The 57,671-nt window shown below is 37.4% G+C and carries 66 protein-coding genes, 1 tRNA gene, 1 riboswitch and 1 other annotated feature (1 of these 69 running past the window's edge); of the genes, 8 read left to right on the plus strand and 59 right to left on the minus strand.

Going from position 1 to position 57,671, the window contains the following annotated elements; translation table 11 throughout:
* Positions 1-264: hypothetical protein (locus C7B89_RS19915; RefSeq protein WP_147291547.1), on the minus strand; the 264-nt coding region annotated here is incomplete at its 3' end.
* Positions 265-387: 123 nt separating this feature from the next.
* Between C7B89_RS19915 and C7B89_RS19920 the strand changes: the two genes are divergently transcribed.
* Positions 388-789 (plus strand): hypothetical protein, encoded by a 402-nt coding sequence (locus C7B89_RS19920; RefSeq protein ID WP_115674440.1) that lies wholly within the window; start codon positions 388-390, stop codon positions 787-789.
* Between the two features lie 158 nt (positions 790-947).
* Here the strand turns inward: C7B89_RS19920 and C7B89_RS19925 are convergent, their stop codons facing one another.
* The 26 genes from C7B89_RS19925 to C7B89_RS20045 form a co-directional block, all read right to left on the minus strand.
* A complete protein-coding gene (locus tag C7B89_RS19925) occupies positions 948-1,628 on the minus strand; it encodes a M15 family metallopeptidase (protein ID WP_115674441.1) in 681 nt (226 codons plus the stop codon).
* Positions 1,625-1,888 carry a phage holin gene (locus tag C7B89_RS19930; protein WP_115674419.1) on the minus strand — a complete coding sequence of 88 codons (264 nt, stop codon included), beginning with the start codon at positions 1,886-1,888 and terminating at the stop codon, positions 1,625-1,627. Before C7B89_RS19930 ends, C7B89_RS19925 begins: the two co-directional genes overlap by 4 nt.
* Positions 1,885-2,142: a hypothetical protein gene (locus tag C7B89_RS19935; RefSeq protein ID WP_115674442.1), complete on the minus strand. Its 258-nt coding sequence runs from the start codon at positions 2,140-2,142 to the stop codon at positions 1,885-1,887. Before C7B89_RS19935 ends, C7B89_RS19930 begins: the two co-directional genes overlap by 4 nt.
* A gap of 412 nt (positions 2,143-2,554) precedes the next feature.
* Positions 2,555-2,749: a hypothetical protein gene (locus tag C7B89_RS19945; RefSeq protein ID WP_115674444.1), complete on the minus strand. Its 195-nt coding sequence runs from the start codon at positions 2,747-2,749 to the stop codon at positions 2,555-2,557.
* Between the two features lie 16 nt (positions 2,750-2,765).
* The gene (locus C7B89_RS19950; protein ID WP_158539207.1) at positions 2,766-4,571 is read right to left on the minus strand and encodes a phage tail protein; all 1,806 of its coding nucleotides are present in this window, start codon (positions 4,569-4,571) and stop codon (positions 2,766-2,768) included.
* 104 nt (positions 4,572-4,675) lie between these two features.
* Positions 4,676-4,834: a hypothetical protein gene (locus C7B89_RS23135; RefSeq protein WP_167444845.1), complete on the minus strand. Its 159-nt coding sequence runs from the start codon at positions 4,832-4,834 to the stop codon at positions 4,676-4,678.
* Entirely contained in the window at positions 4,834-5,154 is a 321-nt protein-coding gene (locus tag C7B89_RS19955) for a hypothetical protein (RefSeq protein ID WP_115674446.1), read from the minus strand. The genes C7B89_RS23135 and C7B89_RS19955 overlap by 1 nt, the downstream gene beginning before the upstream one ends.
* A gap of 20 nt (positions 5,155-5,174) precedes the next feature.
* On the minus strand, positions 5,175-6,503 hold the full coding sequence (locus tag C7B89_RS19960; protein WP_115674447.1) for a hypothetical protein: 1,329 nt from the start codon (positions 6,501-6,503) through the stop codon (positions 5,175-5,177).
* A complete protein-coding gene (locus C7B89_RS19965) occupies positions 6,503-7,726 on the minus strand; it encodes a hypothetical protein (protein ID WP_115674448.1) in 1,224 nt (407 codons plus the stop codon). The genes C7B89_RS19960 and C7B89_RS19965 overlap by 1 nt, the downstream gene beginning before the upstream one ends.
* A 15-nt stretch (positions 7,727-7,741) precedes the next feature.
* A complete protein-coding gene (locus C7B89_RS19970; RefSeq protein WP_115674449.1) occupies positions 7,742-10,468 on the minus strand; it encodes a hypothetical protein in 2,727 nt (908 codons plus the stop codon).
* A 15-nt stretch (positions 10,469-10,483) separates the two neighbouring features.
* The gene (locus tag C7B89_RS19975; protein WP_115674450.1) at positions 10,484-11,293 is read right to left on the minus strand and encodes a distal tail protein Dit; all 810 of its coding nucleotides are present in this window, start codon (positions 11,291-11,293) and stop codon (positions 10,484-10,486) included.
* The gene (locus C7B89_RS19980; protein ID WP_115674451.1) at positions 11,290-14,340 is read right to left on the minus strand and encodes a phage tail protein; all 3,051 of its coding nucleotides are present in this window, start codon (positions 14,338-14,340) and stop codon (positions 11,290-11,292) included. Before C7B89_RS19980 ends, C7B89_RS19975 begins: the two co-directional genes overlap by 4 nt.
* A 67-nt stretch (positions 14,341-14,407) precedes the next feature.
* Complete coding sequence (locus C7B89_RS22975) at positions 14,408-14,572, minus strand: hypothetical protein (RefSeq protein ID WP_158539208.1); 165 nt, start codon at positions 14,570-14,572, stop codon at positions 14,408-14,410.
* 32 nt (positions 14,573-14,604) lie between these two features.
* Entirely contained in the window at positions 14,605-14,946 is a 342-nt protein-coding gene (locus C7B89_RS19985) for a hypothetical protein (protein WP_115674452.1), read from the minus strand.
* 18 nt (positions 14,947-14,964) lie between these two features.
* Complete coding sequence (locus tag C7B89_RS19990; RefSeq protein WP_115674453.1) at positions 14,965-15,546, minus strand: major tail protein; 582 nt, start codon at positions 15,544-15,546, stop codon at positions 14,965-14,967.
* 19 nt (positions 15,547-15,565) lie between these two features.
* Positions 15,566-15,898, minus strand: coding sequence for a hypothetical protein (locus tag C7B89_RS19995; protein ID WP_115674454.1), 333 nt, complete (start codon positions 15,896-15,898; stop codon positions 15,566-15,568).
* Positions 15,895-16,254: an HK97 gp10 family phage protein gene (locus tag C7B89_RS20000; RefSeq protein WP_244205731.1), complete on the minus strand. Its 360-nt coding sequence runs from the start codon at positions 16,252-16,254 to the stop codon at positions 15,895-15,897. The genes C7B89_RS19995 and C7B89_RS20000 overlap by 4 nt, the downstream gene beginning before the upstream one ends.
* A 1-nt stretch (position 16,255) precedes the next feature.
* The gene (locus tag C7B89_RS20005) at positions 16,256-16,558 is read right to left on the minus strand and encodes a phage head closure protein (protein WP_244205732.1); all 303 of its coding nucleotides are present in this window, start codon (positions 16,556-16,558) and stop codon (positions 16,256-16,258) included.
* Positions 16,545-16,784, minus strand: coding sequence for a phage head-tail connector protein (locus tag C7B89_RS20010; protein ID WP_244205733.1), 240 nt, complete (start codon positions 16,782-16,784; stop codon positions 16,545-16,547). The genes C7B89_RS20005 and C7B89_RS20010 overlap by 14 nt, the downstream gene beginning before the upstream one ends.
* Positions 16,765-17,013 (minus strand): hypothetical protein, encoded by a 249-nt coding sequence (locus C7B89_RS20015; RefSeq protein ID WP_115674456.1) that lies wholly within the window; start codon positions 17,011-17,013, stop codon positions 16,765-16,767. The genes C7B89_RS20010 and C7B89_RS20015 overlap by 20 nt, the downstream gene beginning before the upstream one ends.
* A 26-nt stretch (positions 17,014-17,039) precedes the next feature.
* The gene (locus C7B89_RS20020; protein ID WP_115674457.1) at positions 17,040-18,239 is read right to left on the minus strand and encodes a phage major capsid protein; all 1,200 of its coding nucleotides are present in this window, start codon (positions 18,237-18,239) and stop codon (positions 17,040-17,042) included.
* Positions 18,239-18,919, minus strand: a complete 681-nt coding sequence (locus C7B89_RS20025) for a head maturation protease, ClpP-related (RefSeq protein ID WP_208644744.1) — start codon at positions 18,917-18,919, stop codon at positions 18,239-18,241. Before C7B89_RS20025 ends, C7B89_RS20020 begins: the two co-directional genes overlap by 1 nt.
* Before the next feature lie 2 nt (positions 18,920-18,921).
* Positions 18,922-20,139, minus strand: coding sequence for a phage portal protein (locus C7B89_RS20030; RefSeq protein WP_208644745.1), 1,218 nt, complete (start codon positions 20,137-20,139; stop codon positions 18,922-18,924).
* 27 nt (positions 20,140-20,166) lie between these two features.
* Positions 20,167-21,804: a terminase large subunit gene (locus C7B89_RS20035; protein ID WP_244205735.1), complete on the minus strand. Its 1,638-nt coding sequence runs from the start codon at positions 21,802-21,804 to the stop codon at positions 20,167-20,169.
* Positions 21,805-21,872: 68 nt separating this feature from the next.
* On the minus strand, positions 21,873-22,271 hold the full coding sequence (locus C7B89_RS20040) for a hypothetical protein (protein ID WP_115674459.1): 399 nt from the start codon (positions 22,269-22,271) through the stop codon (positions 21,873-21,875).
* Between the two features lie 131 nt (positions 22,272-22,402).
* The gene (locus C7B89_RS20045; protein ID WP_115674460.1) at positions 22,403-22,738 is read right to left on the minus strand and encodes an HNH endonuclease; all 336 of its coding nucleotides are present in this window, start codon (positions 22,736-22,738) and stop codon (positions 22,403-22,405) included.
* A gap of 241 nt (positions 22,739-22,979) precedes the next feature.
* Here C7B89_RS20045 and C7B89_RS20050 point away from each other — a divergent pair, with 241 nt between their 5' ends.
* Positions 22,980-23,180 (plus strand): hypothetical protein, encoded by a 201-nt coding sequence (locus C7B89_RS20050; protein WP_115674461.1) that lies wholly within the window; start codon positions 22,980-22,982, stop codon positions 23,178-23,180.
* Positions 23,181-23,665: 485 nt separating this feature from the next.
* Here the strand turns inward: C7B89_RS20050 and C7B89_RS20055 are convergent, their stop codons facing one another.
* From C7B89_RS20055 to C7B89_RS20070, 4 genes are all read right to left on the minus strand, one after another.
* Entirely contained in the window at positions 23,666-23,851 is a 186-nt protein-coding gene (locus C7B89_RS20055; protein WP_115674462.1) for a hypothetical protein, read from the minus strand.
* A gap of 364 nt (positions 23,852-24,215) precedes the next feature.
* The gene (locus C7B89_RS20060) at positions 24,216-24,653 is read right to left on the minus strand and encodes a helix-turn-helix domain-containing protein (protein WP_115674463.1); all 438 of its coding nucleotides are present in this window, start codon (positions 24,651-24,653) and stop codon (positions 24,216-24,218) included.
* Positions 24,654-25,140: 487 nt separating this feature from the next.
* On the minus strand, positions 25,141-25,371 hold the full coding sequence (locus tag C7B89_RS20065; RefSeq protein ID WP_115674464.1) for a Thoeris anti-defense Tad2 family protein: 231 nt from the start codon (positions 25,369-25,371) through the stop codon (positions 25,141-25,143).
* Positions 25,372-25,516: 145 nt separating this feature from the next.
* The gene (locus C7B89_RS20070; RefSeq protein ID WP_115674465.1) at positions 25,517-25,834 is read right to left on the minus strand and encodes a DUF771 domain-containing protein; all 318 of its coding nucleotides are present in this window, start codon (positions 25,832-25,834) and stop codon (positions 25,517-25,519) included.
* Between the two features lie 350 nt (positions 25,835-26,184).
* Between C7B89_RS20070 and C7B89_RS20075 the strand changes: the two genes are divergently transcribed.
* The 3 genes from C7B89_RS20075 to C7B89_RS20085 all read left to right on the plus strand — a co-directional run bounded on the left by C7B89_RS20075 (position 26,185) and on the right by C7B89_RS20085 (position 28,224).
* Positions 26,185-26,508 (plus strand): helix-turn-helix domain-containing protein, encoded by a 324-nt coding sequence (locus tag C7B89_RS20075; protein WP_115674466.1) that lies wholly within the window; start codon positions 26,185-26,187, stop codon positions 26,506-26,508.
* 10 nt (positions 26,509-26,518) lie between these two features.
* The gene (locus C7B89_RS20080) at positions 26,519-27,019 is read left to right on the plus strand and encodes an ImmA/IrrE family metallo-endopeptidase (protein ID WP_115674467.1); all 501 of its coding nucleotides are present in this window, start codon (positions 26,519-26,521) and stop codon (positions 27,017-27,019) included.
* Between the two features lie 89 nt (positions 27,020-27,108).
* Positions 27,109-28,224, plus strand: coding sequence for a site-specific integrase (locus C7B89_RS20085; protein ID WP_115674468.1), 1,116 nt, complete (start codon positions 27,109-27,111; stop codon positions 28,222-28,224).
* Between the two features lie 138 nt (positions 28,225-28,362).
* Here C7B89_RS20085 and C7B89_RS20090 read toward each other — a convergent pair.
* Positions 28,363-28,436, minus strand: a tRNA-Arg gene (locus tag C7B89_RS20090).
* Positions 28,437-28,657: 221 nt separating this feature from the next.
* On the opposite strand from C7B89_RS20090, the gene C7B89_RS20095 reads away from it, so the two are divergent.
* Both C7B89_RS20095 and C7B89_RS20100 read left to right on the plus strand, forming a co-directional pair.
* Positions 28,658-29,404, plus strand: coding sequence for an SDR family NAD(P)-dependent oxidoreductase (locus C7B89_RS20095; protein ID WP_115674469.1), 747 nt, complete (start codon positions 28,658-28,660; stop codon positions 29,402-29,404).
* Between the two features lie 95 nt (positions 29,405-29,499).
* Complete coding sequence (locus C7B89_RS20100; protein ID WP_115674470.1) at positions 29,500-30,150, plus strand: hypothetical protein; 651 nt, start codon at positions 29,500-29,502, stop codon at positions 30,148-30,150.
* On the opposite strand, the gene C7B89_RS20105 is transcribed toward C7B89_RS20100, so the two are convergent.
* The 13 genes from C7B89_RS20105 to C7B89_RS20165 form a co-directional block, all read right to left on the minus strand.
* Entirely contained in the window at positions 30,147-30,845 is a 699-nt protein-coding gene (locus tag C7B89_RS20105; protein WP_115674471.1) for a YqjF family protein, read from the minus strand. The two genes, C7B89_RS20100 and C7B89_RS20105, sit on opposite strands and share 4 nt — an antisense overlap.
* Before the next feature lie 59 nt (positions 30,846-30,904).
* Entirely contained in the window at positions 30,905-31,066 is a 162-nt protein-coding gene (locus C7B89_RS20110; protein WP_016991537.1) for a DUF2639 domain-containing protein, read from the minus strand.
* Positions 31,067-31,175: 109 nt separating this feature from the next.
* Complete coding sequence (locus C7B89_RS20115; protein ID WP_115674472.1) at positions 31,176-32,636, minus strand: protein adenylyltransferase SelO; 1,461 nt, start codon at positions 32,634-32,636, stop codon at positions 31,176-31,178.
* 129 nt (positions 32,637-32,765) lie between these two features.
* On the minus strand, positions 32,766-33,269 hold the full coding sequence (locus C7B89_RS20120; protein WP_115674473.1) for a metallophosphoesterase: 504 nt from the start codon (positions 33,267-33,269) through the stop codon (positions 32,766-32,768).
* A gap of 12 nt (positions 33,270-33,281) precedes the next feature.
* Entirely contained in the window at positions 33,282-33,875 is a 594-nt protein-coding gene (locus tag C7B89_RS20125; protein WP_004226443.1) for an XTP/dITP diphosphatase, read from the minus strand.
* A gap of 1 nt (position 33,876) precedes the next feature.
* Positions 33,877-34,626 (minus strand): ribonuclease PH, encoded by a 750-nt coding sequence (rph, locus tag C7B89_RS20130; RefSeq protein ID WP_054549986.1) that lies wholly within the window; start codon positions 34,624-34,626, stop codon positions 33,877-33,879.
* Positions 34,627-34,758: 132 nt separating this feature from the next.
* Positions 34,759-35,556: a glutamate racemase gene (gene racE / locus C7B89_RS20135; RefSeq protein ID WP_004226440.1), complete on the minus strand. Its 798-nt coding sequence runs from the start codon at positions 35,554-35,556 to the stop codon at positions 34,759-34,761.
* Positions 35,557-35,566: 10 nt separating this feature from the next.
* Complete coding sequence (locus C7B89_RS20140) at positions 35,567-36,019, minus strand: MarR family winged helix-turn-helix transcriptional regulator (RefSeq protein ID WP_016991542.1); 453 nt, start codon at positions 36,017-36,019, stop codon at positions 35,567-35,569.
* A gap of 74 nt (positions 36,020-36,093) precedes the next feature.
* Entirely contained in the window at positions 36,094-36,315 is a 222-nt protein-coding gene (locus C7B89_RS20145; RefSeq protein ID WP_004226437.1) for a helix-turn-helix domain-containing protein, read from the minus strand.
* A 187-nt stretch (positions 36,316-36,502) separates the two neighbouring features.
* The gene (locus C7B89_RS20150) at positions 36,503-36,967 is read right to left on the minus strand and encodes an acyl-CoA thioesterase (protein ID WP_066037526.1); all 465 of its coding nucleotides are present in this window, start codon (positions 36,965-36,967) and stop codon (positions 36,503-36,505) included.
* 195 nt (positions 36,968-37,162) lie between these two features.
* Complete coding sequence (sdhB, locus tag C7B89_RS20155; RefSeq protein WP_004226431.1) at positions 37,163-37,942, minus strand: succinate dehydrogenase iron-sulfur subunit; 780 nt, start codon at positions 37,940-37,942, stop codon at positions 37,163-37,165.
* Between the two features lie 5 nt (positions 37,943-37,947).
* Entirely contained in the window at positions 37,948-39,702 is a 1,755-nt protein-coding gene (gene sdhA, locus C7B89_RS20160; RefSeq protein WP_004226429.1) for a succinate dehydrogenase flavoprotein subunit, read from the minus strand.
* Positions 39,703-39,768: 66 nt separating this feature from the next.
* Positions 39,769-40,377, minus strand: coding sequence for a succinate dehydrogenase cytochrome b558 subunit (locus tag C7B89_RS20165; protein WP_004226428.1), 609 nt, complete (start codon positions 40,375-40,377; stop codon positions 39,769-39,771).
* Between the two features lie 272 nt (positions 40,378-40,649).
* Here C7B89_RS20165 and C7B89_RS20170 point away from each other — a divergent pair, with 272 nt between their 5' ends.
* Complete coding sequence (locus C7B89_RS20170) at positions 40,650-41,084, plus strand: YslB family protein (protein WP_066037527.1); 435 nt, start codon at positions 40,650-40,652, stop codon at positions 41,082-41,084.
* Between the two features lie 98 nt (positions 41,085-41,182).
* Here the strand turns inward: C7B89_RS20170 and C7B89_RS20175 are convergent, their stop codons facing one another.
* The 14 genes from C7B89_RS20175 to zapA all read right to left on the minus strand — a co-directional run.
* Complete coding sequence (locus tag C7B89_RS20175) at positions 41,183-42,409, minus strand: aspartate kinase (RefSeq protein WP_115674474.1); 1,227 nt, start codon at positions 42,407-42,409, stop codon at positions 41,183-41,185.
* A 133-nt stretch (positions 42,410-42,542) separates the two neighbouring features.
* Positions 42,543-42,720: riboswitch (Lysine riboswitch) on the minus strand.
* Positions 42,721-42,827: 107 nt separating this feature from the next.
* Positions 42,828-44,618: an excinuclease ABC subunit UvrC gene (uvrC, locus tag C7B89_RS20180; RefSeq protein WP_048393674.1), complete on the minus strand. Its 1,791-nt coding sequence runs from the start codon at positions 44,616-44,618 to the stop codon at positions 42,828-42,830.
* 123 nt (positions 44,619-44,741) lie between these two features.
* Positions 44,742-45,053: a thioredoxin gene (trxA, locus tag C7B89_RS20185; protein WP_004226420.1), complete on the minus strand. Its 312-nt coding sequence runs from the start codon at positions 45,051-45,053 to the stop codon at positions 44,742-44,744.
* Between the two features lie 121 nt (positions 45,054-45,174).
* On the minus strand, positions 45,175-46,491 hold the full coding sequence (locus tag C7B89_RS20190) for an amino acid permease (RefSeq protein ID WP_284705897.1): 1,317 nt from the start codon (positions 46,489-46,491) through the stop codon (positions 45,175-45,177).
* Between the two features lie 91 nt (positions 46,492-46,582).
* Positions 46,583-46,816: a binding site (T-box leader), on the minus strand.
* A 139-nt stretch (positions 46,817-46,955) separates the two neighbouring features.
* Positions 46,956-47,933 carry an electron transfer flavoprotein subunit alpha/FixB family protein gene (locus tag C7B89_RS20195; protein WP_054549982.1) on the minus strand — a complete coding sequence of 326 codons (978 nt, stop codon included), beginning with the start codon at positions 47,931-47,933 and terminating at the stop codon, positions 46,956-46,958.
* 47 nt (positions 47,934-47,980) lie between these two features.
* On the minus strand, positions 47,981-48,754 hold the full coding sequence (locus C7B89_RS20200) for an electron transfer flavoprotein subunit beta/FixA family protein (protein ID WP_004226415.1): 774 nt from the start codon (positions 48,752-48,754) through the stop codon (positions 47,981-47,983).
* A gap of 114 nt (positions 48,755-48,868) precedes the next feature.
* Positions 48,869-49,642: an enoyl-CoA hydratase gene (locus C7B89_RS20205; protein ID WP_004226413.1), complete on the minus strand. Its 774-nt coding sequence runs from the start codon at positions 49,640-49,642 to the stop codon at positions 48,869-48,871.
* A 14-nt stretch (positions 49,643-49,656) separates the two neighbouring features.
* A complete protein-coding gene (locus tag C7B89_RS20210) occupies positions 49,657-50,238 on the minus strand; it encodes a TetR/AcrR family transcriptional regulator (RefSeq protein WP_054549980.1) in 582 nt (193 codons plus the stop codon).
* 138 nt (positions 50,239-50,376) lie between these two features.
* Complete coding sequence (locus C7B89_RS20215) at positions 50,377-52,071, minus strand: AMP-binding protein (protein ID WP_054549979.1); 1,695 nt, start codon at positions 52,069-52,071, stop codon at positions 50,377-50,379.
* Positions 52,072-52,518: 447 nt separating this feature from the next.
* Positions 52,519-52,932 (minus strand): DUF350 domain-containing protein, encoded by a 414-nt coding sequence (locus tag C7B89_RS20220; RefSeq protein WP_008179180.1) that lies wholly within the window; start codon positions 52,930-52,932, stop codon positions 52,519-52,521.
* A gap of 22 nt (positions 52,933-52,954) precedes the next feature.
* Positions 52,955-55,321 (minus strand): endonuclease MutS2, encoded by a 2,367-nt coding sequence (locus C7B89_RS20225; protein WP_115674475.1) that lies wholly within the window; start codon positions 55,319-55,321, stop codon positions 52,955-52,957.
* Positions 55,322-55,339: 18 nt separating this feature from the next.
* Positions 55,340-57,049: a DNA polymerase/3'-5' exonuclease PolX gene (polX, locus tag C7B89_RS20230; protein ID WP_115674476.1), complete on the minus strand. Its 1,710-nt coding sequence runs from the start codon at positions 57,047-57,049 to the stop codon at positions 55,340-55,342.
* Between the two features lie 58 nt (positions 57,050-57,107).
* Complete coding sequence (locus C7B89_RS20235; protein ID WP_004226395.1) at positions 57,108-57,647, minus strand: CvpA family protein; 540 nt, start codon at positions 57,645-57,647, stop codon at positions 57,108-57,110.
* 5 nt (positions 57,648-57,652) lie between these two features.
* Positions 57,653-57,671 carry the final stretch of a cell division protein ZapA gene (gene zapA, locus C7B89_RS20240; protein WP_016991554.1) on the minus strand. 242 nt of this gene lie beyond the right edge of the window, so the window shows 19 of its 261 coding nt (coding positions 243-261); its start codon lies beyond the right edge, outside the window; its stop codon occupies positions 57,653-57,655.

Consider the following 57,671-nt stretch of genomic DNA (forward strand, 5'->3'; position numbering starts at 1 on the left):
ACTAATAGATTGGCTTAATTGGGATTTCTTTACACCATCTACATATACTGATCCTTTACCAGGTTGAGCCATATGCCAATACTGAATATGACATGCACCTTTTGTGTCTTTGCTACCATTAATTACTTTAGTATTACCTGAAATCGACTCATTATAGAACCCACTACCACAATAATCGGTTGCAGCTTCTGCTGTTGGTGATGATACTGCAAAGATAGATAAAACTAATGATAATACAAGAAAACTACTTAAAAATTTCTTCATTATTAAACCTCCTTTTGTTATAATATTGTTATACCAAAATATTTTGGTTAAATCAACAAAAAATTCCAGAAAAGTAAATTAATAGTTTTTTCTTATTTTTCTGAAATAACAGGAGGAGTTACTATGTTGGAATACGAATGCTATTCATTTAGTCGTTTATTTTTAAATAGCAATCTTGAATTCTTTTTTATACTAGGAGTAAATAATTCAGACAATTTCGATGAATTATGGGATGGAAGAAATATAGAAGTAATAGGATATACAGTGATTTATATAGATTCAGAAACAAATGAACAAAAAAATTTCATATATTTAATTGATTATGATAATAAAAAATATGATGATGCAATTAAGTACACAAAGAAATTTATAGAACATATGTCTTTATCTGATAAACTTTCTGATACAGAAAATTTTAAAATTATAAACACTGAAGTATATAGCAGAGTGGTTTCAGAACCGTATAAAGATTTTATAAAGGCTGTTGTGAAAAATGAAATTCCAGAGTTTATTTTAGACTTGTAAAATTAAAACCGAGTAGACAAAAATTGTCACTCGGTTTTGATTTTTCGGGATTAAGAAAATTATGTTTATCCCTTTGTTTACTAACATTTGCTACAAATCTAATGATTTAATAGGACAAGATAAACTTAAAGTTTTTAAACTTATCTGCATCTTTTGGTTTACATACGCTGCTGGATAATAATTTTTAAACCTTCAAAATCACCACTTGTCATTGTGCCATTATCGAATTTCTCCAACCAAGATTTATCAATCAAATTTTTATAGACTGCTTGTTGAATATAATCACGTACTGCATTTTCAGTTGTTGGATTTGTAAATTCCATAACATCATCATCCTTTTCTTTTGGTTTATCTTCAACAAATAGTTGCACTTTTAATTTGCTATTAGATGGAACAATTACTTGTCCTTCCAACTTGTATCCTTTTGGCATCTTCCATGATGTAGGAATCTCGAAATGTGGGGCATCATATTGTCCAGCAGGCCAATACCCTCCCCATGTGATTCCTAACCTTTTGGCGATTGCGCCGACCTTTGATAATGTAGATTTATCATATAGATCGCGAGGCGGAGCTACAGCAATATCCCACGCTCTACGCGATGTGTGATTACTCAATAACGTCCAAGTAACTTTATATAATTTATTTCCTGCATCATCAAAAAGCCTTGTACGTCCTTGCTCATGTAAATAATTTTGGCGTGCTTGGCTTCGATAAGTCTCCGTTATAAAAATGTCCACGATTCCAGCTTTGTAACATTCCTGGAATAATAGGCGACATGCTATTTGAGCAGCTGCAGTTAACTCACTTAAATCTCGGCATGTAGTTGTTACGCTTGTCACTTCACATCTTCCTTTCGAGGTGCATCATATTTAAGCGCCTGGGTACTGTCAGATGTACCAACAGTAGTCGGATCAATAATAATACCAAGCAATCCTAAAATGCTTAGAATTGTCTCTGAAATAGCTGTAATTTGGTCATTGTAAATTGTAATATCGACATAAAAAATGCCTGCGATCTGATTCGCAAGCACAAGTAATAATGCAATTAATGATACCCAAAATTGCTTATGTTGAAGTCGAACTTTCCAGTTAATTTTCATTCGCTTTCCCCTCGCTTGCCCTTTACCCCCGCAACTTCTTCTAGTACAACAATTCGTACTTCATGATTATTGATACGTTTTGCCGATTCTTTTGCGGAAGCATCTACTTCATGAAGATGCGTGTTTAGTCGTTCAATACCTGACGTTAAATTAATCAATGTCTTATTTAGGTTGTTTGTAATACGCCAAATAAACAGTAATCCTCCTACTAGTGCGGACACAATCGGCAACCAATTATTAACTGTCTCTATCATGACATGACATCGCTCCTTTACCTTTTTTAGTGAAAACAAAAAGCCATGAGAAGCATCGAAATACAGTAAGTGTACCGTCGTCCAGTTCGATTGCTCTCATAGCACATAAAAAAGCACTCTCAGTTGAAAGTGCTTTTTATTTTCTAAATTTCTGTAAAAACTTCATATTCGCAATTACTACAAATATATTCTGGAATTCCCTTGTTATTTAATTTCATTCTGATTAAATCTGGGCCTCCAATAACATGATCAAGTCTATCATATTCCTTATCCCATTGTTCATTTGATTCTAATTTGTTTTCATTGCACCTTGGGCACTTTATCATTTCATCAAACTCCTTTCTATTCAATAATACTAAGAAAGGATGATATTTCCTGTAATAAATTTTTGACAATAAAAATAACGCTAAGACTATGCTTGCGTTTCTGTCTGTGTATCTGCAACTGGCAACACACTAATTATGATGTGCTTATTGATAATTGCTCCACCGATATTTACAAAGTTAATTTTTTGATCATTTAATGTGGCTGTAAACGCAGCTACATCAAATTCGGCATTTGTTAAATTAATTGCCTGTCCATTGTTTAGTTGTACTTGATAATTCATAATATAATAATCTCCTTTATGTTAGTTTAACTGAACCCATTGTACTACCGTTTACTTTTACATATAAATACCCGCCTGAATATGAGATACCAATACCCGATGATTCTGCTCGCACAACACCCGATAAATTGGTAGAATAAGGAACGTTCAATGTTCCATAAATAGTATTGTATCCATTCAAGGTATTGTTAGAGCCGCTAAAATTTAAATAAGGTGCTGAGAACGTCATTTGTTCACCGTTATAGTAGATACCGTTGCCACCACCAAAATTAACTGATTTACTACCCCAACCTGATGTGCCTAAGTATAGATTATTTCCAATAGTTGCATCTGAACTAACGTTGATATTAGCGCCATAAATATTCCCAGCATAAATACTGCCTAAATCGCCAGTGATGTCCGATAACACTCTGACAGCCCCTACTAGGTTAATTTTCGATGCTTGTATTGTTGCCGACCACGGGTCAAGATTAATCTTGCTGACAATATTCGCTCCTGTAAAATCAGTAGCACTTACCTTTAATGAAATATTATAAGCGTTTTGGGTAATGCTACTTTCTGCGTTACTAAGTCGATTACCTAACCCATTTATAGACGTACCTTGTGCTGTTACTGTAGATTGAATTTGATCAGCACGAATATTAATCGTAGCTACCTCATTTGTAATACGATTATTAACGGACAAGTTAATTTGATCTGCTTTAATATTAACCTCGCCAATACTCTTGGTGTTCTGTTCAACTTTTAGATTGATTTCATTCGATTTTATTTCTAATTGACCGATTGACTCCCCGATTTCTTCAACTTCCATCGTGATACGGTCATTAGTTTGTTCGAATTTTGAACGTGTAATCTTCTTATTCTCGTCTATTTCAACCTTTTGCGAGATTAATATATCGTTAGTTGACTTCGGAACTGTATTACCTAACACCACTTTAGTCGTTCTTAATTTGCCATTGACGAATTGCTTTGTTAGCGATAGGATACGTGTCTGAAATTCCATATCTAATGGCTCGTAGATAAGCCATACACGTTCACCAAGTTCTTTGTCTAATAACTCAATGGAATCTAATTCAAACGTTACTTCTGGGTAATCTATCAATTGCGACTTCATATGCTCTAATAGGCTATCTGCATTCGAGAATCTATCATCATAAATCGGATCAGCTTCACGTTTACCGAACTTTTCCTCATTAGGGGATGTGTACGATACCCATAACTGACCACCACTTTCATTAGTAGCTCCGTAACCTTCCACGTAAGTCTTTAGTTTAGTCGTATCAACATTCTTACTTAATGCTTGTACATTGTGTCCATAGCGGTATTGAGCGTCATAATCTCCGCCTATTTTGTTTGAGAAGTGAACCCGATTATTCGATAAAATGACAAATTCGCATTTATATGTTTGACATAAGGCATTTATCATAGCTATAACATTGTTCTCGCCAAAGTTTTCAATAAGTCGGCTACCTGTTATGTCCGATGTAAATGTCCAACCTGTATCTTTAAGGACAAATGTCATAAACTCATTAAAGGTATGTGTGCCACCATAAATTTCATTTTGTCGCTTATCAACTAAATCAAAGAACGTTGATAATGCAATGATTTGCTTACCGTGTCGAGTTTCCTTTAGCTGTTTAACTCTAAAATCAAAATCATTTACAGTAACAACGCTTTCTTCTACTAGTATTGGATATGCAGGATTGTTATTTTTAAAAGAAGAAAAGGTAATTGAGTAATTACCCTTAATCTCCTGTTCCATTTCGAAGTTAGATACGCTATTTAACGGCTCGACTTGGTTTCCGTTTGTTACGTATATCACTTGTTCTTCCCCTCCTTTCATTTTTTCATTGACTGTTATAGTATTGAACGCTTACATGCAAAAATAAAAAGCATCCTTCAAACTAGGACACTCAAATTTTTGTATTATACGCCTTCTGTATTTTGTAAAATATAATCTTCAATCGCGATACGATAATTTTCGTTCGTAACATCATCTAGAATATATACTTGGTTAGTCTTTGGATTAAGCTCACCGTTCATTATACGTTCTGCTGCAATTTTTACAACAATTTGATTAATCATTATAAAATCCCTCCGACTTCACTATCTGTCTTTAATAAAAGAATATCTTCTTGTAATTGAGTAATTTGCTTTTGTTCTTCTGTTGGTTCAGGTACAGGATACATTTCGAAAACTGGTTCCTTTGTTTCTGGATTAATAGAGGCAATAAAATATTTCGTTGGATCATAGGAACTTACTTCTAAGTCTACGTAGGTTATTTGATCAACTATTTCTTGATGTGCTACAGGAAGAGTTGACACTGATACTTCGCCTGTTTCCCATAGTTTAGCACCTGTTCCAGAATCATAGAATATCCTATTACCTAATGTATAAGATGTCATTTGTTTTCCTCCTATCGTGGTTATTCATATGCTCTAACAGTGTACGTAGTGTTGTAGTACAATACAGGAATATCAAATTGCCAACTACCATTACCTAAGTCTGTAACATATGGCTTCATGTTGAATGTTGTTGTATTAGCTGACAGGTTGTTGTACATAGTCATTTTCACAGTTCCAGTACTATAACCGTCAGAAAAGCTAGTGTAGTACGATTCGGCTAAGTAATCACCTGTCCTAATACTGCGCACATGTATTATTGATGGGTTTGCAAATGGTATTGTGACTGTAATAAAGTTAAAATCAGTTGTGATTACACTACCCGAAAGAGCATTAAACTTTTTCTGTGCAACATTGCCTGATATAGTAGTTTCGTAATATTTAATTCCTGTTGGTATAGCATTAATATTAGCAACCATTGTAGCAAATGTAGCATCTGCTGAAGTGGCAACACCCTTACCAGTAATAGCGGTTGCTAAGTTTGCTTTACTATTACCTACATGTGTAAAAATTGACTGTTGAGGTGTAAAGTTATTTATCTGCTGAAATGCACCCACAGCAGGATTAACGCCTTGTAAAACGGAATAAGCATCCTGATAAACAGTGTCATATTGTACATTTACAGATAGTGTTGTAACCCCTTGTTTTTTGTCAAACGTTATAGTAACACCGCTTGATGTAGAACCTACTGCAAAAAGGAAGTTACTTGCAAATGTTGGAGACATTGAGACAATATTATAATCTAACAATATTGCTGCACTATCTTTAGTTCTTCCAACTAAGACATTGATTTCACAACCTCCTGCTGCATTAACTGTTCCATATGTTGAGGTTGCTGTAATCTTTAACACACCATACATATTTACGTTAGGGAAAATTAAAGCATACTGTTCTGATTTATCAACTATTGAAAATTGTTGTAAAGGGAATACTCTACGTGCAGATGTTTTTCCTAGATTAATAGTTGTGCTATTTGCATTATAAGTATTTACCTTCAAAGCACTATCAACTTCACTTTGCAACATCTTAACGGTTTCTGCTGATGCTGCTTTAGTACGTCCACCTTCAATAGTGTTGTCTACAATTTCAACCTGTTTAGCATGTGCTGTGCCATCTGCATCTACAGTTAATGTATCACTTGATTTAACGTGACCTAACGTAGTGGTTGTAGCTACTTTTGTAGCATGTTGTATTCGGTTAGTGTTAAGAATTTTCACAGTCTCAGCAGATGCAGCTTTTGTAGCACCACCAGTTGTAAGGTCATTTACAAGTTCTAGTGTAGGAATATTGAGACGGTCTTTCAAAGACTGTGCAAGTTGATTCCATGTTATATTATTAGCATTATATGCCATTAGATAGTCACCTCTTTATAACCAATGAATGTAGGCTCTAGTGAATGCAATAATGCACCTTCACCAAACCATGACATAGCCTTTGTTGATTTAAAATAATAACTTCCTGCTTGAGCAAAAGGTACATTGCCAAAGAATAAGTAGTCATAGCCTGTATCAACATCAAAATCTTTTACATATGGTGTGCCTGTATTATCTACACTTATTGTCAACATTACAGCAGTATACAGGGGGTAGCCTACATTATTTATAGTTATAGTACGTGTTGTAACAGTAAAATAAATTGCACCGTTACTATATTGGTTATTAGCACCCACAGAAGCGTATGTGTATGGCAAAGATTTTACAGTAGCAAGCGCTGATGCAGTAACTAAGTCTGATGCACGTAACACAATTGAATAAGCTTGACCTGTATTAGAGGTTGAATATACTACATAAACAAAAATGCCCTCTCTCTTAATACCCTTGCAAAATAAGTTTGCAAAAGTAGTATAAAAATAGCCTTGTGTGAATGACGGTAGCACACCACTAATATCAAATTTCATGAAATAATTATGATATGAATTATTTTTGAACAGTAAATATAAATCATCACCATCAACAAGAACACCGTTACTTTCAAGCGTGAAAGTTGCGTTTGCAGGCGCACCAGGAATGAGTGAAATCAATGCTACTAAATCAATTACCCCTAAATATTGACCATCATTATCTAATATATGCAACTTTCTGTCATTCCATAGAACACCAATTTTACCGTTAAATGATATAACATTCTCTCTACCTGCTGTTGAACTTGATGGTGAAATATCAGTCCTTTTCTTAACTATGTGAATATCGTTTTCAGGGTCTATAAAAACGTACTCCTCATTAGCTGTACCACCGCCACCTCTAGTAGCAAATAATACACCATTTACAAAAGAATAATTCGTTGAAGATTGTGTTCTACTTATAACACTGTTATTCAAGTCATAAACTACTATATCTTGATTCATATTACTATCAGCATTGCCATTAGGTACAACTGAAATAGTAAAATTATCTGTAAAAAGATTATTTGAAATTGACGCTGCTATAGGGTGCGGTCTGTTCACTAGTTTCATTGCATACTGTGGCTCATACCTTTTACCGTTGAACTCAATTACTCCTGAACCACCAGTACCCCCACCAGTGGCAGGGGCTTGTGTTAATCCATGCATGTTTAAATCTGATGCTAAGTTTACCATTTTTTTGTTCCTCCTTTACAATACTAGTGTAGCTTTTTCTACTACAGTATTTTTGCTGTCATATTGAAGTCTCCATGTGTAATCCACAACCACACCATTAATTTCACCATTCCATGTTAACCTATCATAATGTTGAACTGTTGGTGCTGATTTAGCTAACAATGAATTAATAACGTTGTTAACATTGTTAGGGTCTCTATACATGATTTCAACATATTTACCGTTAGTGTCAGGTTGCCTACGTTCAATGTTAAACAATGACATCCTAGTACGTAGATAATTAATATTTTCGTTAACATAATCGCTTAACCTTTTACCTGCTGATGCAGATAATACTTGCAATGGGTCATCAGTAGTTAAGTTATCAGCAATACGTGTGAATAATTTAACCCAACCACTATCCTGTAAAATAGTATCATCTTCAATAGACTGCATACGTACATTACGTGAATACATATTACCACTAGCAGCATGACTACAAATAAAGGAACGTAATGCATTACCATTTGAATCAATATGTTGAGCAATATATACAATGAATATCCCCAACCCTACAGGCATGATAGTGCTTGGTATACCAGTTACAGCTACTACAAAACAACCTGAAATCTTTGAGTTTAGCATTTCTACATCAGTGATATGTTGGATATTTTCAGTTGCTACACCGTGATATTGCAATAATTTATGCAAGTTTTTAACAGCCTCAGCAGATGCAACCTTAGTATTACCCCCTGTTGTGTAGTCGTCAACAATGTCAACGCCTATTTTAGTCCACGAATACCAAGCGGAGCGTGCGCCTCTACGAGTGAATACGTAAGCCTTTATAGTACCTAAGTAAACTTTTAAGGTTTGAGTTACTTGATCTGATGAATTACCTTCCTCAGCAATAACAGTGGTCTCTACAAAGATTCTAGGGTTTTGAAGTGCATCGTAAGGTAGTCCTACAGATGTCAACCAATCTTGAACGAGTTGTGTCTGTAGGCTAGCCACAAAGCAATTTATACCAAGTTGGTAAGATCCAGCTTGAGCACTAGGAAGAACAGGAGCGATGAACCTAACTAGGGTGTCGCCAGCAGCAGCAATAGCTTCTTTAACATCCTGTCCAAGTTTTGACATACTTACTGAACTAGGTGTCAAGAGTGTTCCACTAATTGCAGTATTTTCGTCCGTTGGTAAGTTCTTGAAAACAACAATATAGACATTGTTTTCAGCTATAGCTATTTCAGGATTATCAGGAATATTTAGTTTTGCACTAGATGAGTCTCCTGTAACATTCCATGAAGTAGGAGTAAGGTACACAGTATTGTGGAATACCATCATTGAGTCCGAATTGATGTCAAATGCACTATCAGGAATGTTCCAAGTTTTCTGTGATTCTATGGTAGTTTCCAGAGTGTATGCGTGAACTTCAGTTCGGATACTGCCACCACCGCCACCACCCTCTATCCATTGTGTATCACTTGACACGGTATCTGAGTCAGTATCAGTAACTACTACACGTGTATATGTTTTAGCTGTTTCTAAATCTGTTAAGCTATAAATCTTTGTTTCAATATTTGCCGCAACTTTAACAGACAAGTCACCTACATAGTCCTTATCAAGTGGTAGAAACGTGTTTGATTCAGGTGTAATATAAAACGTTCCACTAGTAGTCTTTGAAACTAACTCAGTCTCAGTAACAGTAGTTAATGACTCCGTATCATAACCTGCATCTTTCAACTGCGTGCGCAAGGCATTAACTTTGTCGGTCACTTGCTGTGATGTATCTGCTCCAACATAGAAAGCTGTAAGCTGTACATTCCCATCAATATCAGGTGACTGTCCATTTACAGTAGATACAGAGCCATCGCCATCTATCCCACGTTGCGCCAGCATAATCCAATCCGTATTTGTTAATGAAGGCTTTGAGTTCGTATTCGCTTTAGTAGCTTGCCATGTCGAGCCATTTTCGGTTACAACATTATTTCGTTCATAGGCAGTATCCGCGCTCCATACTGTAGCCGTACCCCATCCTTTAATTGCTTCTGTTGCTTGTTCTGCTCCCTCTGCGGCAATGTTAGCGCGTTCAGTAGCGTTATCAGCGTTTTGTACTGCTGTATTAACTTTCGTTTCTGCTTCTGTAATGGCATTGAACGTCGCTTGCGTATTATCTGTTGTTGCTTTATTGGATGCTTCGATAGCCACTTGAACATTTTGTAATGAGGTATCCACTTTAACGGTCATATCAGCTAAACTTGCACTAATCGTATCGTTTATATTTTTGATTGCTTTTTCAGTTTCTTCTAATGAGAACTTTGCTGCATCTTTTGCCTCTACAGATGCTTGGGTAGCACTTACAGTCGCATCATTCGCATTTTGAGTAGCTGTCATAGTGGCTTGTTTAACTAAATCTAAGTCCGCAAGGGCAACCGTTACATTGTTTACTGCCTCCAATGCTTTTTGACTAGCGATATTTGCGTTTTGCGTAGCTGTTTCTGCTTCTTTTGCTTTCGCATCTGCGTTATCTGCGGCTTTATTAATAATAACAATTAATTCATCCGTTTTCCGTTGTGCTTCTGCAATGTTATCTAATGCTTTATGAATAGCTTCAAGAAGTTTTTGAACGTCCTCGCCGCCAGCTAACATATTGATTTGATACTGCATTTCCGTTAATCCTGCGATAATTCTATCCCAGTTTTCATTAATCTTAATGCGTTCTGTACGATTAATAGGATTGCCAGTATTATTTAAAATGATCGTCAAGTTCTATTCCCCTTTCTATAAATATAGGAATCTAAAATTAAAATCGACAGATGATACCGTTCCACCAGTAATGGTAAAATGGTTTTCTCCTGCCGATAATCGGATTAATTTCTTGTTGGTATTCTTAAATACACTTGTGCCATTTTTAAAGGATTGCACACCCTTTAAAACGAGTATGTCATTAGCTGTAAGACTACCGTTGTAAATATAAACATCCCCCGTAGTTTCGTTCGTAATCACTACAGAAGATGCAAAAGTGCCTTTTAATGTAATTTCTAATTCGCTTTGTCTTGGGTCAATATTGACATTGCCTACATTCTTAACGACGAATGAATTTGCGTTAAACGAATATTGTAAATCATCGTCCCACGTAATTTGACCATTCCACGCCCACTTATTATCGTCCCATTGTTTTAAAGAACGTGTATCTGCAACGGACTCACCAAAAACATTCACACAGGTAAATTCCACTTTGAAGGAATCCATATGTTGATTTGGTGTCACCTCAAATGATTGATTTAAACGTACCAAATAACGTTTATAAGGCTCATTCTTAAAAATGATGAAAAATGATTCTTTACGTGAAAACAAAGCATTAATTTCGTCACGTAACAAGTAGTAATCGTATATATCATAGGATTGATACAATAATTCAACCGTTATCACTCGATCAGTAAAGGTAGTATTTAGAAATATTGAACCGTCTCGCCCCTCTACTGATTCTGTCGTATGTGCTAATGAGATAGAAGGAATATGATGATATAAGCGTTTTAAGCTATACTTTTCAATGTCTAGTTGTCTACCATCTAAAAGTTCAATAATCATAAATTTACTCCTTTCGTTATAGCGTTAATACTTGCTGAGTTGTATTGCATGCTGTTGATCGTATCGAATGTTATTTCGCCTACTAATTGACCGTCCATATAAACTGGAGAAGGTTGTACATACACTATTTGCGATTGAGGGGTCATTTGCTGAGCAATTCCTTTTCCTATGCCTGCTAAAACTTTTGGTGTCAAAGGTAAAATTGCTTCTGCTCCTGCCTCTCCCACGCCTTGTAGTCCTGCATTTGCTGTATTGAAAATGGTAGGTGAAGTAAAGATACCGCCTTCTGCATTCCATTTTATGCCTAATTTCGGAACACTCGGAGGATTCAAGCCGAACTTACCATCAATCGTGAAGGAAGGAAGTTTTGGCATTTTAATTTCGGGAAATTTTAAAGACAATCCACTAAAGAAACCTTTAATCGCTTTAATTGCTTTATCAATCCCCTCTTTAGCGGCATTTACAGGATTAAGCATTAAATCCTTCAATGCGCCAAACTTATCAGAAACCACAGTCCATACATTTGTTGCAACTGTAGATATTGTTTGTTTTAGAGAATTAAAAGCGTCTGTTGCGCCTTTTTTTGCCGCATTTACAGGCGTCATAATAAAGTCTTTTACCTTATCAAATGCCGATTTAGCAAAGTTAGCAATTGCATCCCATAGTCCTTTTAGTTTGTCGCCCATGGATTTCATTAACTCAACAGCTTTATCACCGAATGACTTAAACACTTTCAAGATTTTACCTATAAACCATAGTTCTACTATGTTCCAAATTGCTTGAACAGCTCCCGATAGGAATTGTTTAATGCCTTCCCACATTTTCGACCAGTCGCCTGTTAATAGACCTGAGAATGTTTTGATCAATCCCATGATGACATTTAAAACACCGTCTATTACACTCTTAATATTATTCCAGGTATCTTGAATTAAACTCATGATAAAAGGCATGACAAACTCAAATACAGCTTTAATCGTATTCCACACATTTGTTACTGCTTGAAGGATAGTAGCTCCGTTTTCATCCCAGAATGATTTGATTTCTGCTAATTTCTCTTGAATAAAGGTGACTACTGCCCCTAATGCGGCGGACACAACTTCTTTTATCGCTGAAAATACAGAATCAACAATGTTTCTAAATGATTCAAACTCAGTATAAGCCCACACTAGCGCAGCTATTAAAGCGGCAATTCCTGCAATAATTAATGTTACTGGAGATGTTAAAATGGCTAACGCGGCGGTCAATCCTCCTGCGCCTGCGGTCAATGTCATAATGACAGGGGCTAACGCCATACATGCAGCTACAATTCCTGCAATAACTGCTCCTACAGACAATAAAATTGCCACAAGTGTGGTATTTTCAGAAGCCCAATTAGCTATCTTTGCAATCACTTGAGCTATATCGGCCAATAACGGGGCAAATGATTCTTTCAGCTTGCCAATAGCGTTACCTAACGCATATGCTGCATCTGCTTTCATTTTTGCAACATCATCATTGAATTTATTCTGCATTTCATCGGCTGATTGTAAGTGGTCATTCATGTTTAAAATAGTAGCAGCTATATTTTCCCCTTGGTCTTCCCACATCGTGCCAAATAGTTCAACCCCTAGGGCATTTCGTGCCACATCATCTTCAACATTCATTAAGTATTGCGTCATATCTTGAAACGCTTTATTACCTTTTTCGCCACCTTGTGCTATCGCAACACCCCACTGACGGAATTGCTCTTCTGAACCGCCAATAATTTGTAATGCGTCTGCCATAGATGCTGATAAACCTGCACCCATTTCTGCAGCTTTTATACGACCTTCCTTAAGACCATCCAAAAGATTATCAATATTCCAAGTACCCGTTTCTACTCCTGCCGCCATGATTGCTTGTACTTGTTCAGCATCAAAGCCAGCACGTTGTAACTGCCCGCCATATTCTGCAATAATATCTAGCTGTTCTGGAGGGAAACCTACACTTAATAATTGGTTAGTCAATGCTAACGCATCTTGTTGAGATATTTTAAGTTCTTTACCAATTTCATGTGACTCTTGGATTAGCTCTTTAAAATCAATTTCTTTATAAGCCTTAGAGATCATGGAAGCACCTTGGATAATCTCTTGGTTGGTTTCGATAGATGCTCCTTTATTAAGAGTTAGTTGTCTACGAACGCCCTCATAGGCGGCTTCTTCATCGCCAATCGCTACAGTAGTCTCCATAATTGATTGACGTACGGCTTTTGTATCTTCTTCATTAAGATTCATGGAAATATCAATGTTAGTGTTAAGTGTTGAAACGTCCAACGCTTGTTCAAATGCTAAAGCTATACCACCACCAGCTACTAAGCCTGCGGCAACGCCTTTTAATTTGTCTCCAAAGCCATTTACCTCATCCCCTGCCTCGTCTGCGGCTCTAGCAATTTGGGCAAACTCCTGTCTTACACCATTTAGACCACTACTATTAATCTGAGTCATTGCTTGACGCATTTGTCCTATATCTGCACTTGCGCCTAAAGCCTGTCTTCCCATTAAATTTAACGCTCTATTAATTTGATCTGCGCTTGCTGTCCCATTTGAAATAGCTGTCGTTAATCGCGTACCTAATACATCTGCAAATTGACTTACTTCTGTACCTGTCGCTTGAAAGAATGTTTGTAAATCCTTGTTCGCGTTCTTTAATCGGTCATATTCTTGAGCTGTCGTTTGAATCTGTGTCTGATACCCTTTTAATGTCGCCTCTGTAGTAGATAATTCTCGTTGAAAAGCACGATATTGTTCTACCCCAATATCACCGTTTTGAAATTGCTGTTCTACTTGGGCTTGCGCCTGTTTTAGGACATCTAAACGCTGAGAAGTATCTTGGACAGCTTGCTGTAATAATGACTGCTTCTGTGTATAGAGTTCCACACTTGAAGGGTCAAGTTTCGCGGCTTTGTCTATATCTTTTAATTCTGTTTGCGTCTTTTTTGCCTGACTGTCTACGCCTTTTAATGCGTTTTGTAAGGGCTGCGCGTTACCGTTCAACTCTATTGTGATACCTTTAATATTTTTTCCTGCCAACTAGTTATCCTCCTTTCTAAAAATTTCAAAATAAAAAAGGGCTTGCCTGTTGGCACACCCTTCTTCATTATATTTTTAATGCGTTAATATCAGTTTGAGTTGCTTTTCTAACAGTACCCTTTTTACTGTCTTTCGTACCCATCATATCTGCATACAATTGGATGTGATCAAGTACCATCCCAATACTAAGCCCATCCATTTCGGCAATCGTTAATTTCGCCATCTTTGCCATTAATAAATATTGCCCTGTTGACGGCTCGTTATTTACTTCTTGGGGTTTGTTTTTTTTGGGGCGTTCGTTGTAAAATTCATCTGAATCAACGGCATCAGTTCTTTAACGACATCTGCTACAGGGAAACCATCCTCAAATGAATCCAACCACGCTTCCATATCAGGCAGGCTATCATCTGCTTTTTTCGCTAAAGCATACGCAATCCGATAGAGAGGTAATAGGCTAGGTGACTCTCCCTGTGCTTGTGCCTTTTCTAGTTCCATGAAGTCTTTTAAAAAGTCTGAGCCAAACATAGACATATACAGAATAGGTGTAGCTCCAGTAACTTTGAATTTTACTTCTTTATCATAAATTTTAACTACTTTTTCTGCCATGACAGGTCATGCCTCCTTTTAAGGTGTAACAGGTGTGGTAGTGTCTACCGGCTCTACTACTGCATCATAGAAAGCGTCATAAATTGCTTTGTCTGTTGCTTCCCCTGTATTCCATCGAATTGCTTTATCAGAAGTACGAGGTTTCGCGGTAAACGTTAATTCTTGACCTTCAATTTCAATCGACTCGGCTACTGTTGCGGCTGATTGTGAAGGACGTGCTACAGTTACGTCATAGTAAACAAAGCGAGTTGCTTGTACGTCTCCATCTACCTCAAAGAGTAAAGCAATATCTTTCGCTTTAGCGTCAGATGCTTCTAGGAAGCCTCCGTTCACCATTTTTTCTCCTAGTACATCAGTACGGAATTGGTCTGTAACCATTGCAATCGTTAGCGTACCTTCATAACCTGTATTGGAGTTACGTGAGAAGAAAATTCCATTGTCTGCATAGAAGTTCATCGGATCGCCTGTTGGACTCATTTCAAGTGAAACAGCCCCTTCAATGCGTACTGGTTTCGCATACGTATAAGTGCCATCTTCATTTCTTGTAATGACTGAGTAGTGGACATTTGTAAGACCATATAAAACACGATTTTTCGCCATAAATTTATTCATTCTCCTTTTAGTTTATTAAAGTAATGTAGTACGTTTTTTGGAACAGCTTTTCTGTATCTATATACGTTTCATCTGTATCATAGTAAATAGAATGACTATCCAATAACGCTTCCATTTCTTGTTCTAATGTTAGATTTTTGTTATCTGTATACATTTCAATACGATAATCAATTATTTTTTTCCATACCTTATTATCAGCACCAAAGTTATTGCTATCTTCTTCGAGAAAAATCACAAAAGGCGGATTAGGCGCAGGGCTTTCAGGCGTATTATGAAATTGAAAATAAGAGACAGGAACGCTTAATTGCCCTAATAGTTTCGCTAGTTCCTTTACATTCAACGATTTTCAACCGCCTTTATAAGACCCTTTTCAAAGTCCTTAATTGCTTGTTCCTCTACTGGCTTAATATGCGGCATAGCTTTACTACGTCCGCCATTTCGTAAAGTATGACCGTGTTCTAGTAAATGGGTAAGTTGATAGGAGGTAGCATTATGGATAATATAAGCCCCGTTCTGCTTCTTAACCTTCCAACCTTTAGCGTATTTTCCTGTCTTACCGACTGGCGAAGTTTGTTTCAACTTTTGCACACTTTCTTCTGCTACTTTCCTTGCAACCTCATCTATTTCTTCATCCACTATATTTGCATACATAGCCAATTGTCGGTTAATTTCTTGAACAAACTGATTACTATCCACACTACACACCTACTTTCTTTTCACAATATAATTCAATATTTTCGCCTTTTTCATAAGTACGATACACCGCGTATTTTTTGTTATTGTAAATGGCTGTTTGTTCGTCATCATAATCAGCAAGGCGCATAATAAAGACATACTGCGGCTTAAAGCCGTTTTGCCCTGCATTAAAGAACTCTGATTGAGAAACGCTTTTCTTATCGCAATAGACTTGTCTTCTTACCTCTTGTTTAATTTCCTGGTGAAGTTCATCTTTTACATATTTAACTTGTACAAGTTCCATAACATCTTTAAACATCGCCATTGTACTCACCACTTAAAGACAAGTGAGATTTCAAATATTCATAACTTGCTTGGTACTTCTCACTCTCTTGATTTTCAAGCCCGAATTGTGCTTTACAGTATAAAGTTACTGCACGGAGGATTAATTTATCATCTGGTAAATTATTTACAACTCCAGATAATTTTAAGTCCAGTAATGCAGCATCAATTAAGTCCTGTAGTTCATCATCAAACTGATCGTTTATCATTCTTAGCGACTTCTTTATTTTCTGTAACATTATGATCGCTCACTTTCTTAGAACGACTTGTACTACGTTTAGGCGTATCCTCTCTTAGTGCTTCCTCGTTCAGTTTGATATAGCCTAATTCCGATAACTTCTTTACTTTCGCTGTATCTTCCGACATATAAAAAGAGGCAGGGAAAAGTAAATCCCCTGTCTCCTTATTAATAAACGGTTTCAATACTAAATGTTTCATATCTTAACACGTCCTTCTCGTTTGGATTATGCACTAGGAGCTACTAATACTAGGGCGCGCTCGTCCGTTACTGCACCATCCATAATCGAATGTCCTAAGAATTGAGTTGTACGTGCTTTTAAGTCTTTATCTGTTTCAACCGTAATCGGTTTTACTTCGTTTACTGCGTAGCCTTTTTTAGCATTACCGAACACAAACATGTTATCAGGTACGCCACCATCCACTTTTACAGGGAAACCAAATAAGCGACCTACGCCACCTACTGCTGGGTCTGCGATAAAGATTGGGTTACCATTCCCATCTAGGATTGTCGCAAGTTTATTCCATACAGTAGCATTGTTAGCGTAAATCGCTGCACCGTTAGCAAATTGAGATTTTAGCATACCGAAAGCTGTTGTTAAATCAGTATATTTTAAGCCTGCTGTTGCATCATACTCTACTTTTTGGGCTGTCGTACTTAATTCCGTAACCACACCTTTGAATTCATCTGTACCGTTACCTGTGAATACCTTAGAACCAACTAACTCACCAATACGATCCACTAATTCGTCTTTTAAGTATTGCATGAACGCTGGAACTGACATTGACTCGATTTTAAAGGATACTTCGATTAATTTAGCGACTTCTTTTCCTTCTAAGCGAACATCAACAAACTCGTTTTCCTCAACTTCTGTCGCAGTCTTTTCGCTGTAGAATTTTGCATCCCCTGATTTGATCGCTTTATGTTTTGGTAAAGTTAAAACGCCTTTGTAGAAGAACTTACGAGCATCACCGAAGAATGGATGTTCCTCTGAGATAAGACCGATAATTTCATCGACAACGTGTTTTGGAATCACTACCTGGTTATCCTCTGCATACGTTACATTGTTCATTTCTGTAAATACTGCTTGTTCGTTAGCGGATAGTGGCTTATTCATGACTGTTTTTGCAAAGGCATTTTCCATTAATTCTAATTCGTTTAAAGATTTGTTTTGTACGTTTTCAACTTGTGTCATAGTCGTAAGTTCCCCTTCATTAATTGATTTGTTTTCAATGTCGATCATTGTTTGTTGTTTTAATGCGTTCAAGTTGGCAAGTTCTTTTTGTGTGTTTTCAAATTGATTGTCTAGTGCTTCAATTTCTTGCATTTTCAATTGAGAATCTTCGAATTTACCCTCAGTAATTAAGGCTTCTGCTGCTGTTACTAACTCATTGCGTTGTGCTAAGTATTGCTCTTGTTTCATCATTATTTAATCTCCTTTAACTTTAATAAATTTAACTGCGCTTTTAGTTGCGCTGTTTGTTTGATTTTTGCTTTATTCTCTTTAAAGTCATTAATTAGTTGTTCGGGTAACATGCCGATGGCACCGCCATTCGCGACTAAGGCTACTGGATCAATTGAATTTGTTTTATCCTCAAACATAATAGAATCAATAAAACCTAACTCTTTTGCTGTTTGCGGGCTGAGCCACGTTTCCTTGTCCATAAGTTCGAGAATTTCTTCTTTTGACTTACCTGTTTTTAATACATAGGCGTTCGCAATCGTTTCATTTGCGTTCTTTAGGATGTCTGCGACATGTTCATGATCGTGATAATCGCCGCCTGATTGTAAGGATACATTGTGTATCATCAGTTGTGCCGTTGGGCTAATCTCTGACTTACGAGCCATAGCAATAATAGAAGCTGACGAACCTGCAAAACTATAAATCTTAATCGTGACGTCTCCTTGATACGCTCGTAAAGCTGTATAGATTTCACTACCAGCAAATACATTGCCTCCACCAGAATTAATGATTACCTCAATAGGCTCATTCCCTACTAATTGACTTGTAACATCGTTCGGACAAGTTGCCTCTACACCGTACCAGTCATACATTTCTTTATGATCGTTTAATACAATAGCGCCTTTAATATTAATTTTCTTCAATACTATTCACCGCCTTTCGTTGTAGCCTTATCTGTAGTTGTACCGTTTTCTTTTTCTTTTGCTGTATCCAATCGCAATAAGAACTCGTTACCATGTTCCACTGGATGCATATTTAGCACTTTACGCATTTCATTAGGCGACATGATAGCGCGGTCAACTAATGCCGTTAACGCTAATTTTGTTTGCATAGAAGCAAAAGCTAAGTCTGACCCTTCAAATATGATAGAGTTGCCAAATGATCTCTCTTTACGAGTAAATAACTTTCGAGTGAACTCTGTTGAAAGCTGTTTAACAATCGGCTCAATACTTGTTTCATAAAACGCAATCCATTCACTTTCCGTATACTTCGCTTGAATGATTTTTTCGTTAATATTGAAATATGAGTAGATGCGATTGTTCGATTCTTTCAGTAAATCTGCATTCGGCATGTAAGACTTAGGCTCTACACGTTCAGCGTCTACTTTAGAATCCACAGAAGCCGCGCCTGCAAAATCGGCTGTTTCAATGTCTAAGTAAGTATCCACAAATTCTTTTGTCTTTGCTTTCATATCTTTCGGACTTAAATTGTTTTGGAACTTCAATAGCCATTGAACGGTATTACTGTTCTTAATGGCTTTGATAATACCTTGGTCCACTGTTCCGACTAGTTCCATCATTTTTGATAGTGATTCAACGTTACTTGTACCAAAAATTTCATTTTCGTTGTAATCTTGTCGTAGATGAATAATATCCTTGTAATCAAACGTGACCGTATTGCCATTCTTTAATTGGAATTGTAGATAGAGAACATTACTTGTACTCTTTAACACTTGTACGCTATTAGATACAATCGGATATAGTCCGATAGGATAACCCATGTCGTCACGATTAATATAGATAAATGCGTTATTGTTTAGCTCTAATTGCGTGACAACCTTTTCTAGCATCTGTTGCATCGACATCATCGGATTAGGCTCTTCCAATAAGAACTTCATATATGCCTCTGGATTTACCTTTAATCCTTTGGTATCCTCTCGGATATGTTTTGCTGTAGACTTTGCAATAGTTCTCGCTTTTACTCGAATAATTGAACGTACTAAATCGTTGTTATAGGTATGACCATCCCATGACGTAAAGCCATTCCCTGTATCAGACGTCAACATCTTCAAGCTAGAACCACTACTAACTTTTATACTGTCGTTATTCTTCATGCCTAACCAATTTTTAAATCCTATCTTCAAAAACTCACCGCCTTTCAACTTTGAACATTAGTTTATTAAACCGATATACTCCGCTCGGTTATCACTCATGACTACAAATGCATCTAACATAGCTGCTAACCCGTCAATTCTGCGTTTTTGATTCTTCCCTTTGTTTGGTTTTATGTTACCGTTAGAATCCGTTACAACTGCGGTATTCATTAGACACCATTTTGTAATTGGATTATTGTTATAAATGATTTCTTTAGATTTTATCTTTGCGTGTAGTTCTTGCATTGGTAACGAAAGTGTTTTCGCATATTGCGAAACTGGAACCATTGTATTCTTACCGAAATTATCCTCCATGTCCTCTACAAAATATCTCGCTGACCATGCGTCATACCCTATTAGATACATGTAAGTTCCATACTTCCCTTGCATCTCAAGAAACCAGTTTGTAATGTCTTTATAACTAATTGAATTGCCTTCACATAACCTTAAATAGCCTTGTTGATACCATACGTCATAAGGTACATTATCCTCTTTGACTCTTTGTTCTAATAACTCAGAAGGTAGCCAATACATATGTTCAAAATATATTCTGTTGTTATTAGGAAGCATGAAACCGAAACATGCTGCGGTTAAATCGGTTGTTTGTGATAAGTCAACACCGCCAATCGCATACGTAGGTTTCAATGTTTCTAAATCAAATGTTTCTTTGTTATCTGCCTGTTCAAAAGTTAGCCATGCCTGTTCGCTGTTTTGACGAACGTTGAAGTCCTTACATAATAGATTGGATCTTAATACTGGATTCTTCATCGCTTTTTGAACCTTACGCGCTAGTTCGTCTCTGTCCTTAATTGTGCCAAGTGCTGGATTCGCTTTTTCCCAACAGGCTTCGTCTGTCCATTCTTCCTCGGAATCCAATTCATAAATGAACGCTATTACTCTATCATCTCGATAATTACCATCATCATAACCGCGAATAATATCTTCAAATTCTTGATACTTTATATCAAAAATTCCTTCTCGTACTGTTCCCGCTGTTGTCGTTATAATTGACAACGGTTGTTCACGTGCTGACATACCATCAACAATAACGTCGTATAAGTTTTTATCTTTAATCGCGTGTAATTCATCAATTAAAGAACAATGAACATTAAGACCATCTAGCGAATTAGAATCACTGGATAACGGTTTAAAAGTACTCTCTGTTGCTTCAAGTTTTAATTCACTAACCAAGCACTTAATGCGGTTATTTAATACGGGAGATTTCTTAATCATGCGACGGGCTTCTTCCCAAATAATTTTGGCTTGGTCTTTTTTGGTTGCCGCACTGACGACTTCCGCTCCCATTTCACCATCAGCCGCTAACATATATAACCCCATTGCCGAACCTAACGTGGATTTACCGTGTTTTCGAGTAATAATCAAAGCTATTTCTTTTACCATTCGGTAATCTTCTGTCTTATGTACAAAACCGAATGTCGTTGCAACAATGGCTTTCTGCCATATCTCTAATACAAAAGGTTTTCCCGCTAATTTCCCCTTTGAGTGCTTACAGAAATTTTCAATAAATTCGATCGCATGATTTGCTTTCTTAGGACTGTATTCATATTCGTAATCATGATCATTTATCCTACGGACAATTTCTTTCATAGTCTTGTAAACCTTTTGGGAAACGGTTACTTCTCGATTTTCAATCATGTTCCAATACTCGAGAATAGGATTGTAGTCGATTGGATATCGTTTTATTCGTGCTTGTTTAGCCTTTGTCATTTGTCATTCACAAACGATTCAAAGCCATCGTCTATCACTCCGTTGACTTGTGCTGTTCCTAACAAGTCTGATAACTGTTTACATATCACTTGGTATTGCTTCACCAATTGAACATACTGACGAACTACAGGACGCTCTCTTTCATACGGAGGCGTCTTTTCTGATTGCGTAAACATTTCAACAAAACCGTTTTTTAGTAAGTCTTCTTCCATATCTTCTAAATTGATACGGATAAAGGCACAACGTTTTATCAAGCCTTCATTCGACTTTACTTTTTCAGGGCTAGCTTCCTTCAATACGCCTTTAATTCGATTGAACTCCTTAGTAATCCGATTACTTCTCTGTTCATACTCGAAATTCTCATCAGCTTCGATCAAATTATCTTTAATCCTCATATAATGACCTTCCTTTCTTTTCAAAATGGTTGTAGGGGGCTATAGACCGCCTTATGTATTACAGAAAGCCCCCTCATCGTTCCCCATCTCTTGTTCCTGTCAAATAATTTTAGGGGGGATACTTTCTTTTTTTATTCGATTGCTATTAATTGTCCGTTTTTATCAAACATACAACCTTCTGGAATACCGTTCCTATTTAATGGATTACCGAATGTTTTCTTATTGTGACAAGACAAACAAAGATACTGTAAATTGTCGTGACTTAAAGTAATAGCTGGGTTATTAATGTTATCTATATTAATTTCCTCCATATGGTCAACGATATACCCTAACGTAATCTTCCCCTCTTGTTCGCACCATTCGCATAAACCACCATTAGTTAAACTATTAATATAAGCCTGTCTAGTTTTCATCCAAGCTTTAGACTTATAAAACTTTCGTGCTATTTCTGTATGTTCTAACGCCATTCTTGTCACCTTTCAAGGCATAATAAAAAGCCACACCTTGTTAGATGTGACCTTGTTATTTTTAATAGACTTAATTGTGCCTATCACTATATTCAAAGATAAAATACACATAAAGCCTTTACATTAAATACCATCAATCAAGTAAAAATACCGTAATTTTTACGTTAAAAATACGGTAAAATATATAGACGTGAGTAAATATAAATGTTATAATAAGAGTATAGAAAAGGAGGTGATAAACATGAACTACGAAACAATATTAAACATCATCAAAGAAGTTGGAACAATCGCAGGAACACTTTCAACTATCACATCACTAATCATTAACATCAAAACACTGAAAGGAAAGAAAAAGAAGAAAAAAAGAGCCGAGGTAGTCAAGAAAGAACAGCAAAAGAAAAGAGAAAAGCGACGCCATCCCGCTAAGAATAAACGTCGCTAAACCAATCGAAAGAAGAAGGTGAAAGCCTTCTTTTTTCATTTCTATTTTACCGTATCGGCTTACGTTACGCAAACAGCTTCATCATAAGAAAGTTAGGTAAAATTATTTACGTTAATTCAACTTATTCTTTCCTATAATGTATAGGTACAAAACGCTGTCTAATATGGCTTTTATGGCTAAAAAACGTCTAATTTTATTTACTACCGTAAAAATCTTCAATGAAAGTATTAATTTCTTCAAATGATGCAGACTCTGAATTTCCTTCTTCATCTAAAAATAGTATTCCTTTATTTTCAGTATTCGTTTGTACAATAACCCCTAACTCTTTTGCAACTACCTTTTATTTATATCAAACACATAGAACACCTACAATTCCCATTCCGTTAATACAACATCATAATTCATTATTTGCGTTCGATTTAAGGCGCTTTTCAACCTTGACAATAAAAACCTCACCTTTAACTAGATACCGCCTATAAAGGGCTTTAAAACACGTTTAAAGGCATATCGAAAGGAATTTCATTACTACGAACATTTCCAATAAACATTTCTTCTAATGAACATTTTTCACACTTAAAAATAGGCGCAGCATTTTGTACCGAAAAACTGAATACGTGGTCACAAGTTGTTTGCTTCAATAATAGTTGAATACTGTTATTATCTATCGTCATTTAATTAATCTCCTTTGTAATGGCGCAAGTTAGCCGCGTGGCATATACCTTATTTATTCTTTTATTATTTAATACAGTCAATAATATATAGTCATAGATATTAACGTTAATATGTTCACATATTCTTATTAATGATTTCGTTGTTTATATATATACTATCGATATTCTTTTAATTAAAAATATCGTTAGATTATTATTGATATGGAGCGATAGCGACATAGAGGATTTATGCTTTAGCATAAATCCTCGTTAATATATTAAGTATTTATTTTTAAGTCTTTATAATAAGTCTTTATACGTCCTAAAAATTAGGATGTCACAGCCGAAAAATTAGGACGTCGAACAGAAAAATTAGGACGTCAAACTAAAGCCAATCTATAATTTCCTCGTTCTGTAAGATTTCCTTCCCATAACATTTCTCAAATTGAGGACGAGCCTCTGGGAAACGTTCCAAAAACGCCTTTACGTCAAGTATCAATTGTTTGAAAGTGTAAAAATTGTTAAATCGCCGTACGCCTCCTAAACGGTGAATATCAATCATATCTAAGCTATCAAGCGTATCAATGCATCTACTTATTGTATCCTTGTGCATATTTAGTGTACGTGACATGTTATCTATTGAAGGATAACTCCGCCCTTCTCTACGGTTATAGTTTTTTAACAAGTAGGCATAAACCAAAAAGGTATTACCGTTAAATTTCGGATGAAGTGGGTATAACGTCAATGCTTCGTTTTGTATCGCTACCCATCCACTGTCGCATTCATAAGGTAATGCTTTATGATAATTGTTAGAACTCGCCATATACTCACTTCCTTTAGTAGCTCTAAACGTCGCCAACCGTTTAAAGCCCTTTAATTTTTCGTTTGTATATTCTTTTGATTCTGTAGTAGAATAGTTAGTAATGTAAATGAAAAGTGCAATTGCTAGGATATAAATACCGCCAAATATCTATATCCTGCAAAAACTCCGTACCTATCGCTATTTATCGCCTGTATGTGCTACTGCTAACTTTGAGTACAATCTGATATTAGTCTGCAAATGGTTGCCGCCATTGACTGATAACTATCAGATTGTCTTCGTTCCGCGTTGATCGTCGCCAACCGTCAACCGAAAAGGCAAGTAGTATGTCGCTGTACATACCGATTAAAGAGTTATAAGTGTACTGAGATATTCGCTATATTATCTGTAACGATGACGCTAACTGTGTCGCTGATAACGATTGTTATTCGCTCACTTAGCGTTATTTTTATTGGTTTCATAGTTTTGTTCCTCCTTTTATTTGCTTGCCCTATAGTGGCTTAACTGCCCAATCATTCGCCAATATATCCTCGGCTTTCGGGTTCCAACGTTTGCCGGGGATACTTGTCCCTACTACTTCAATAAATTCTTTGGCGATATAGACAATAAAACAATCATCTGTATCAGTTGGTAAAATTCGATATGGCGCAAATTCTTTTGTTTCTCTTGTAATAAATTCCCCTTCTTCCAATGCAACCTTTGTAGCTTCTTGTATGTTCATACTCTCAACCTCCAAATAGTTTGATAGATTTACTTCTGACGTGATGCTACTGCTTTATTCATCGCATTGCTGATTAACACTAAGCGTTGCTCAATCGGTAATGATAACCACTCTGCTACTTTGATTTTCATTTGATTCACCTTTTCTATCCAAAAATAGAATGAAAATTATCATCTAGAAACTTAGCCATATTAACAGCATGAAATGACCATTTTTCACCTGTTACTTTTGGGTAGTAAACAAAACCGCCATTTTTTACATCTAAAATCTTTCTAAACTTAGAAGGATAAAGAATGTTAGATTTTATCCACTCATGCTTTTTATTAATACGTTGTTCCAAATCTTTCATAGTCCAGTACACTCCACTTAGTTTTTCATTTTGTAATTCATCAAGTTCAACTTTTTTAATAAGTACATAGTTTTCTGGTACTGGTACAGTCAAACTTACTTGCAATTGTTGCATTAAATTTCCTCCATTCGTTTATCGTATAGTTGTTAATAAGGATATACTTTCTTTCGCTTGATATAACAACGCTATAGTCAGCTATAACTAAATTATTAGCTAATTAAATTGACTAACTTTATACTTATAGTTTAAAATAAAAGCACAACTAAAAAAGACTTTACTTAGCCTGTGAACATTATTTATTTCATTCCCAACAACGAATTAATTTTTGTATAGGTAAGTTTTATATTCTTTTTAATCAAAATAATTAGCTTATGTCAGTAATTTTAAACTATAAGCATAAAATAAGTCAATAATTTTACGCTAAAAGTTTAATATTTTTTGACCAGCTTCAAAGGATGGTTGATATGACAACATTTGAGATAGTAAAAAGATTGTGTCAGGATAGAAAAATTTCGATTAATGACTTAGAAGAATCCTTAGGTTACTCAAAAAACACACTGTATCGTTTAAAAACACAAACACCAGGAGCGGATAAACTAGCCGCAATAGCAGACTACTTTAATGTTAGCACAGACTACCTACTTGGACGTTCTGACCAAAAGGATATTTCTATAAATAAAGATATACAAACAATCGCAGCCCATCACGATGGAGAAGAATGGACAGAAGAGGAATTAGAAGAAATTGAACGATTTAAAGAATTTGTTCGAATGAAGCGAAACAAGTAGGAGTGATTGTATGACGTATGAGCAACTGGCATTAGAAATTCGTAGTAACAATATTGAAATTTATGAAGAATATATGCCTCAACGAATTAAGGGACTATATGCAGACAATATTATATGGATTAACAAGTTTATACCAACATTTGTAGAAAAAGCGTGTGTGCTTGCTGAAGAGTTTGGACATTACCATACTAGTACAGGTGACATACTCGACCAAGCAAGCACAAAAAATCGAAAACAAGAGTTAAAAGCTCGAACATGGGCTTATGAAAAACTTATTCCCCTCTCAAAAATCATACAAGCTCATAAACTACATATTTCAAATAGTTATGAATTAGCAGATTTCCTTAATGTGACAGAAGAATTTTTAGATGAAGCCCTTGAATGGTACAGAAGCAAATACGGACTATTTTTAAACATAGATAACTTTACAATATGCTTTGAACCTTTGGGAGTAATTGAAATGTTTGATTGGTTTGATTCCCCGATTATGAGATATGGATCGATATTATAACTGTACTAATTAAAATATGCGGTTATAAAATTTTTTTACAACCAAAAGAACATATGTTCCATTATTAAAAAGTGATAGGAGTTTTTACAGTGGCTAGTTATACAAAACGAGGGAAAACATGGCAATATACAGTCAGTCATTATGTCGAGGGTAAACCTTCTCACATACGGAAAGGAGGTTTTAGAACTAAATCTGAAGCAATGTCCGCAGCAAAAGAAATTGAATTTCAGTTAAGCAAAGGGCATGTTGCCATAACAAAAAATACAGCATTTAGTGAATACTTTAAAAACTGGGTCGAACTTTATAAAGTAGGCAAACATAAAACTACCTTTATAAGATATCTGAACTCTGTTGACCGTGTTAAAGAGTATTTTAAAGACATGCCCATACAAAAAATTACTAGTAATCATTATCAAAAATTCTTAAACGAATATGGTATTGGTAAATCAAGAGAAACGGTTCGTAAATTGAATACTCATATAAGAAGCTGTGTAAAGGATGCCATAGAAGAAGGTTACATAAGTGTGGACTTTACACGTAAGGCTGAATTCAATGCAACTAAAAGTGCCAAAAAAAGTGAAGAAAAACACTTAAATTTTGATGAAAGTTTGAAGCTTTATCAATTTTTATTAAATAATGTTTCAAAAGAATCTATTTCATCATATTTATTATTACTTGGTTTGGTGTCTGGTTTACGTTTTGGAGAACTAGTAGGACTTACAATTGATATGTTTGACTTTGAATCAAATACTTTAAAAGTAGAAAGAGCCTGGGACTACAAAGAAGGAACAGGTTTTGGAACATTGAAAAATGAACAATCTAAACGTACAATCTCAATAGATGATGCAGTAATGAGTAAATTCAGAGAACTTTTCAAAGAGTTACCAGAGCAGCCTTATGGCTTAGTTTTCTTTAGTAGGGTTTCTAAGGTCTCCGTTTTATCAAATGAAGGAGTAAATAAAGCGTTAAAAAACCTTCTTCAACAGCTAAACATTAAACCTATATCAGTTCATGGTTTAAGACATACTCATGCAAGCATCTTATTATATCAAGGAGCAAGCATCAATTCTGTTTCAGAGCGTTTAGGACATTCCGATATACAAACGACTCAGGATCATTATGCGCATGTTTTAAAAGAAATGAAAGAACGAGATGAACAAATTGCAATTAATATGTTTAGGAAGAACAACACAAATCTTGTGTAATATTTGTGTAATGACTTTAAAATTTCTAACGAATCTAATCGAAATCTACAAAAAGAAAAAAACGCCCAAAACCCTTATATATCAAGGCTTTCAAGCGTTCTTCTCTCTTCATAAAATCCACTAATTTTATGTCGGCTACGTCCCAGGAGGGATTCGAACCCCCGACCGACGGCTTAGAAGGCCGTTGCTCTATCCAGCTGAGCTACTGAGACATGATGTCGTTTCTTATGTATTCCATAGGAAGGACAATATTTATTATATGTACTTTATAGCATAATGTCAACATTAATTTTACTATGCAGGCAAGGTTTGCCTCATATTTTTTATCATATGTTGCTACAGCATCCATTATACCATTTCCTCACCCTCTTAACAGGACGGATAGCAAAATATTTGCTACACTATTGGCGATAAAAAAGTAGGAGGTTTGTGGATGTTTAAAGATTTAGTCGTTATGGTCACAGGTGGTGCTCAAGGGATTGGTAAGGGTATTACGCTTGCATATGCACAACAAGGTGCAAAAATGGTGATTGCTGATTTGAATGCAGGCTTAGGTCAACAGTTAGAACAGGATATGCTTGCTCAAGGCTACTCTGCATTATTTGTGCCAACGGATGTGACAAAGGAACAGGATATCATCAATTTAATGCAGCGAGCTGTTGAGCAATATGGGACCATTCATATTTTAATTAATAATGCTGGGAAGTTCCAGCATCAATCTCCCTATGAGGTGACGTTTGATGAGTGGCAGGATTTGTTGCAGACGAATTTAACGGGTACCTTTTTTTGTGCCAGAGAGGCTGCAAAAGTGATGCGGCATAATGCAAAGGGTGGTTCCATTGTTTCGCTGGCCTCAACGCGAGCTGAAATGTCAGAGCCTCATACAGAAGCTTTTGCGGCTACAAAGGGTGGTATCATAGCGTTAACACATGCTTTAGCGCGATCTTTAGGGCCAGATCAAATTACAGTGAATTGTATTTCACCTGGGTGGATTGAAACAGGTGATTACGAGGCACTACGGCCAATCGATCATGCGCAGCATTTGTCAGGAAGGGTTGGTCTGCCTGAAGATATTGCACAGGCTTGTCTCTATTTAACAAACCCGATCAATAACTTTGTGACAGGTATTAATCTTACAGTTGATGGTGGCATGACGAAGAAAATGATGTATGAAGCGTAATTTTGTCGTCTCTCTTCTTTTCTTTCTTGTTCTTCATACTCCGAGATTCCTTAGAGTATGCTACTGTAGGAGAAAGAACAAGAAGGAGTGAAGCCTTGTACCCCTATTCAAATGGTTTTTCATTAAGCCAGCTGTATCATGCCCCCTATACGCAGTATACGGCTCCGATTCGTCACTTTTTACAGTCAAATGATTACCGACGCTGTATTAGTAAAGGCGAAGCAGACTTTATGGCTATGAACCGCTTACTTTGGATGGAGCATGTGAATTGGACACGGATGACTATTATTAGCATTGTGTTTAATTTGCCTGATTTACCCTTTGTGCAGCAGCGTTTGCTACGCAATGCAACCGATTTAGGGAATTGTTTACGCCCCTTTTATGGTGACTCCGTGGCGGATCGTTATGCAGCTTTAATTAAAGAGCATCTGGTAATTGCGGCTCAATTAGTGACAGCTGCTGCGAAAGGTGACGCTACCACAGCGGAAGCTAAAGAGAGGGAATGGTATCGTAATGCAGATGATATTGCTTTCTTTTTGCATACAATCAATCCATACCTAACTAGAGAGGCCGTACAAAAAATGTTTTATACGCATTTAGCTTTAACGAAAAATGAAGCTGTCACGATGATACAAAAAGATTATCAGGCTGATGTAGAGGTATTTGATGAAATTGAAGCAGAGGCACTTGCGATGTCAGATATGATGGCCAGCGCCATCGTTATGCAATTTTGTTACCTCTTTTAATGCAAAAATCTTGAAGGATTTATGATCATTTTATGCTCAACTGCTGGAGGAAAAACTCTCGCTGTTTTGTTTTTAGCATAATGAGCACGAGGCTGCATGCCCTGAAGTTTCCCCTTCATAAAAGAGGCTAATGTATTGCTTTTAATCGTTACGTTGGCTCTTTTTAATTCCCATGGGGAGTGGTGAATATCAATGCGAAAAAGTGTATCCTTCCATTTCGCCCATGAATGGTAGCGCTCTACAATCCATCGGTCAAAATTAGTATTGGTCTTGTCTCCTATTGTATAAATAACCCTCAATCTTTCGTCACATGCTTTGTAATGGCTTGTGTATGAATAGTGATTCCCTCTTTGTTTTACTAGGATGTTGGAATGGCGATATGGCAAGCTACCTATTGCCGTAATTTTTGATAAGAAATTATTCGTCACATCTAAATGAAAAAAATAGATGCCTTTCATGCCGTTATACTCCACATATGTTCGGACATTCAATTGTAAATAGGTATTCATCCCCGGAAGAGGTGGTAGAAAGCGTAGCCGATGTCGATAAACTTTAAAAACTACAGCACTAAGCCAGGCATTTTGTTCAAAGAGATCGAGCTTCAGTTCTTTAGGTACATGTTTTTCAAGTTCTTGAGGGGCTATCGGCCAATGTAAAAATAGAACATCTTGCCATGTTTGAGTCATCATCCACATAGTAAAACTCCTTTCTAATCACTAGTTTTTCCTAGAAAGGAGTTCTTCAAACAAATGGTCTATTGATTTTGCTCAGCAGACTCTATTTCGACATAACGGTAATATAAGTTTCGTAATTCAGATTCTTTATATAAGCCTAAATGACTTTTAAATTGAGGATGAACCATTATTCCATGAGCACGTAAAACTTTGACAAACCAACCCTTTGAATACTTATGCACCGACCCTATTCTCCTTTATTTTTATTCATACATAGAATATGCGTTTGAATACGGTAGAGTGCCTTTATACAAATAAAAAACGAGAGAATAAATAACTCTCGTTTTTTACTTATGTGCCACAAAACGTACGATATGGTTGATTAGTGTGTTCAGGTAATGAAGCGTATTCTTGTTGTTCTTTCGCATGAGCATAAGGCTGAGCTAGGACTTTTAGTAGGTTGTCCATCACAGTATAATCGCCTTGTTCTACAGCCGCTTCCAAAGCTTCTTCTACCCTGTGGTTACGCGGAATAACAGCTGGATTATGTTGGCGCATTAATTGTTGTGACATGTCTTTGTTTTGCTGCTGTCTTGCTAATCGAGCTTGCCATTTGTGATACCAGCCCTTAAAAGCTGATGCGTTAAATAATGGGGAATCCTCCAATTGCTCAAACGTTAAGGCGATAAATGTATTCGTATAATCTGCTTGATATTGCTGCATAAGCTGAAGAAGCTCTTCAACAAGCTGGATGTCTTCTTGCTCCTCATTAAAAATGCCTAGCTTTGCACACATTCCTTTCAACCAATTTTCTACATATAATTTTGGATACTGTTGTAGCGCTTCTTGTGCCAGTTGAATGGCTTTTTCTTGATCATCATCAATTAAAGGTAGTAAGGACTCTGCTAAGCGCGTTAAATTCCAGCCACCAATATTGGGCTGATTTCCATAAGCATAGCGTCCTTGGTGATCAATCGAGCTAAACACAGTCGCAGGATCATAGATGTCCATGAATGCACAAGGACCATAATCAATGGTTTCACCGCTAATGGTCATATTATCGGTGTTCATGACGCCATGGATAAAGCCCACTAACTGCCACTTTGCTATAAGGGAGGCTTGTTTCTTTATGACTTCATTTAACAAATAAAGATAACGATTTTGATTGCCAATATTAGCTGAGTAATGTCGTTCTATTGCATAATCAGCTAAAAGCTGTAGCTCCTCATCTGTCCCCCATTGCGCAGCATATTGAAATGTCCCTACCCGCAAATGACTACTTGCAACTCTCGTGACAATAGCGCCTGGTAGTTCCGTTTCTCGAATAATCATTTCACCTGTAGTGACTACTGCTAGACTACGTGAAGTTGGGATCCCTAGTGCAAACATCGCTTCACTAATAATATACTCCCTTAGCATTGGACCTAATGCTGCTCGCCCATCTCCACCCCGAGAATAAGGTGTTCTACCTGATCCTTTTAGAGCAATATCATACCGTTCCTTTTGAGGTGTGATTTGCTCCCCATATAATAGAGCTCTACCATCACCTAGCATATTAAAATGACCAAATTGATGCCCTGCGTAAGCCTGTGCAATCGGTTCGCCACCTTCTGGGATTGTATTACCAGCTAAAACGGCTAATGCTTCCTCACTCTTTAAAGCCTGAATGTCTAACCCAAGTGATGCTGCAACTGATTCATTTAATAAGATCAATTTTGGTGAACGAACAGGATTTAACGATATATCGGAATAAAAAATACTTGGTAGTTGAACGTAACTATTATCAAAATGCCAGCCAATTGTTTTTTTCATGTTTTCTCCTTTATTGCCTTTACGATTTATTTTTGCTATTTCAGCATGAATCATTCATAGGCAATTTTACCATTATCAGTAGCCCAAATAAAAATCCGCATACTTTACTAGTTATGCGGATTTTCTCTATTATTGTCGATCAAATGTATATGTAGCCATACAATGATTATCATCTGTCATGCAATCAACTTTAAAAGATGTCGCATTGATTTCCACAACAGCAAAGCTTTTCTCTTTACGACCACGTGGTTTTAATAAGCTGCCTGGATTTAAAAATAGGATATCATCCATCATTTCGGCACCAAGAATATGTGAATGACCAAAGCAAACGATCTGTGCACCTACTTCTTTAGCACGATAGGATAATGATAAGATGGAATTTTTCACATTGAATAAATGACCGTGTGTCACAAAAATCTTTACATCATGGACCATGAAAATTTCTTCTTCAGGGAAAGCCTTCTCACGATCACAGTTTCCACGTACTTTTTTCAATCCTTCTAATGCCTCATGTGAATAGGGAAGTTCACTATCTCCACAATGAACCACAATATCTATTTCAGGATAAAAACCTTTAATCTTTTCGATGACATGGCTGTCACCATGTGTATCGCTCATAACAAGCATTTTCATGGATATCACCTCTTATTTGATAAGATTCGGTAATTGCTCCTTTAACTTGCGAATTGCATTGCCTCGGTGAGAAATAGAACCCTTTTCCTCTGGTGAAAGCTCAGCCATCATTCGATTTAAGCTTGGCACAAAAAAGATTGGATCATAGCCAAAGCCATTCGTTCCACGCTTTTCATGGGCAATGACGCCTTCACATGTACCAAATACCGTTGTTGTTGCGAAATCAGGTCCTGCAATTGCAATACAGCAGCAAAAACGTGCTGTACGTTTGTCATCTTCGACACCTTGTAAATTTTCTAACAGTTTAATCATGTTTGCTTCATCGTCATGGTCACCAGCATAGCGAGCGGAGTACACACCTGGCTCACCATTTAATGCATCTACTGCTAAACCACTGTCATCTGCAATAACAATGGTATTAAGCTCCTTCGCCAATGCTTCTGCTTTTAAGATGGCATTTTCTTCGAATGTTGTTCCTGTTTCTTCTATTTCCATATCTGGTGCCACTTCAAACATTGTTACGACTTCATAACCAAGTGGTCCAAATAATGCTTCAAAATCTTTTGCTTTTCCTTTATTTTTTGTGGCGATGACTACTTGTTTCATATTATTGATTCCCTCCAACTTTGTGTGCCAGTTCACCAAGCGTTATTTTTTGAAGCTCAACTAATTGTTGTATGCCTTTTTCACCTAATGCTAACAATTCATTTAGTTCTTCACGAGAAAAAGTAGCTTCCTCACCAGTACCTTGTAATTCAACAAATCGTCCTGCGCCTGTCATCACAATGTTCATATCAACAGCTGCAGCCACATCTTCTACATAATTTAAATCAAGAATAGCACCTTGTTCTTCAACGATCCCAACACTTGTAGCTGCTAAAAAGTCTGTTACTGGGAATTTTTCAAATGGCTTTTCTTCAGCAAATTTAGCAATGGCCTGTGTCATGGCAACAAATGCTCCCGTAATGGATGCTGTACGAGTACCGCCATCCGCTTGAATGACATCACAGTCAATCCATACAGTACGTTCGCCTAGCGCCTCTAAATCGACTACAGCACGCAATGCACGCCCAATCAAGCGCTGAATCTCCATTGTACGACCATTGACTTTCCCACGAGAGGATTCACGTGGTGTACGTTGAGCGGTTGCACGAGGCAGCATGGAATACTCGGCTGTAATCCACCCTTTCCCTTGCCCACGTAGAAAACCAGGTACCTTGTCTTCAATCGTTGCGGTGCAAATTACTTTTGTATCGCCTACTTGAATTAATACGGAGCCTTCAGGGTGTAATAGATACTCACTATCTATTTTCACAGGTCGTAGCCCATCTGCATTTCTACCATCATATCTTGTCATATATTTCGTTCCTCCTAAAAACTTTCGCGCCCTCATCTTATCATAATTTGTGCCATCAAAAAAGTACTCGGTGGCTTATGTACAATGCTGAAAACGGCAAAAATCAGCCTAGCCTGTTGCTAAGCTGATTTTTTATTTTAATGTGATACGTTTTATGTCGAGAGTACCTTGCTCTAACCAATTCTCAGCAATCGAACGGAAAATTGGGACAGAACCAGTTGCAAAAAATCTATGAGCAGGCACCGCATTTGCATTTGCTAAAGTGCCATTATACGCTAACATTTCCTGTACATCCTTTGCTGTTTCCTCCGCAGAAGATAAAACATTCACATCTTCTCCGACAACAGCTTCAATTTGTTTTTGTAAAATAGGATAATGTGTACACCCTAAAATAACCGTATCAAATTGTCGATTTTTCAACGGCTTTAAGCCTTCTGCTATTAAATTATTTGCAAAGTCACCTTTATATTCGCCACTTTCTACAAGTGGTACGAATGTGGGACAAGCTAGTGGAATAATATGTGTTGACGTATTAAGTGACAATAAGGCTTCTTCATACGCCCCACTTTTAATTGTTCCTTCTGTTGCAAGCACAACGACTTCATGTCGCTTCGTTTTTTTTACAGCTGCACGTGCGCCAGCATTGATAACACCTAGTACTGGAAAAGGCATATTTCTTTGTAAACTTTCGAGTGCTACTGCAGTCGCTGTATTACAAGCTATAACGAGCATCTTAACATTCATTTTTTCGAGTGCTTTTGCCATTTGCCAAGTAAAATTCCGTACTTCCTGACGACTTCTTGGACCATACGGACACCTTGCTGTATCGCCAATATAATAAATCGTTTCGTTTGGCAATCGCTTCATGATTTCTTTTGCTACGGTTAAACCGCCTACTCCTGAGTCAATAACGCCTATCGGGGCATTCATACTTTCCGCCTCAATCCTGTTTCATGTGTACATGTAGTTTTTCTAAATAGCTTGATAATTGCGCGACTTCTTGTTCATTAAAACCAACAAGCATCTCTTGCAAATATTGCTGTCTTTTTTCAATTACTTCTTGAATGATACGTTCGCCCTTTTCGAGAAGATGAACGACAACGACACGGCGATCATTTTCATCACGCACACGCTTGACTAATTCATTTTTCTCCATTCGGTCCACTAAATCTGTTGTCGTGCTAAAAGCTAAATATAAACGGTTTGATAATTCGCCAATTGTAATATCACCAAGCTCTTCTAACCACTGTAATGCAACAAATTGTGGCGGCGTAATCGCATAATCGGAAACAATTTCTCTTCCCTTTTGCTTCACGATGGCCGCTATATAGCGTAATTCCTTTTCAACCGTTGCAACGGTTTCAGGTGAGTGCTTTGTTACTTCATCCGACATATAACTATTTCACTCCTAAAAATACGTTGAATAGTTCTATTTTGTCGTTTTTTTCACGAAATAGCAAGTGTCCATTAGTCTAATTTAAATTCTTCCAAGCGTAACAGCTCAATTAACGCCTGAGATCGATTCGTTACACCTAGCTTTTGAATTGTATTGGAAATGTGATTTCGCACTGTTTTTTCACTAATACCAAGCTGCTCTGCAATATCTCTCGTTGTTTTTTCAGCTAATAAAAGCGCAAATATTTCACGTTCTCGGTTTGTTAAAAGAGAACGATGATGAGAGCCATTCATTCAGTTACACCCTCCTCCCCCGCACGTATTGTAACTTATGTTAAGGGGCAGGAAGCGGTGACGGCTATTTGCATGATTATTCCATGTTTCCTTAAAAATTTCGAAAATTACATTGTTACATTCATAAATTTTACGTAAAAAGCAAAACCTACTATTTCAATAAATTCACATATACTTATATGTTGAACTAGTGAGGCAGAATGGCCAACTGAATGAATTTCGTTTTTTCTTCCTCTGAAATCGGCACACTTTTACCTGTACGAGGATCCATTTGTACAATTGTCCCACGACCAGTGAAACAGATTTCGTCCTTTTGATTTTTTGCTAGATAGTGAATGTCCATCGACGAATTCCCAACTTGCGCGATTTTTGTATAGATTCGTAGTACGTCATCAAAGAATACCTGCTTTACATAATCGCATTGTAAATCGGCTACAATAGGTATAGATTTCACATTCTCTTCTCCAACTGGGGGCATTAAAATTCCTAAATGTCTGAAGTAATCAATTCTTGCTTGCTCAAAATATGTAAAGCTAATCGTATTGTTCATATGACCATACATGTCTGTTTCTGAAAATCGCACTCGTACCTCGCTAAAAAATGAAAAACCCTTTTCCCACTCTTGAAAATTATCGATATAATTTGCCTTCATGATATACCATCCCCTGTCATGTAATTGCACGTCTTTTATCAATCAACGGCAAACAAAATGAATACATATTCATTATAAAAGAAAATGCTATATTATCATAGAAAAAATGTAAATAAACAACTTGATAAATTTCATTTCTATAACTATAAAAAACTCCCTTACACTTCGTGTAAGGGAGTTCAGCTTGTCCGTATATTAGTCTACGTAGTGGTCAGAACCGAAGAAGTTACGGAACATTTGCACTGTAGTTGCACGGTTTAATGAAGCGATGGATGTTGTTAAAGGAATACCTTTTGGACATGCAGCAACACAGTTTTGAGAGTTACCACAGTTTGCAAGGCCACCATCACCCATAATCGCATTTAAACGTTCATCTTTAATCATAGCACCAGTTGGGTGAGTGTTGAAAAGACGTACTTGTGATAATGGAGCTGGTCCGATGAATGAAGCTTTTTCAGACACGTTTGGACATGCTTCCATACATACACCACAAGTCATACATTTAGATAGTTCATAAGCCCATTGACGTTTACCTTCTGGCATACGTGGACCTTCACCTAAATCATACGTACCATCGATTGGTACCCATGCTTTCACTTTTTTAAGCGCGTTGAACATACGTTCACGGTCAACTTGTAGGTCACGAATAACAGGGAATGTTTTCATTGGCTCCAATTTAATCGGCTCTGTCAATTGGTCTACTAGTGTAGAACATGATTGACGTGGACGGCCATTGATCACCATTGAACATGCTCCACAAACTTCTTCTAAACAGTTCATATCCCATGATACTGGTGATGTGTTTACACCATCTTCAGTAACAGGATTTTTTTGAATTTCCATTAAAATTGAAATTACGTTCATACCATGACGGTAAGGCACTTGGAATTTTTGCCAGTAGCTATTGCCGCCTTGTGTATCTTGACGTAAGATTTCCACTTTGACCATTCTTCCAGTATTAGCTGCGATTTGCATAACTTTTAGTCTCCTTTCGCAGAGTAGTCGCGTTTACGTGGTGGGATTAATGAAACGTCGACTTCTTGGTACGTGATGATTGGATTACCAGTAGCTGGGTCAAACTTCGCCATTGTTGTTTTTAAGAAGTTCTCATCATCACGGTTAGGGAAATCAGGTTTATAGTGTGCACCACGAGATTCATTACGTAATAGTGCACCTTTTGTCATTACTTTTGCAAGCACTAACATATTTTTAAGCTGACGTGTAAAGTGTGCGCCTTGATTGCTCCATTTTTGCGTATCATTGATGTTGATGTTGTTCCAACGCTCAGTAAGCTCATCAAGTTTTTTCAATGTATCTTCAAGCTGATCATTGTAACGTACTACAGTCATTGTAGCAGTCATCATTTCACCAAGCTCTTTATGCAGTAAGTAAGCGTTTTCTGTGCCTTCCATTTTCATGATAGCATCCCATTTCGCTTGTTCCTCTTTTACACGAGCATCGTAAATCTCTTGTGGAAGATCTTCAGCATGCTTTTTAAGGTGTTTTACATAGTCTACTGCGTTTGGTCCTGCAACCATACCACCGTAGATAGCAGATAATAATGAGTTTGCACCAAGACGGTTTGCACCATGTTGAGAGTAATCACATTCACCTGCTGCAAATAGACCAGGAATTTCAGTCATTTGATTGTAGTCAACCCATAATCCACCCATTGAATAGTGAACTGCTGGGAAAATTTTCATTGGTAATTTACGTGGGTCATCCCCTACGAATTTTTCGTAGATTTCGATGATACCACCAAGTTTAACGTCCAATTCATGTGGATCTTTATGTGAAAGATCTAGGTATACCATGTTTTCGCCATTGATACCAAGTTTTTGGTTTACACAAACGTCGAAAATTTCACGTGTCGCAATATCACGTGGTACTAAGTTACCATAAGCTGGGTATTTCTCTTCTAGGAAGTACCAAGGTTTACCGTCTTTATAAGTCCAAATACGACCACCTTCACCACGAGCTGATTCTGACATTAGACGGTTTTTGTCATCTCCAGGAATCGCTGTTGGGTGAATTTGAATGAATTCACCATTCGCATATGAAGCACCTTGTTGATAAACGATAGAAGCAGCAGAACCTGTGTTAATAACAGAGTTTGTTGTTTTACCGAAGATAATACCAGGGCCACCAGTCGCCATAATAACAGCGTCTGCACGGAATGATTTAATTTCTTCTGTACGCATATCTTGCGCTACGATACCACGACAAACGCCGTCTTCATCGATAATAACACCAAGGAATTCCCAGTGTTCATATTTATTTACTAAACCAGCTACTTCATGAGAACGAACTTGCTCATCTAGCGCATAAAGTAATTGTTGACCTGTTGTTGCACCAGAGAAAGCTGTACGGTGCATTAAAGTACCACCAAAACGACGGAAATCTAAAAGTCCTTCTGGTGTACGGTTGAACATAACACCCATACGGTCCATTAAGTGGATAATGCCAGGTGCTGCATCACACATACCTTTAACTGGTGGTTGGTTCGCTAGGAAGTCCCCACCATAAACTGTATCATCAAAGTGGATCCATGGAGAATCCCCTTCACCTTTAGTATTTACCGCACCATTAATTCCGCCTTGCGCACAAACAGAGTGTGAGCGTTTTACAGGAACTAATGAGAATAAATCAACTTCAGTACCAACTTCAGCTGCTTTAATCGTTGCCATCAGACCGGCAAGACCACCGCCGACAACAATTATTTTGCTTTTCGCCATGATTATTTCTCACTCCTCTTAAAAAATTGCAATGATTGCATGTGCTCTATCGTAGCTTCTATTGAATTATACGAAAGCTAAAATAGCAGCCACACCAACTACACTTAGAATTACGAAAAGAATGTTTGTTACGTAAGTAGCGATCTTTTGAGACTGAGGAGATTGTGTAATACCCCAGCTTACTAGGAATGCCCATAAACCGTTAGATAAGTGGAAAGTTGCTGATAAAATACCAACAATGTAGAATCCAAGCATGAATGGATTAGCAACAATATTCGCCATCATGTCGTAATCAACGTGTGTGCCAAGTGCTTTTTGAATACGAGTTTGGAAAATATGCCATGCAATAAATATCACTAAGAATACACCAGTAAAACGTTGTAAAGAGAACATCCAGTTACGGTACGTGCTGAAACGTCCTGTGTTTGGTGTAGCAGTGAATGCAATGTAGACACCATAGAATGCGTGGAACATTAATGGAATATAGATGACAATCCATTCAACTAGGATAAGGAATGGAATCTTTTCCATTACTGCGGTAGCATCGTTGTAACTTTCTGCCCCGCCTGTTGCTGTAAAGTTAATGAACAGGTGCATCGTTAAAAACAGACCTACTGGAATGATCCCAAGTAGAGAATGTAAGCGACGCCATAAAAACTCTCGATCTTTCGACAAGACTGTTACCCCCCTTAGTACTTAAAATAGCACAACAAAAGAAGTCATCATTTTGTAAATGATACTTCATTGACTGTGTATTTCATCATGGTACAATATTATGACATGTTTATTGTACTCTCAAGAGCTACGAGCGTCAAGGCAACTCGGAGTTTTTCATAGAGCTTATTAAAGAACTAATCTAGTACATGATGCGTCGTTTTTTCTCGAAAAATCTATCATTACTTTATTACCGTTAAATTTTAAGAAAATTCTAAGAAAGAAGGATAACAATGTTAAACACTCCATCTCCTACAATCTCATCATTTGGCTATGAGATCATTCGTGATCATATTCTATCTTCTATACTTGGTAAACATGAAGATGACGTCCTTTATTGGGCAGGTAAAGAGCTTGCTCGCAAGTTCCCATGTAAAAGTCAAGATGAACTTATCGCATTTTTCGCAGATGCCTGCTGGGGTACATTAGAACTCATAAAGGAATCAAAAGATGGACGTATTTTCCAGTTGACAAATGACCCTGAAATTCTTCAAATAAAGCAGCGTAGCTTTAAACTTGAAGCAGGATTTATAGCAGAGCAAATTCAACTAGCTAAAGGCTACCTGACAGAATGCTATAATGAAAAACGGGAAAAGCAACAATACGTCATGTTTACAGTCAAATGGGACGTTAAAGAACGTATTATGAATACCATTCCCACAGAATAATTAAAAAGGATTGTCTCCCATTAAAGAATGGGATGACAATCCTTCTTTTTTCTTCCTTTTATTTCGGTCAATTACATAAAATGCTGTTTCTTCTATTATTATATGTAAAGTGCTTGCTCTAAATTAAACTCATCATGGAGAGCATTAGCTGCTTGGATCATATCATCCTGTGGTACAACAACGGACACTTTTATTTCAGAAGTACTAACCATTTTTACAGGGATATTTTCACGACGTAACCGATCAAACATACGAGCAGCAACGCCTGGATTGGAAGCCATGCCTGAACCAATAATAGAAACTTTTGCTAGTCCAATTTCGAAGTCAGCAAAACTAAATCCAAGTGATAATTTACTATCCTCTAAAACACGTAATGCTTCCGCAAATTCCTCTTTTAAAATGGAAAACGATACAGTTGGCTTCAACCCATCAATAATGGCTTGGACAATAATATCTACATTAATACGGTTCTCTGCAAGAACCGTAAATATATCTGTTAATGAAGCATTAGAAAAAGCATCATACCCTACTGTTAAACGAATAATATCTGATTCAAATGCAACACCACGAACGACTAAATTTTTTTCCATTTCCACTTCCTCCTTCAATAAAGTGCCTACTGATTCTATTAAACTTGAACGTATAATAACAGGCATTTGAAATTTCTTCGCTAACTCCACCGCACGAGGATGTATGATATGAGACCCTAAATTCGATAATTCCAACATTTCATCATATGAAATTTCTTGAAGCTTTTGGGCATTGGGAACATATCGTGGATCTGCTGTATAAACACCATCCACATTTGTATACATATCTACTCTCTCCGCTTCCAACGCTATGGCAAGTGCAACAGCAGCTGTTTCAGCTCCACCTTTTCCAAGCGTGGTGATATTGTGCACTTCGTCAATCCCTTGTTCTCCAGCAATAACCACAATTTGTCCCTGTGCAAAATGTTCTTCCATACGACTAATATCTATATAGTCGATACGAGCATGTCGATACATACCATCCGTATGTATACCAGCTTGCCATCCAGTTAGAGACACAGCCTCATAGCCTGCTTCCTGCAAAGCGATGGTAAATAAAGCACTAGATAATTGAGATCCAGTTGACAAAACTGCATCTAATTCTCTTTTCGACACATCGTCAGTTAGTTGGTGTACCATCATTTTCATCTCTTTCGCAGTGTGTCCCATCGCTGCAACGACCACTACTACATCCAATCCTTTGTCCTTTTCAGCAATCGCTTTCCTAGCAGCCTCTTGGATTTGTTCAGTAGAAGCTAATGCAGCTCCTCCAAACTTCATCACGATTTTAGCCATTTCTTTCGTTCTCCCTTCCAGTTCATGTATTTCACCAAATTATGGGGGGTAAAACCGTTTCTAGAAAACTAAAAGGCAGCCTCCACATAACGTGAAAGCTGCCTATAACATGTACAATAATCGTAACTTGCGCATGTGTGATAGCTCTCCGAAACGTTTAGAATCGACAGTCTTACATTTCTTAAATGCAAAACCAGTACAACAATGGAACAACAATCCTGTACTTCGGCAAGCTCCCCTTTCACACAATATCTCTGGACTTGTCCATCCTCCATCGTGTTACTCTTGAATCTTGCACCTCTATCATCACTTTAAAGTGAATGTATTCAATTCATTAAGCCTTTGCGTAAACAAACTAGTCACGCAGTTGACTCTTCATAACATTGAAAACAATGTTATTTATAACCATAGCACATGCCTATTCCTTTGACAATGATTGTTGCTGAAAATAGCTAAAAATTTGGCTTGCTAAATTAGCGGGCATCCCAGCCTCCTGTAATGCTAGCTCGCTCGCCTCTCGAATTTTTTTGACTGAACCGAAATGTTTAAGCAGCTGTTGCTTTCGTTTTGGTCCTACCCCTTCAATATGATCTAATACAGATTGAATGGCATGCTTCTCATGCTGTTGACGCAAGAAGGTAATAGCAAAGCGATGGACTTCGTCTTGAATTCGTTGTAATAAATAAAAGCCATCACTTGTACGTTTTAAGCTAATCACTTCTGGTGGATCACCAAACAAGAGCTGAGATGTATTATGCTTATCATCCTTGGCTAAACCAGCAATCGGTATAACAAGACCAAGCTCATCTTCTAGTACTTCACGGGCTACTTCCATTTGTCCCTTACCACCATCAATTAAGACTAAATCTGGTAATGGTAGTCCTTCCTTTAAAACACGTATATAGCGACGACGTATAACCTCCTGCATTGCACCGTAATCATCATGCTTGGCTGCTGTACGCGTTTTATATTTTCGGTACTCCTTTTTCGCAGGCTTCCCATCAATGAAAACAACCATAGCAGACACTGCATCCGTTCCATGCATATGACTATTATCAAAAGCTTCAATTCGTAAAGGTGTACTAATACCCATTGCTTCACCAAGTGCCTCACAAGCACCAATCGTACGTTCTTCCTGACGCTCTATTAGCTGGAATTTAGCTGCCACAGCAATTTCAGCATTTTTGGTAGCTAATTCAACCAATTCCTTCTTTTGACCTCTTTTCGGTGTGAGCACTTTAATTTCTAATAATTCTGTTAAGATAGCTGCATCAATGGCTTGTGGAATAAAAATTTCTTTTGGCTTAATATGCTCTGGCTTTTCATAAAAGCGCCCAACAAATGTTAAAAATTCTTCCTCCGCATCTTGATAGATGGGGAAAATTGAGACATCGCGCTCAATCAGCTTTCCTTGGCGTACAAAGAAAACCTGAACACACATCCATCCTTTTTCAACAGCATAGCCAAATACATCTCGATTTGTTGTATCACTTGAAACTATTTTTTGTTTCTGCATAACCGTATCAATATGGGCAATTTGGTCTCGGAATTCCTTCGCTCGCTCAAATTCCAGGTTTTCTGCAGCTGCTAGCATTTTAACTTCAAGCTCTTTTTTGACTGCCTCCACACCACCATTTAGAAACTTCGTCATATCCTCAATCATTTCTTGATAAACCTGACCTTCAATTTCCTTCACACAAGGTGCTAAGCATTGACCCATGTGATAGTACAAGCAAACCTTGGAAGGTAATTGTACACATTTGCGCAGCGGATACAATCGATCCAATAGCTTTTTCGTTTCACTTGCTGCATAGGCATTCGGATAAGGACCAAAATATTTTGCCTTATCCTTTTTTACCTTCCGTGTCGTAATCAGACGAGGATGTTTTTCATTCGTAATTTTTAAATATGGATAGGTCTTATCATCCGTTAACATGACATTATATTTTGGATCATGTAATTTGATGAGATTCAGCTCTAAAATAAGTGCTTCAATATTTGATGACGTTACAATATACTCAAAATCTTCTATTTCACCTACAAGCCTTTGCGTTTTCCCTTCATGTGTTCCCGTAAAATAAGAACGTACACGGTTTTTTAGAACTTTTGCTTTACCGACATAAATGATAGTCCCCTGTCGATCCTTCATCAAATAGCAGCCAGGTTGATCTGGTAAAATATCCAGTTTTCGCTTTATTAAATCGTTCATTACCTACCTGCCCCCCTAAGTAAAAATTCCCCTCATTAGAATAATGTTAGTTATTTTCTTTATTATATAACGAAAAAAAGCCGAACACATCAATTGATGGCTCGGCTTTGTGAACTTCATTCATTACGCATGTTTTGCGATAAATGCTTCTAAAGCTTCTTTTGGTTGGAAGCCTACTGTTTTGTCAACTAATTCTCCATCTTTAAATAATAGTAAAGATGGGATTGACATAATTTGATACTGAGCTGCAGTACCTTGGTTATTGTCAACGTCAACTTTTACAATTTTAGCCGCACTACCTGCTGCGTCCATTTCTTCAAGAACTGGCCCAATCATTTTACATGGTCCGCACCAAGCAGCCCAAAAGTCTACTAGTACTAACCCTTCTTTAATATCGTCCTGGAACGTAGCATCTGTTGCATGTACAATTGCCATTTGAAATCCTCCTTAAACTTACTATGCTTGTAGTATAGCATGGATAAATTCACTTGAGCGAACAATCTGCCTACAATGTATTTTTTATGCAAATCTGTGTCGAAAAATCAATACACAGTCATTAATTGACTTGATAACGCCCCTTCAATACATAGGTTAACGTAATAAAAAGGTAAATAGCTAACGTAATGCCTGTCACAATAATAGATGTGGTGAAAATAATTCCGATGAGAATCGCACTTAACGCCAATATAGCTATCCAAGTCGTATAAGGGAACCATTTTACTTCATAGGCACTTGTGTGCTCTGCTTGTTTTTTACGTGATTTTAAATGTGCAATCGCAATAATTAACCAAATAAATAACACAGTATAACCAAGTGATCCCATTAGAAAATCAAATGTTTTGCTTCCCGCATATAAAGATAAAATGACCCCTAAATACATCGCTAAAGTACACATTAAAATAGCATATACTGGTACTTTTCGTTTCGATAAATAAGCAAAGATTTTAGGCACACGTCCATCTACAGCCTGTGTATATAGTACGCGTGATGATCCATACAGTCCTGAATTCATTGATGAAATAATGGCAAGTAAAACAACAGCGTTCATAATATGGTCTGCCCCTGGAATACCAACCATTTTAAAAACCATGACAAACGGGCTTTCAGGAACCCCATTTACTTCATTCCAAGGAATCAAGCTTACGATAATAAAGAATGGCAGTAAGTAAAAAGTAACAATACGTACTAATGTACTGCGAACAGCTTTTGGCACTACTTTTTCCGGATTTTTCGTTTCAGCTAATGTAATCCCGATGATTTCTGTCCCACCATAGGAGTAGATAACTACAAGCATTGCAGCAATTAATCCCGTCGAGCCATTAGGGAAAAACCCACCATGCTCCGTTAAGTTAGCAAAACCAACAGCACTATGATTTCCAAACGTCACAAGCAATAAAATAAGTCCTGCAATGATAAAGACAATAATAACAGTAATTTTGATTAATGCTAGCCAATATTCTGTTTCTGCAAAGATTTTTACGGATAATAAATTAATCGCTGTTACTAACACAGAAACAGATAGTGCCAGTATCCAAATTGGATATTCTGGTAACCAATATTGAATAAAGATAGCAGCCACGACAGACTCTGCTGCAATATTTAAAACCCACATTTTCCAGTAGATCCAATCTAGGAAATACGCAGGGTATTTACCTAACACGGATTGCACTAAATCTCTAAAGGTTCTTGCTTCTTTATTACGCACGGCCATTTCTGCTAAGCCTTGCATAACAAATAATAAAATAATGCCGCCGATTAAATACGCAATCAGCACAGATGGTCCTGCCATATCAATGGCTGCACTACTTCCTTTAAATAATCCCGCGCCAATGGCACCACCTAACGCCATCATCGTGATATGACGCGAGGTCATTGTTCTTGTTAATTGTTGCTTGTTTTTTTCCACTTTCTTACCTCCTAAATATCAAAAAAGCATACCATCTATTCCTTCATCATCAAATGAAAGAAGAGACGATATGCTATCAGCAAACCGCGGTACCACTCTAATTGGCTCTTGAGAACCCAGCTTAAAAAACCTTGTAACGAAGGTTAATCGTCAAACAAATAGAATAATCTGATAATTCTATTTGTGTTACCACTCCTAGGCAAGTTCAAAGTCTTATTGGTCTGCGTTGCACCAACCCGCAGCTCTCTTCACCGAATAACGAGCTTTTACTACTCCTAATCTTTGCGTTTCAAATCATTAATGTATCCATCACTATAATGTCTATCGTTAATTATGTCAATATTTTATTTTGCAATAATTTTCAAATAGTACTTTTTAAAATGGAAAGCAATATAAAAAAACAGGAAGGGTTATCCCTTCCTGCATCTGTATTACGCATTCACTTTTAATGCTTTAAATTCTTCAATTAGAAGCGGAATAACTTCAAATAAATCTCCTACGATACCATAATCCGCTACTTTGAAAATATTTGCTTCAGGATCTTTATTGATAGCAACAATGACTTTTGAATTGGACATTCCAGCTAAATGCTGAATTGCGCCCGAAATACCTGCTGCAATATAAAGATCTGGTGTTACAACCTTACCTGTTTGTCCGATTTGCAGCGAGTAATCACAGTATTCAGCGTCACATGCACCACGTGATGCACCTACTGCACCGCCTAGTAAATCAGCTAGCTCTTTTAATGGCTCAAAGCCTTCTTCTGACTTCACGCCACGACCACCTGCAACAACTACTTTCGCTTCTGAAAGATCTACACCTTCTGAAGATTTACGAACAACTTCTTTAATAATTGTGCGCAGATTTGTAATCTCTACAGAGATGGCAGACACATCACCTGTTTTACCTTCTGCTTTTTCTAAAGGTGTAATGTTATTTGGACGAATAGAAGCTAAGACAACGCCTTCTTTAACTTTTACTTTTTCAAAGGCTTTACCAGAGTAAATTGGTCGGATGAATACCACATCGTCGCCTGCACCTTCAATAGCAGTGACATCAGATACTAGACCTGCTTGCAATTTGCTTGCAATTTTTGGCGATAAATCTTTCCCATTTGCTGTATGACCAAAGACAATACCTGCTGGTTGTTCTTGCTCGATAACAGCTAATAGTGCTTGACTATAGCCATCAGATGTATATTGTTTTAAATGCGGGTGTTCCACTGTTACTACTCGATCAGCACCATATTCAAATAATGGACCTGTTAAACCTGCTACAGCATCCCCTAAAAGTACCCCAACAACTTCGCCACCATCAGCGATTTGTTTTGCAGCTGCAATTGCTTCGAAAGAAACATTACGTAAGCTTCCTTCACGAACTTCACTTAATACTAATACTTTTTTTGACATAGCATATTCCCTCCGTTACCCTTTAAGATTCGATTGACATCAAATAATTAAACAACTTTTGCTTCCGTGTGAAGTAGATTTACCAGTTCTTTTGCTTGGGCAGAAAGGTCGCCTTCTAAAATACGGCCTGCTGCTTTTTGAGCTGGTAAGAAGATGTCTACGGTTTCAATCTTCACTTCTACATCATCTTCATCGATATCTAAATCATCTAACTCAAGCTCTGCAAGCGGTTTCTTTTTCGCTTTCATAATACCTGGTAGAGATGGGTAACGAGGCTCATTTAAACCTTGCTGAGCAGTTACTAATAACGGTAAAGAAGTTTCAATTACCTCTGAATCACCTTCGATATCGCGAACAATTTTCGCAGATGTTCCGTCAATTTCAAGTTTTGTAATCGTAGTTACATAATTCATATCCAATAAATCAGCAACACGTGGACCAACTTGCCCTGAACCACCATCAATCGCAACATTTCCTGTTAAAATTAAATCTGCATCTTTATCTTTTAAGTATTCTGCTAGTAGATAAGCTGCTGCATGTTGGTCCAGCTCATCTAAATCATCTTCTGTATTAATAAGCACTGCTTCGTCTGCTCCCATAGCAAGTGCTGTACGTAATTGCTTCTCTGCATCCTCGCCACCAATTGTCACCACTGTTACCTTACCACCAGCAGCATCGCGAACTTGGATTGCCTCTTCAATGGCATATTCATCATAAGGGTTGATAATGAATTCTGCGCCGTCCTCTTGGATTTTACCACCCGACACAACGATTTTTTCTTCTGTATCAAATGTGCGTTTAATTAATGCAAAAATGTTCATATATCCATACCTCCTGGAACGTTTTATAATTCTAAGTAAACTTATAAATATTATATATTTTCAGTTTCGATAACGCCGATAACATACTGAACGTTGCTATCGACATTTGGAAAATTATTTGCCAGTAAACACAGGCTCACGCTTTTCAATGAATGCTTGAATTCCTTCTTTGGCATCTTCTGTGACAAATACTGTCCCAAAGGATTTAGCCTCTGCTTCAATGCCTTCATAGAATGATGCATGCTTTGCATATTGCAATGTTTGAATAGCTGCTTTTAAAGCAATTGGGCTTTTCTTAGCAATGCTCTTAGCAATCTTTAACGTTTCTTCTAGCAATGCTTCGTCTGAGAATGAACGGTTTGCTAAGCCCCACTGAACAGCTTCATTACCAGAGATTGGTTCACTTGTAAACATCATTTCAGCAGCCTTTGCTACTCCAACATAGCGTGGTAAGCGCTGTGTACCACCAAAACCAGGAATAAGCCCTAATTGTAATTCAGGTAAACCTAATTTTGCTGATTCAGTGACAAATCGCATATGACAGCTCATTGCTAACTCAAGCCCTCCGCCTAATGCCGCACCATGGATGGCTGCAATTACAGGCTTAGAAAACGATTCAACACGCTCAAAAACCTGCTGCCCGTTGCTAGCTAGCTTTGTAAATTCCTCACCAGATTCTACCCCAATAAATTCTTTAATATCTGCCCCTGCAGAGAAGAAACGGCCTTCACCATGAAGTACAAGGACTCTTACAGCATCATCGTGTTCTACAGCATCAAGCACAGCGTTAACTTCTGCAATAATACCGCGAGATAATGCATTTGCTGGTGGACGTGCAATTGTAATAATCGCTACTCCATCTTCTACTTTCCAACTTAGAAATTCCATTTCTCCACATCCTTTTAAGCTTTAATGCCGTTCAGGATTAATGCCTGAACCTTTGGAACCTGTTCCATCAAATCATATCGATAGTCATTCATAACCCACGACGTAATAGTTTCATCAATTGTTCCAAAAACCATTTGTCGAGCCAAGCGTACATCCATCGTCTGATTGAACTCACCTGTAAGCATACCCTCGATTAAAATTTGATCAAGTAGCTGTAAATACTCGCGCAATACGGAATTAATTTTTAATCGTAAGTCTTTGTTTGACTGGCGAAGCTCTAATTGTGTGACAGTTGCTAGGTATCGATCTGTCGCTAGAACATTAAAATGATTTTCAATCATTCGTGAAAGTTTGTCTTTAGACGTACTCCCCTTTTCTATTATATCTTGTAATGACTCTACAAAAACAGCCATTTTTTCATTAAAGACAGAAATTAATATATCTTCTTTATTTTTAAAATATAAATAGATTGTTCCATCGGCCACCCCTGCCTGTTTGGCGATTTTCGATACTTGCGCTTGGTGATACCCATTTTCCGCAATAACGATGACAGCTGCATCAATAATTTGTTTATATTTTGGCTTATCTCGTTTCACTTTTATATCACCACCTAAAAAACATGCGCACGTCGATATGACGTGTAAACCTAAAAAAATATGAAAATATGAATGGTCATTCATTCATATTTTCATATTATATTTTACAGCATTGCTTGTCAATACTTTCACAGGTATTTATTTCGCTTCTTTATTCGCTAATTTTGTTTTTTCTTCTTCAACTAACGTACGACGCAAAATTTTTCCTACAGCTGTTTTTGGCAGCTCTTCTCTAAATTCATAATAACGCGGAACTTTAAAAGCTGCTAGATGCTGACGGCAATATTTATTTAATTCGTCCTCAGTAATCGAATATCCTTCTTTTAATACAATATAAGCTTTAACTGTTTCACCACGATACGGATCAGGTATGCCTGCTACTACGCACTCTTGGATCTCTTCACGTTCATATAACACTTCTTCTACTTCACGTGGATAAATATTAAAGCCGCCTGCTATTATTAAATCTTTTTTACGATCTACTACATAGAAGAAGCCTTGCTCATCCATATAACCAAGATCACCTGTTAAAAACCAACCATCAGCAAATGTCGCAGCTGTATCCTCTGGACGATTCCAGTAGCCCTTCATTACTTGTGGTCCTTTAACAGCAATTTCACCAACTTCACCAATAGGTAGCTCTTCTGTATCACCTGTACGTAAAATAACCGCTTCTGTATTTGGCCAAGGTAAACCAATCGAGCCAATCACCCGCTTCCCCCAAATTGGCGTAGCATGTGTTACAGGTGAGGTTTCTGTTAACCCATATCCTTCTACTAGCTTTCCACCAGTCACTGCCTCAAACTTCTCTTGCACTTCAATTGGCAATGAAGCAGAGCCACTTAAGCATGCCTTAATGGATGATAAATCATAATTCGCAATGTCTGGGTGATTTAAAAGGCCGATGTATAAGGTTGGTGCGCCGGGGAACAGTGTTGGTTTTTGTTTATCAATCGTCTTTAATGCCGTTTCAGCATCAAACTTCGGTAAAAGCACCATTCTATTTTGAGTAAATACAGATAAAAGCATAACAGTTGTCATGCCATAGACGTGGAAGAATGGTAGAATGCCCATAATGGTTTCTTCACCATGAACACATTTATACATCCAAGCATCACACATTGTCGTATTGGCAATTAAATTTTTATGGGTCAGCATAACGCCTTTTGGGAAACCTGTTGTCCCACCCGTATATTGAAGGAGTGCTAGGTCTTCTTCAAAATCAAATGGCATATTGTCAATTATCTTAATTGGTGCTGAACGCATTATTTCTGAAAACAGATGATTTTGGCCGCTATGTTCAACCTTGACACTAAAGCCATACTGCTTTTTTTGAATAAATGGATAGACTAAATTTTTTGGGAATGGTAAATAATCTTTAATAGCTGTCACAATGACATTTTCAAGAGCTGTCTCTTTTATAATTTTCATGACTCTCGGATATAAAATATCCATTACGAGAATAACCTTTGCTCCTGAATCAGCCATTTGATATTGAAGCTCACGTTCAGTATAAAGTGGATTTGTTTGTACTACAACAGCACCTGCATACATGGCACCATAGTAAGCGATTACACTTTGTGGCGTGTTAGGAAGCATAATTGCTACTCGATCTCCCTTTTCCACACCTAGTGCTTGTAAATAGTTTGCGAACCTTAAAGCTGACTCATATAGCTCGGTGTACGTCAAATCCTTTCCCATAAAATGAATCGCTACTTTGGATGGATTCTTTTTATAGGCACGTGTCAAAAACTCTTGCACTGGAATTTCCTCAAACGTTAAAGACGATGGTACTTCTTCAGGATAATTTGCTAGCCATGGTTTTGCTGTCATACGTCCTCTCCCCTTTGTCCCAAACTTTGTCAATTCTTATATTTATTATAATGAAAAAGAAATACAGTTTCAAACAGAAAATAGAAAATAAATGCATTTTCGATTAATTATTATGCAATTAACAACATTAATATGATTGATATTTATCGGGATTTATTTGAATACACCTTATGAATGCTCGTTCATTCTTGAGTTACTCCATAAAAAAATAACCAGCATATTCCTATATTATAAAAATAATTTTTCTACCCTTTAATAGAGTTTTATGAAAGAAAGTTAATAGGTTGTAGTAGAAATTTATGCTATGTACAATTAACAAAAAACGCATCCTCATAAAGAGAATGCGTTTTTTATTTAAATCGTTAACATATAGTAGACACCTACTGCCAAAAATGCAATACAGACAACGATTAGTACTTTTGCTAATTTTTCCATGTCATGACACTCCTATGCAATACTTGCCCCAATTACAAACGAAAGACCGACTGAAATGGTAAAGGAAATGAAACCAACTGAGCGATTATCATTGGCAATCTCTTGATCAACGTTAAAACGAGGTGTCATAAATTCAAATAAGAAATACGCTACAATCAATAATGTAAAGCCAAAAAGGCCCCAACCGATCATTTCACTTAATGTGCTATGACGTGCAATGGAAAAGCGGAAGATATTACAAATCCCTAGTATTTTTCCACCTGTTGCAAGAGCCACAGCGACATTACCTTTTTTAATTTCTTCCCAATTTTTATATTTCGTAACGACTTCGAACAATGCCATCGAGACGACTAAACATAATACTACAACACTAAAATATCCTGCCGTTTCGATAATTGGATATCGCCAAAAGCCAGAATTCAGCATTTTTCTCCGTCCCCTTTATAGCTTATTTCAATTCAACAATTGTGACGCCTAAGCCCCCTTCACCGGCTTCACCAAAACGGAAGGATTTTACGCGCTTATGCTTTTTCAAATAGCTTTGAATACCTTGACGTAAAGCCCCTGTACCAACTCCATGAATAATGGACACACGACCATAATTAGAGAGTAATGCATCATCAATATATTTCTCTGTTCTTACGATTGCATCCTCATAGCGTTCACCACGTAAATCTAATTCTAGTTTCACATGACTATTTCGATTTTTCACACCAGCTGTTCGTAATACAGGCTCTTTTTCAGGTTTAATATACTCCAAATCACTATCTGAGATTTTCATTTTTAAAATCCCCATTTGGACAACCCATTCGGTATTCGACACCTTTTCTAACAAAGTACCTCGTTGACCATAGCTTAACACCTTTACCTCGTCTCCGACAACTAAGTTTTGTGCACGAGCTTTGACTTGTGCCGCCTTTTTTAGCACTTTATTGTCTTCAAGTGGTGTTGCTTCTTCCAAGCGTTTACGTGCTTCAATCAATTCATGCTCCTTGACAACTTGATCAGCATTTTTACGCATTTCTCGAAGCTCTGCAATAATCACTTCTGCTTCACGTTTTGCTTCATCAACAATTTTACGCGCCTTTTCCTTCGCCTTCTTATCAAGCGCCTCTTTACGCTCCTCATAAGCTTGCAATTTATCTTGAAGCTCTTTACGTAATGTTTCTGATTCTAATAGCAATGCATGCGAACGCTCTGCATCATCTTCAGATTGGCGACGTGTTTCTTCCAATGAGGCAATCATCGATTCAACCTCATGTCGATCGGTTCCAGTAAAGCCTTTAGCACGATCAATAATGGATTCAGGTAAACCAAGACGACTGGAAATTTCAAATGCATTTGAGCGCCCAGGTACACCGATAAGTAGACGGTAGGTCGGGCTCAAAGTTTCAATATCAAATTCTACACTGGCATTGGCTACACCTGGTCGATTATAGCCATAAGCTTTTAGCTCAGGATAGTGAGTTGTAGCCATTACACGAGCACCGCGCCCATGTACTTCGTCTAAGATTGAGATGGCTAAGGCTGCCCCTTCCTGTGGGTCAGTACCTGCCCCTAACTCATCAAAAAGAACAAGTGATTCGTGATCAAATTTTTGTAGGATGTCAACAATATTAACCATATGGGACGAGAACGTAGAAAGTGACTGCTCAATTGATTGCTCATCACCAATATCGGCAAATAATTGCTCAAATACAGCAAGTTCTGAGCCATCTAATGCTGGCACTGGTAATCCAGCTTGTGCCATTAATGTACACAGACCAACCGTTTTTAATGTCACCGTTTTACCACCTGTATTAGGACCTGTAATGACAATAGCTGTAATGTCTTTACCAAATTCAATATCATTTGGAATAGCTGATTCTATTGGTAGTAGTGGATGACGTGCACGTATTAGTCGGATATAGCCATCCTGATTCATTTTAGGCATTGTACATTTATTGGCTTGGCCATATTTGCCCTTTGCTAAAATGACATCGATATCGCCTAATACCTTCACTAAGTTAAATAAATCTGATGCTACTTCTTGCACCATTGCACTTAATGCTAGTAAAATACGTTCAATTTCTGCCTGCTCTTTCATTTTCAAGCGATGAATTTCATTATTTGCTTGGACAACAGAATCTGGCTCAATAAATAAGGTTTGACCAGAAGAAGATTGGTCATGGACAATCCCACCATAGTGGTGACGATATTCCTGCTTTACGGGAATAACAAAGCGATCATTACGAATTGTCACAAGTGTATCAGAAAGCATTTTCGCTGCATTACTTCCCCGAATTAAACTTTCCAGCTTAGAGCGGACTTTCCCTTCTTCAGCACGCAAAGATTGGCGAATAGAGCGCAATGTTTGACTAGCAGAATCTAAGACAGCTCCATTGTCGTCAATACAGTTATTAATTTCATGTTGCAATCCTGTTAGGACAGGCATTGCTTCTTTTTTGGAGATGAAATGGGGAATATCAATCACTTCATCGGCTTCTAAATCTTCAATAAAATTACGTAGAATTCGGCTTGCTCGAATCGTGCTCGAAATTTCCATTAGTTCTACTGCTGCTAACATGCCTCCTATTTGAGCACGTCTGGCAGAGGGACGGACATCAAAAATTCCGCCCATTGGTACATTGCCCTTCACACGCAAAATGGAAAGTCCCTCATCCATTTCCTCTAATAATTGTACTACTTTATCAAAATCTGTTTGTGGCACAAGCTCCTCAATGGCAGATTTACCAATGGAGGAAGTACAATAGGAAGCCACTTGTTGCCTAACTTTATCGTATTCTAGTGTTTTCAATGCGCGTTCTGCAATCACTGAGAACACCTCCTCAGCCTATTTATTTCGTTGTATGAACGCTTCAAACTGTTCACGCGTCCATGTATTCACAATCATATCTTTCGGTAACCATGCTCTATTTGCATAGCGAACCCCAATATCCATAAAACGTAAATGTGCAATATCATGCGCATCTGTGTTGATGGCTACTGGCACACCTGCAGCGCATGCCATTTCTAAATGTTCTACACATAAATCGAGACGATACGGATTTGCATTTAACTCTAAAATTTTACCATATTCCTTTGCCCAGGCAATTAACTGTTTCATATCAGGATTATAACCATCGCGATCTTCAATAATTCGACCAGTCGGATGGGCAATCATATGAACATAGGGATTTTGCATAGCTGTTAGTAAACGTGCCATAATTTTATCTTGTGATTGTGTAAAACTAGAATGAATGGAAGCAATAACAAAATCGAGCTCTTTTAACACCTGATCTTCGAAATCAAGTGAGCCGTCTGGTAAAATATCCATCTCCGTCCCTTTAAACAAATGAAAATCTGGATGTGCTGCATTAAATGCCTCAATTTCTACACGTTGCTTTTCTAAACGCTCCGGTGTTAATCCATTTGCTACTTTTAGGAATTGCGAATGGTCTGTAATAACGCTATATTGATAGCCCCGTGCTAGTAACGCCTCGCCCATTTCTGCAACAGAGTATGCACCATCTGACCATGTTGTATGCATATGCAAATCAGCTTTAATATCCTCTAGTCGAACTAAGTTTTGAATTATGTTTGTTTTGTCAAATTCTACTGTTCCTGTCCGTAAGCTCGGTGGAATCCAAGGTAGATCAAAATGAGCGAAAAATGCTGCCTCGTCTTGGAACGTCAAAACGGTACCACCTTCCTGTTCCACACCATATTCACTTATTTTTTCACCACGGGCTTTGGCAATTTGCCGCATACGAACATTATGATCTTTTGAACCTGTGAAATGATGCAACGCAGTCGCATATTCATTATCTTTCACTAAACGGAAATCAACGCTAACTGGTTCATCTAAGTCTAAAATCACCGAAATTTTTGTATCCCCTGCCGCCACGACTTCTTGAATGGCCAAGCTATTTAACAACTTTTCGCGTACTTCCTCAACTGCTTCTGTCACAACAATAAAATCAATATCTTTGCTAGTTTCTAACGCTCGACGGAAACTCCCAGCAACTGAAAACCGGTCTACTTCCTTCATACTACCTAGAAGCGCCTCAATTTGTAAAACCACAGGCTCAAGCTGCCAAATTGGTAGTCGTTCTGAACGATTTGCTAAATTGGCTAGCTCCTTTAAAATCTTCTCCTCAGTTTTTACAGCAAATCCAGCTAATTCACGTACTTTTCCTGCCTCACAAGCTGCCTTCAAGCTTTCTGCAGAGTCAATACCAAGCTCTTGGTGTAGTTTCGCAATTTTTTTTCCTCCCAAGCCAGGTAATTTTAGCAATGGCAGTAACCCTTTAGGTACAACCTCTTCTAACTCCTTTAACAAACTCGATTCACCTGTTAACATTAAGTCCTCTATTACAGCCGCAGTACCCTTGCCAATACCTTTGAGTTTTGTTACATCATCCATTTCGCTTAATGAACGCTCGTCCCCCTCTAGTGCTGCTGCAGCCTTTCGAAAGGCTGATACCTTGAATGGATTTTCTCCCTGTAGTTCCATATATAAAGCAATTTTTTCGAGTGTGCGAATAATTGTTTTTTTATTCATTAGTAATTCCTCCTATCGTAAAAACACTTCCCTCAAGACAGAGAGAAGTGCACAGTTACTATTGCATATAAATATACCACCAGTTTTGGAACATCTTTGTAATAATTGGTGTATGCTCCAACATAAGACCACTTAACAATGACTTCGACATTAAATTTTGTATGGCATCTACTGGTAATAAGGCGCACACATATAGCAAAATAAACATAATTAAATAGTTTTCAATCATGCCAAGTAACGCCCCAAGCCAACGATTCACTGTATTTAGCACCGGCAAATACGCGATAAAGTCAAATATCGATGCCACGATTTGCAACGTTATTTTTACTGCAAAGAAAATAACAGCAAAGGCAATTACCCGATAAAAGGTGCGGTCTAAATCTAGACTATCAATGACAACGCCAAGGCTACCTGTGTCAGTGACACCTGGATACGGAACCCAAAATACAAATTTTTGTGCTAATGGCTTATAATAAATATACGCAACAATTAGGGCTACTACAAAGCTGACAATATGCATCATCTGTACAATAAAACCTCGTTTTGCACCGACGCCTATACCAGCTAACAGTACCACTAATATGATTAAATCTAACATTCTCTTCAACCCTTTAACTTTTTC

It is taken from the genome of Lysinibacillus capsici (assembly GCF_003367505.1).
Lineage (GTDB): Bacteria > Bacillota > Bacilli > Bacillales_A > Planococcaceae > Lysinibacillus > Lysinibacillus capsici.

What these genes read in the sequence shown, in the direction of transcription:
- racE (WP_004226440.1), bottom strand. Translation starts at nt 35,556, where the DNA reads ATGAATGCCCCGATAGGCGTTATTGACTCAGGAGTAGGCGGTTTAACC.
- C7B89_RS20020 (WP_115674457.1), bottom strand. Translation starts at nt 18,239, where the DNA reads ATGATGAAACAAGAGCAATACTTAGCACAACGCAATGAGTTAGTAACA.
- C7B89_RS20145 (WP_004226437.1), bottom strand. Translation starts at nt 36,315, where the DNA reads ATGAATGGCTCTCATCATCGTTCTCTTTTAACAAACCGAGAACGTGAA.
- C7B89_RS20215 (WP_054549979.1), bottom strand. Translation starts at nt 52,071, where the DNA reads ATGACAGCAAAACCATGGCTAGCAAATTATCCTGAAGAAGTACCATCG.
- C7B89_RS20080 (WP_115674467.1), top strand. Translation starts at nt 26,519, where the DNA reads ATGACGTATGAGCAACTGGCATTAGAAATTCGTAGTAACAATATTGAA.
- C7B89_RS19990 (WP_115674453.1), bottom strand. Translation starts at nt 15,546, where the DNA reads ATGGCGAAAAATCGTGTTTTATATGGTCTTACAAATGTCCACTACTCA.
- C7B89_RS22975 (WP_158539208.1), bottom strand. Translation starts at nt 14,572, where the DNA reads ATGGCAAAGATGGCGAAATTAACGATTGCCGAAATGGATGGGCTTAGT.
- sdhB (WP_004226431.1), bottom strand. Translation starts at nt 37,942, where the DNA reads ATGCAAATCGCAGCTAATACTGGAAGAATGGTCAAAGTGGAAATCTTA.
- C7B89_RS19945 (WP_115674444.1), bottom strand. Translation starts at nt 2,749, where the DNA reads ATGAATTATCAAGTACAACTAAACAATGGACAGGCAATTAATTTAACA.
- C7B89_RS20190 (WP_284705897.1), bottom strand. Translation starts at nt 46,491, where the DNA reads ATGACCTCGCGTCATATCACGATGATGGCGTTAGGTGGTGCCATTGGC.
- C7B89_RS20065 (WP_115674464.1), bottom strand. Translation starts at nt 25,371, where the DNA reads ATGAACATACAAGAAGCTACAAAGGTTGCATTGGAAGAAGGGGAATTT.
- C7B89_RS20120 (WP_115674473.1), bottom strand. Translation starts at nt 33,269, where the DNA reads ATGAAAATGCTTGTTATGAGCGATACACATGGTGACAGCCATGTCATC.
- C7B89_RS20170 (WP_066037527.1), top strand. Translation starts at nt 40,650, where the DNA reads ATGTTAAACACTCCATCTCCTACAATCTCATCATTTGGCTATGAGATC.
- C7B89_RS20175 (WP_115674474.1), bottom strand. Translation starts at nt 42,409, where the DNA reads ATGGCTAAAATCGTGATGAAGTTTGGAGGAGCTGCATTAGCTTCTACT.
- C7B89_RS19985 (WP_115674452.1), bottom strand. Translation starts at nt 14,946, where the DNA reads ATGGCAGAAAAAGTAGTTAAAATTTATGATAAAGAAGTAAAATTCAAA.
- C7B89_RS19960 (WP_115674447.1), bottom strand. Translation starts at nt 6,503, where the DNA reads ATGGCATATAATGCTAATAATATAACATGGAATCAACTTGCACAGTCT.
- C7B89_RS20140 (WP_016991542.1), bottom strand. Translation starts at nt 36,019, where the DNA reads ATGTCGGATGAAGTAACAAAGCACTCACCTGAAACCGTTGCAACGGTT.
- polX (WP_115674476.1), bottom strand. Translation starts at nt 57,049, where the DNA reads ATGAATAAAAAAACAATTATTCGCACACTCGAAAAAATTGCTTTATAT.
- rph (WP_054549986.1), bottom strand. Translation starts at nt 34,626, where the DNA reads ATGACAAGATATGATGGTAGAAATGCAGATGGGCTACGACCTGTGAAA.
- C7B89_RS23135 (WP_167444845.1), bottom strand. Translation starts at nt 4,834, where the DNA reads ATGATTAATCAAATTGTTGTAAAAATTGCAGCAGAACGTATAATGAAC.
- C7B89_RS20195 (WP_054549982.1), bottom strand. Translation starts at nt 47,933, where the DNA reads ATGTCAAAAAAAGTATTAGTATTAAGTGAAGTTCGTGAAGGAAGCTTA.
- C7B89_RS19935 (WP_115674442.1), bottom strand. Translation starts at nt 2,142, where the DNA reads ATGATAGAGACAGTTAATAATTGGTTGCCGATTGTGTCCGCACTAGTA.
- C7B89_RS20200 (WP_004226415.1), bottom strand. Translation starts at nt 48,754, where the DNA reads ATGAACATTTTTGCATTAATTAAACGCACATTTGATACAGAAGAAAAA.
- C7B89_RS20150 (WP_066037526.1), bottom strand. Translation starts at nt 36,967, where the DNA reads ATGAAGGCAAATTATATCGATAATTTTCAAGAGTGGGAAAAGGGTTTT.
- C7B89_RS20070 (WP_115674465.1), bottom strand. Translation starts at nt 25,834, where the DNA reads ATGCAACAATTGCAAGTAAGTTTGACTGTACCAGTACCAGAAAACTAT.
- C7B89_RS20045 (WP_115674460.1), bottom strand. Translation starts at nt 22,738, where the DNA reads ATGGCGTTAGAACATACAGAAATAGCACGAAAGTTTTATAAGTCTAAA.
- C7B89_RS20060 (WP_115674463.1), bottom strand. Translation starts at nt 24,653, where the DNA reads ATGGCGAGTTCTAACAATTATCATAAAGCATTACCTTATGAATGCGAC.
- C7B89_RS20235 (WP_004226395.1), bottom strand. Translation starts at nt 57,647, where the DNA reads ATGTTAGATTTAATCATATTAGTGGTACTGTTAGCTGGTATAGGCGTC.
- C7B89_RS19975 (WP_115674450.1), bottom strand. Translation starts at nt 11,293, where the DNA reads ATGATTATTGAACTTTTAGATGGTAGACAACTAGACATTGAAAAGTAT.
- C7B89_RS20075 (WP_115674466.1), top strand. Translation starts at nt 26,185, where the DNA reads ATGACAACATTTGAGATAGTAAAAAGATTGTGTCAGGATAGAAAAATT.
- C7B89_RS20220 (WP_008179180.1), bottom strand. Translation starts at nt 52,932, where the DNA reads ATGCTGAATTCTGGCTTTTGGCGATATCCAATTATCGAAACGGCAGGA.
- C7B89_RS20205 (WP_004226413.1), bottom strand. Translation starts at nt 49,642, where the DNA reads ATGGAATTTCTAAGTTGGAAAGTAGAAGATGGAGTAGCGATTATTACA.
- sdhA (WP_004226429.1), bottom strand. Translation starts at nt 39,702, where the DNA reads ATGGCGAAAAGCAAAATAATTGTTGTCGGCGGTGGTCTTGCCGGTCTG.
- C7B89_RS20055 (WP_115674462.1), bottom strand. Translation starts at nt 23,851, where the DNA reads ATGACGATAGATAATAACAGTATTCAACTATTATTGAAGCAAACAACT.
- C7B89_RS20005 (WP_244205732.1), bottom strand. Translation starts at nt 16,558, where the DNA reads ATGGCGATGTTTAAAGATGTTATGGAACTTGTACAAGTTAAATATGTA.
- C7B89_RS19920 (WP_115674440.1), top strand. Translation starts at nt 388, where the DNA reads ATGTTGGAATACGAATGCTATTCATTTAGTCGTTTATTTTTAAATAGC.
- C7B89_RS20125 (WP_004226443.1), bottom strand. Translation starts at nt 33,875, where the DNA reads ATGAAACAAGTAGTCATCGCCACAAAAAATAAAGGAAAAGCAAAAGAT.
- C7B89_RS20095 (WP_115674469.1), top strand. Translation starts at nt 28,658, where the DNA reads ATGTTTAAAGATTTAGTCGTTATGGTCACAGGTGGTGCTCAAGGGATT.
- trxA (WP_004226420.1), bottom strand. Translation starts at nt 45,053, where the DNA reads ATGGCAATTGTACATGCAACAGATGCTACGTTCCAGGACGATATTAAA.
- uvrC (WP_048393674.1), bottom strand. Translation starts at nt 44,618, where the DNA reads ATGAACGATTTAATAAAGCGAAAACTGGATATTTTACCAGATCAACCT.
- C7B89_RS20035 (WP_244205735.1), bottom strand. Translation starts at nt 21,804, where the DNA reads ATGATTGAAAATCGAGAAGTAACCGTTTCCCAAAAGGTTTACAAGACT.
- C7B89_RS20105 (WP_115674471.1), bottom strand. Translation starts at nt 30,845, where the DNA reads ATGTGGATGATGACTCAAACATGGCAAGATGTTCTATTTTTACATTGG.
- C7B89_RS20115 (WP_115674472.1), bottom strand. Translation starts at nt 32,636, where the DNA reads ATGAAAAAAACAATTGGCTGGCATTTTGATAATAGTTACGTTCAACTA.
- C7B89_RS19965 (WP_115674448.1), bottom strand. Translation starts at nt 7,726, where the DNA reads ATGGTAAACTTAGCATCAGATTTAAACATGCATGGATTAACACAAGCC.
- C7B89_RS20015 (WP_115674456.1), bottom strand. Translation starts at nt 17,013, where the DNA reads ATGAAACATTTAGTATTGAAACCGTTTATTAATAAGGAGACAGGGGAT.
- C7B89_RS19930 (WP_115674419.1), bottom strand. Translation starts at nt 1,888, where the DNA reads ATGAAAATTAACTGGAAAGTTCGACTTCAACATAAGCAATTTTGGGTA.
- C7B89_RS19955 (WP_115674446.1), bottom strand. Translation starts at nt 5,154, where the DNA reads ATGACATCTTATACATTAGGTAATAGGATATTCTATGATTCTGGAACA.
- C7B89_RS20050 (WP_115674461.1), top strand. Translation starts at nt 22,980, where the DNA reads ATGAACTACGAAACAATATTAAACATCATCAAAGAAGTTGGAACAATC.
- C7B89_RS20010 (WP_244205733.1), bottom strand. Translation starts at nt 16,784, where the DNA reads ATGATAAACGATCAGTTTGATGATGAACTACAGGACTTAATTGATGCT.
- C7B89_RS20040 (WP_115674459.1), bottom strand. Translation starts at nt 22,271, where the DNA reads ATGAGGATTAAAGATAATTTGATCGAAGCTGATGAGAATTTCGAGTAT.